The sequence below is a fragment of the Streptomyces sp. NBC_00988 genome (assembly GCF_045162645.1).
Taxonomy (GTDB): domain Bacteria; phylum Actinomycetota; class Actinomycetes; order Streptomycetales; family Streptomycetaceae; genus Streptomyces.
Genome location: NZ_CP108730.1, coordinates 402,780 through 459,532 on the forward strand (window position 1 = coordinate 402,780; position 56,753 = coordinate 459,532).

At 69.0% G+C, this 56,753-nt stretch carries 50 protein-coding genes and 7 pseudogenes (1 of these 57 only partly in view); 25 read left to right on the forward strand and 32 right to left on the reverse strand.

What is annotated here, in order from left to right; all coding sequences use genetic code 11:
- The first annotated feature begins 76 nt into the window (after positions 1 to 76).
- Positions 77 to 283, forward strand: a complete 207-nt coding sequence (locus OG496_RS01835) for a GMC oxidoreductase (RefSeq protein ID WP_405969251.1) — start codon at positions 77 to 79, stop codon at positions 281 to 283.
- A gap of 46 nt (positions 284 to 329) precedes the next feature.
- A complete protein-coding gene (locus OG496_RS01840) occupies positions 330 to 1,376 on the forward strand; it encodes a hypothetical protein (protein WP_405969252.1) in 1,047 nt (348 codons plus the stop codon).
- 14 nt (positions 1,377 to 1,390) lie between these two features.
- Here the strand turns inward: OG496_RS01840 and OG496_RS01845 are convergent, their stop codons facing one another.
- Positions 1,391 to 3,082: an ISAzo13 family transposase gene (locus OG496_RS01845; RefSeq protein WP_405970580.1), complete on the reverse strand. Its 1,692-nt coding sequence runs from the start codon at positions 3,080 to 3,082 to the stop codon at positions 1,391 to 1,393.
- Between the two features lie 111 nt (positions 3,083 to 3,193).
- Here OG496_RS01845 and OG496_RS01850 point away from each other — a divergent pair.
- Positions 3,194 to 3,514: pseudogene (locus tag OG496_RS01850) on the forward strand (ISAzo13 family transposase); the annotation flags it as partial.
- Positions 3,515 to 3,573: 59 nt separating this feature from the next.
- A complete protein-coding gene (locus tag OG496_RS01855) occupies positions 3,574 to 4,707 on the forward strand; it encodes an enoyl-CoA hydratase/isomerase family protein (RefSeq protein WP_405969253.1) in 1,134 nt (377 codons plus the stop codon).
- Between the two features lie 104 nt (positions 4,708 to 4,811).
- On the opposite strand, the pseudogene OG496_RS01860 reads toward OG496_RS01855, so the two are convergent.
- Positions 4,812 to 5,768, reverse strand: a pseudogene (locus OG496_RS01860) (helix-turn-helix domain-containing protein).
- Positions 5,769 to 5,857: 89 nt separating this feature from the next.
- On the opposite strand from OG496_RS01860, the gene OG496_RS01865 reads away from it, so the two are divergent.
- The 4 genes and pseudogenes from OG496_RS01865 to OG496_RS01880 form a co-directional block, all read left to right on the forward strand.
- The gene (locus tag OG496_RS01865; RefSeq protein ID WP_405969254.1) at positions 5,858 to 6,253 is read left to right on the forward strand and encodes an MmcQ/YjbR family DNA-binding protein; all 396 of its coding nucleotides are present in this window, start codon (positions 5,858 to 5,860) and stop codon (positions 6,251 to 6,253) included.
- A complete protein-coding gene (locus tag OG496_RS01870; protein WP_405969255.1) occupies positions 6,250 to 6,618 on the forward strand; it encodes an MmcQ/YjbR family DNA-binding protein in 369 nt (122 codons plus the stop codon). The genes OG496_RS01865 and OG496_RS01870 overlap by 4 nt, the downstream gene beginning before the upstream one ends.
- Before the next feature lie 103 nt (positions 6,619 to 6,721).
- Positions 6,722 to 8,035: a replication-associated recombination protein A gene (locus OG496_RS01875; protein WP_405969256.1), complete on the forward strand. Its 1,314-nt coding sequence runs from the start codon at positions 6,722 to 6,724 to the stop codon at positions 8,033 to 8,035.
- A 223-nt stretch (positions 8,036 to 8,258) separates the two neighbouring features.
- A pseudogene (locus OG496_RS01880) lies at positions 8,259 to 8,489 on the forward strand (transposase); the annotation flags it as partial.
- Between the two features lie 376 nt (positions 8,490 to 8,865).
- Here OG496_RS01880 and OG496_RS01885 read toward each other — a convergent pair.
- The 7 genes and pseudogenes from OG496_RS01885 to OG496_RS01915 all read right to left on the reverse strand — a co-directional run bounded on the left by OG496_RS01885 (position 8,866) and on the right by OG496_RS01915 (position 13,585).
- Positions 8,866 to 9,840, reverse strand: coding sequence for an NmrA family NAD(P)-binding protein (locus OG496_RS01885; protein WP_405969257.1), 975 nt, complete (start codon positions 9,838 to 9,840; stop codon positions 8,866 to 8,868).
- Between the two features lie 247 nt (positions 9,841 to 10,087).
- Positions 10,088 to 10,369, reverse strand: a complete 282-nt coding sequence (locus OG496_RS01890) for a hypothetical protein (protein ID WP_405969258.1) — start codon at positions 10,367 to 10,369, stop codon at positions 10,088 to 10,090.
- 270 nt (positions 10,370 to 10,639) lie between these two features.
- Positions 10,640 to 10,714: pseudogene (locus OG496_RS01895) on the reverse strand (hypothetical protein); the annotation flags it as partial.
- 166 nt (positions 10,715 to 10,880) lie between these two features.
- Positions 10,881 to 11,582: an SDR family oxidoreductase gene (locus OG496_RS01900; protein ID WP_405969259.1), complete on the reverse strand. Its 702-nt coding sequence runs from the start codon at positions 11,580 to 11,582 to the stop codon at positions 10,881 to 10,883.
- A gap of 603 nt (positions 11,583 to 12,185) precedes the next feature.
- Positions 12,186 to 12,455: a CocE/NonD family hydrolase C-terminal non-catalytic domain-containing protein gene (locus OG496_RS01905; protein ID WP_405969260.1), complete on the reverse strand. Its 270-nt coding sequence runs from the start codon at positions 12,453 to 12,455 to the stop codon at positions 12,186 to 12,188.
- A gap of 105 nt (positions 12,456 to 12,560) precedes the next feature.
- A complete protein-coding gene (locus tag OG496_RS01910) occupies positions 12,561 to 12,719 on the reverse strand; it encodes a hypothetical protein (protein ID WP_405969261.1) in 159 nt (52 codons plus the stop codon).
- 53 nt (positions 12,720 to 12,772) lie between these two features.
- On the reverse strand, positions 12,773 to 13,585 hold the full coding sequence (locus OG496_RS01915) for an oxidoreductase (RefSeq protein WP_405976542.1): 813 nt from the start codon (positions 13,583 to 13,585) through the stop codon (positions 12,773 to 12,775).
- A 319-nt stretch (positions 13,586 to 13,904) separates the two neighbouring features.
- Between OG496_RS01915 and OG496_RS01920 the strand changes: the two genes are divergently transcribed.
- Entirely contained in the window at positions 13,905 to 14,438 is a 534-nt protein-coding gene (locus OG496_RS01920; RefSeq protein ID WP_405969262.1) for a TetR/AcrR family transcriptional regulator, read from the forward strand.
- A gap of 87 nt (positions 14,439 to 14,525) precedes the next feature.
- Here OG496_RS01920 and OG496_RS01925 read toward each other — a convergent pair whose 3' ends face one another.
- The 6 genes from OG496_RS01925 to OG496_RS01950 all read right to left on the reverse strand — a co-directional run bounded on the left by OG496_RS01925 (position 14,526) and on the right by OG496_RS01950 (position 20,474).
- Positions 14,526 to 15,095, reverse strand: coding sequence for a TetR/AcrR family transcriptional regulator (locus OG496_RS01925; RefSeq protein ID WP_405969263.1), 570 nt, complete (start codon positions 15,093 to 15,095; stop codon positions 14,526 to 14,528).
- Between the two features lie 233 nt (positions 15,096 to 15,328).
- Positions 15,329 to 16,627, reverse strand: a complete 1,299-nt coding sequence (locus OG496_RS01930; RefSeq protein ID WP_405969264.1) for an SNG1 family protein — start codon at positions 16,625 to 16,627, stop codon at positions 15,329 to 15,331.
- Between the two features lie 580 nt (positions 16,628 to 17,207).
- A complete protein-coding gene (gene lipB, locus OG496_RS01935) occupies positions 17,208 to 17,876 on the reverse strand; it encodes a lipoyl(octanoyl) transferase LipB (RefSeq protein ID WP_405969265.1) in 669 nt (222 codons plus the stop codon).
- 163 nt (positions 17,877 to 18,039) lie between these two features.
- Complete coding sequence (locus OG496_RS01940) at positions 18,040 to 18,483, reverse strand: hypothetical protein (protein WP_095851092.1); 444 nt, start codon at positions 18,481 to 18,483, stop codon at positions 18,040 to 18,042.
- Between the two features lie 766 nt (positions 18,484 to 19,249).
- Complete coding sequence (locus OG496_RS01945; RefSeq protein ID WP_405969266.1) at positions 19,250 to 19,741, reverse strand: DUF6114 domain-containing protein; 492 nt, start codon at positions 19,739 to 19,741, stop codon at positions 19,250 to 19,252.
- Between the two features lie 118 nt (positions 19,742 to 19,859).
- The gene (locus OG496_RS01950) at positions 19,860 to 20,474 is read right to left on the reverse strand and encodes a DUF6230 family protein (protein WP_405969267.1); all 615 of its coding nucleotides are present in this window, start codon (positions 20,472 to 20,474) and stop codon (positions 19,860 to 19,862) included.
- 272 nt (positions 20,475 to 20,746) lie between these two features.
- Here OG496_RS01950 and OG496_RS01955 point away from each other — a divergent pair, with 272 nt between their 5' ends.
- Entirely contained in the window at positions 20,747 to 21,457 is a 711-nt protein-coding gene (locus tag OG496_RS01955) for a MerR family transcriptional regulator (protein WP_405969268.1), read from the forward strand.
- Positions 21,458 to 21,548: 91 nt separating this feature from the next.
- Here OG496_RS01955 and OG496_RS01960 read toward each other — a convergent pair whose 3' ends face one another.
- On the reverse strand, positions 21,549 to 23,726 hold the full coding sequence (locus tag OG496_RS01960) for an MMPL family transporter (RefSeq protein ID WP_405969269.1): 2,178 nt from the start codon (positions 23,724 to 23,726) through the stop codon (positions 21,549 to 21,551).
- A gap of 265 nt (positions 23,727 to 23,991) precedes the next feature.
- Here OG496_RS01960 and OG496_RS01965 point away from each other — a divergent pair, with 265 nt between their 5' ends.
- Positions 23,992 to 24,627 carry a TetR/AcrR family transcriptional regulator gene (locus OG496_RS01965; RefSeq protein ID WP_405969270.1) on the forward strand — a complete coding sequence of 212 codons (636 nt, stop codon included), beginning with the start codon at positions 23,992 to 23,994 and terminating at the stop codon, positions 24,625 to 24,627.
- A gap of 243 nt (positions 24,628 to 24,870) precedes the next feature.
- Here OG496_RS01965 and OG496_RS01970 read toward each other — a convergent pair whose 3' ends face one another.
- The 4 genes from OG496_RS01970 to OG496_RS01985 form a co-directional block, all read right to left on the reverse strand.
- A complete protein-coding gene (locus OG496_RS01970; protein ID WP_405969271.1) occupies positions 24,871 to 26,028 on the reverse strand; it encodes an L-dopachrome tautomerase-related protein in 1,158 nt (385 codons plus the stop codon).
- A gap of 300 nt (positions 26,029 to 26,328) precedes the next feature.
- Positions 26,329 to 26,841, reverse strand: coding sequence for a nuclear transport factor 2 family protein (locus tag OG496_RS01975; RefSeq protein WP_405969272.1), 513 nt, complete (start codon positions 26,839 to 26,841; stop codon positions 26,329 to 26,331).
- 67 nt (positions 26,842 to 26,908) lie between these two features.
- Positions 26,909 to 27,721, reverse strand: a complete 813-nt coding sequence (locus OG496_RS01980; RefSeq protein ID WP_405976543.1) for an oxidoreductase — start codon at positions 27,719 to 27,721, stop codon at positions 26,909 to 26,911.
- A gap of 1,110 nt (positions 27,722 to 28,831) precedes the next feature.
- Complete coding sequence (locus OG496_RS01985) at positions 28,832 to 29,470, reverse strand: TetR/AcrR family transcriptional regulator (RefSeq protein ID WP_405969273.1); 639 nt, start codon at positions 29,468 to 29,470, stop codon at positions 28,832 to 28,834.
- A gap of 152 nt (positions 29,471 to 29,622) precedes the next feature.
- Between OG496_RS01985 and OG496_RS01990 the strand changes: the two genes are divergently transcribed.
- From OG496_RS01990 to OG496_RS02010, 5 genes are all read left to right on the forward strand, one after another.
- Positions 29,623 to 30,534, forward strand: coding sequence for an SDR family oxidoreductase (locus tag OG496_RS01990; protein ID WP_405969274.1), 912 nt, complete (start codon positions 29,623 to 29,625; stop codon positions 30,532 to 30,534).
- 4 nt (positions 30,535 to 30,538) lie between these two features.
- Positions 30,539 to 31,675, forward strand: a complete 1,137-nt coding sequence (locus tag OG496_RS01995; RefSeq protein WP_405969275.1) for a hypothetical protein — start codon at positions 30,539 to 30,541, stop codon at positions 31,673 to 31,675.
- Entirely contained in the window at positions 31,672 to 32,595 is a 924-nt protein-coding gene (locus tag OG496_RS02000; RefSeq protein ID WP_405969276.1) for an alpha/beta fold hydrolase, read from the forward strand. Before OG496_RS01995 ends, OG496_RS02000 begins: the two co-directional genes overlap by 4 nt.
- Before the next feature lie 70 nt (positions 32,596 to 32,665).
- Positions 32,666 to 33,577 carry a metal-dependent hydrolase gene (locus OG496_RS02005; RefSeq protein WP_405969277.1) on the forward strand — a complete coding sequence of 304 codons (912 nt, stop codon included), beginning with the start codon at positions 32,666 to 32,668 and terminating at the stop codon, positions 33,575 to 33,577.
- A gap of 23 nt (positions 33,578 to 33,600) precedes the next feature.
- Positions 33,601 to 34,710 (forward strand): PDR/VanB family oxidoreductase, encoded by a 1,110-nt coding sequence (locus tag OG496_RS02010; RefSeq protein ID WP_405969278.1) that lies wholly within the window; start codon positions 33,601 to 33,603, stop codon positions 34,708 to 34,710.
- Positions 34,711 to 35,205: 495 nt separating this feature from the next.
- Here the strand turns inward: OG496_RS02010 and OG496_RS02015 are convergent, their stop codons facing one another.
- Together OG496_RS02015 and OG496_RS02020 are read right to left on the reverse strand one after the other, a co-directional pair.
- On the reverse strand, positions 35,206 to 35,403 hold the full coding sequence (locus tag OG496_RS02015; protein ID WP_405969279.1) for a hypothetical protein: 198 nt from the start codon (positions 35,401 to 35,403) through the stop codon (positions 35,206 to 35,208).
- Between the two features lie 162 nt (positions 35,404 to 35,565).
- The gene (locus OG496_RS02020) at positions 35,566 to 35,934 is read right to left on the reverse strand and encodes a DUF1330 domain-containing protein (protein WP_405969280.1); all 369 of its coding nucleotides are present in this window, start codon (positions 35,932 to 35,934) and stop codon (positions 35,566 to 35,568) included.
- 973 nt (positions 35,935 to 36,907) lie between these two features.
- Between OG496_RS02020 and OG496_RS02025 the strand changes: the two genes are divergently transcribed.
- The gene (locus tag OG496_RS02025; protein ID WP_405969281.1) at positions 36,908 to 38,152 is read left to right on the forward strand and encodes an IS110 family transposase; all 1,245 of its coding nucleotides are present in this window, start codon (positions 36,908 to 36,910) and stop codon (positions 38,150 to 38,152) included.
- Between the two features lie 565 nt (positions 38,153 to 38,717).
- Here OG496_RS02025 and OG496_RS02030 read toward each other — a convergent pair.
- Together OG496_RS02030 and OG496_RS02035 are read right to left on the reverse strand one after the other, a co-directional pair.
- Positions 38,718 to 39,707, reverse strand: coding sequence for an aldo/keto reductase (locus OG496_RS02030; protein ID WP_405969282.1), 990 nt, complete (start codon positions 39,705 to 39,707; stop codon positions 38,718 to 38,720).
- A gap of 55 nt (positions 39,708 to 39,762) precedes the next feature.
- A complete protein-coding gene (locus OG496_RS02035) occupies positions 39,763 to 40,986 on the reverse strand; it encodes a GNAT family N-acetyltransferase (RefSeq protein ID WP_405969283.1) in 1,224 nt (407 codons plus the stop codon).
- A gap of 67 nt (positions 40,987 to 41,053) precedes the next feature.
- Here OG496_RS02035 and OG496_RS02040 point away from each other — a divergent pair, with 67 nt between their 5' ends.
- Entirely contained in the window at positions 41,054 to 43,798 is a 2,745-nt protein-coding gene (locus OG496_RS02040) for an ATP-binding protein (RefSeq protein WP_405969284.1), read from the forward strand.
- 147 nt (positions 43,799 to 43,945) lie between these two features.
- On the opposite strand, the gene OG496_RS02045 is transcribed toward OG496_RS02040, so the two are convergent.
- Positions 43,946 to 44,170 carry a hypothetical protein gene (locus OG496_RS02045; RefSeq protein ID WP_405969285.1) on the reverse strand — a complete coding sequence of 75 codons (225 nt, stop codon included), beginning with the start codon at positions 44,168 to 44,170 and terminating at the stop codon, positions 43,946 to 43,948.
- A 97-nt stretch (positions 44,171 to 44,267) separates the two neighbouring features.
- On the opposite strand from OG496_RS02045, the gene OG496_RS02050 reads away from it, so the two are divergent.
- Positions 44,268 to 44,603: a hypothetical protein gene (locus tag OG496_RS02050; RefSeq protein WP_405969286.1), complete on the forward strand. Its 336-nt coding sequence runs from the start codon at positions 44,268 to 44,270 to the stop codon at positions 44,601 to 44,603.
- 15 nt (positions 44,604 to 44,618) lie between these two features.
- On the opposite strand, the pseudogene OG496_RS02055 reads toward OG496_RS02050, so the two are convergent.
- Positions 44,619 to 44,970, reverse strand: a pseudogene (locus OG496_RS02055) (arsenate reductase ArsC).
- Positions 44,971 to 45,288: 318 nt separating this feature from the next.
- On the opposite strand from OG496_RS02055, the gene OG496_RS02060 reads away from it, so the two are divergent.
- Positions 45,289 to 46,026, forward strand: coding sequence for a dienelactone hydrolase family protein (locus OG496_RS02060; RefSeq protein WP_405969287.1), 738 nt, complete (start codon positions 45,289 to 45,291; stop codon positions 46,024 to 46,026).
- A 112-nt stretch (positions 46,027 to 46,138) separates the two neighbouring features.
- On the opposite strand, the pseudogene OG496_RS02065 reads toward OG496_RS02060, so the two are convergent.
- The 4 genes and pseudogenes from OG496_RS02065 to OG496_RS02080 all read right to left on the reverse strand — a co-directional run.
- A pseudogene (locus OG496_RS02065) lies at positions 46,139 to 46,673 on the reverse strand (transposase); the annotation flags it as partial.
- A gap of 130 nt (positions 46,674 to 46,803) precedes the next feature.
- Positions 46,804 to 47,097 carry a DUF1330 domain-containing protein gene (locus OG496_RS02070; protein WP_405969288.1) on the reverse strand — a complete coding sequence of 98 codons (294 nt, stop codon included), beginning with the start codon at positions 47,095 to 47,097 and terminating at the stop codon, positions 46,804 to 46,806.
- 33 nt (positions 47,098 to 47,130) lie between these two features.
- Complete coding sequence (locus tag OG496_RS02075) at positions 47,131 to 48,531, reverse strand: MFS transporter (protein ID WP_405969289.1); 1,401 nt, start codon at positions 48,529 to 48,531, stop codon at positions 47,131 to 47,133.
- A gap of 11 nt (positions 48,532 to 48,542) precedes the next feature.
- The gene (locus tag OG496_RS02080; RefSeq protein WP_405969290.1) at positions 48,543 to 49,031 is read right to left on the reverse strand and encodes a MarR family winged helix-turn-helix transcriptional regulator; all 489 of its coding nucleotides are present in this window, start codon (positions 49,029 to 49,031) and stop codon (positions 48,543 to 48,545) included.
- A gap of 55 nt (positions 49,032 to 49,086) precedes the next feature.
- Here OG496_RS02080 and OG496_RS02085 point away from each other — a divergent pair.
- Positions 49,087 to 49,811: pseudogene (locus OG496_RS02085) on the forward strand (methyltransferase domain-containing protein); the annotation flags it as partial.
- A 283-nt stretch (positions 49,812 to 50,094) separates the two neighbouring features.
- Here OG496_RS02085 and OG496_RS02090 read toward each other — a convergent pair.
- Positions 50,095 to 50,766 carry an enoyl-CoA hydratase-related protein gene (locus OG496_RS02090; protein ID WP_405976544.1) on the reverse strand — a complete coding sequence of 224 codons (672 nt, stop codon included), beginning with the start codon at positions 50,764 to 50,766 and terminating at the stop codon, positions 50,095 to 50,097.
- 44 nt (positions 50,767 to 50,810) lie between these two features.
- Positions 50,811 to 51,425 (reverse strand): TetR/AcrR family transcriptional regulator, encoded by a 615-nt coding sequence (locus tag OG496_RS02095; RefSeq protein ID WP_405969291.1) that lies wholly within the window; start codon positions 51,423 to 51,425, stop codon positions 50,811 to 50,813.
- 132 nt (positions 51,426 to 51,557) lie between these two features.
- On the opposite strand from OG496_RS02095, the gene OG496_RS02100 reads away from it, so the two are divergent.
- From OG496_RS02100 to OG496_RS02115, 4 genes are all read left to right on the forward strand, one after another.
- Positions 51,558 to 52,061 (forward strand): hypothetical protein, encoded by a 504-nt coding sequence (locus tag OG496_RS02100; protein ID WP_405969292.1) that lies wholly within the window; start codon positions 51,558 to 51,560, stop codon positions 52,059 to 52,061.
- Between the two features lie 696 nt (positions 52,062 to 52,757).
- Positions 52,758 to 53,207 (forward strand): spore-associated protein, encoded by a 450-nt coding sequence (locus tag OG496_RS02105; protein WP_405969293.1) that lies wholly within the window; start codon positions 52,758 to 52,760, stop codon positions 53,205 to 53,207.
- Positions 53,208 to 53,369: 162 nt separating this feature from the next.
- The gene (locus tag OG496_RS02110) at positions 53,370 to 53,642 is read left to right on the forward strand and encodes a thioredoxin family protein (protein WP_405969294.1); all 273 of its coding nucleotides are present in this window, start codon (positions 53,370 to 53,372) and stop codon (positions 53,640 to 53,642) included.
- A gap of 795 nt (positions 53,643 to 54,437) precedes the next feature.
- On the forward strand, positions 54,438 to 56,753 hold the 5' portion of the coding sequence (locus tag OG496_RS02115; RefSeq protein WP_405969295.1) for an alpha-L-fucosidase. The gene runs 27 nt beyond the window's last position; only the first 2,316 of its 2,343 coding nucleotides appear in the window; the start codon lies at positions 54,438 to 54,440; its stop codon lies off the right edge, out of view.

The following is a 56,753-nucleotide window of genomic DNA, read 5'->3' on the forward strand; positions in this document are numbered from 1 at the left end:
GGCAGTTCCGCGTCCGCGTCCGGGGCGCCGTCGCCCCAGAACCGCCCGCTCGGACCGTCGGCCGGCAGTGTAGCCAGTGCGACGCTCACCAAGTGGGACCGCGCGCATGGGCACAGACCCGGCGGACTCCGTGACCGACCCCTTCGGGCGGGTGCACGAGCATCCCGGCCTCTGGGTCACCGACGCGTCCCTGCACGTTACCAACGGCGGCGTGAACCCGGTACTGACCATCCTCGCGCTGGCCTACCGCTGCGCCGAGGAACTGGCGCTGGCCTGCTCGTAGGAAGTGTGTCGGAACGGCGCAGCCGGAAACGAAGGAGGACACGACCTTGCACGAGCAGACCCAGTTCGACTCCGACGAGACCGAGCCGATGATGCGGCATGCCCGCACACTCCGTCCAGGCCAGCGTGCGGAGCTGCATGTCCTGGATGTCGAAAGCGGTCACTCCCAGCTGGCACTGTGCTCCGAGGATCAGCTGTTCGAGGCCCCTAACTGGCACCCGGACGGACGCTGGATCGTCGTCAACGCCGACGGCGCCCTGTACCGGGTGGACAGCCGCGACCCCTTGACCCTCGAACCGATCCACGCCGCCGGGCTGCCCGAGGCGAACAACGATCACCTCGTGTCGCCGGACGGCCGTTGGCACTACGCATCGGCCAACGACGGCCACCTGTACCGGGTGCCGTGGGAGGGAGGACGCGCCGAGCGCATCACCGTGATCAAAGCCCCGGAGCGGAGATTCCGTCACTTTCTGCACGGCGTAACCCCAGATGGCAGCACCCTGCTCTATGTCGGCACGGAGGTCCTCGACGGAGACGACTGGGGTAGACGCGCACTGTGGTCTCTCAACCTCGTCAGCGGAGAGGAGCACCTCATCAGTGACGGGTACTCACCTGCCGACGGACCGGAATTCTCCCCCGACGGCGCGAGCGTCTTCTTCAACTCGGAGGTCGCCTCAAGCGAACCAGGCCACGCCCAGCTGTTTCGGCACGACCTCGCAGAGGGCGCCGCGCACCAACTCACCTTCGACGAGCGCGGGAACTGGTTCCCGCACCCCTCGCCCGACGGCCGCCGACTGGTCTACCTCAGCTACCCGCCGGGGACCGTCGGTCACCCCGCCGACCTGCCCGTCGTCCTGCGCCTGATCGACCTTCCGGAAGGTCCACCACGTGACCTGACCGCACCATCGCGGTGCGCTACTTCGACAACGCCGAGGTCACGTCCGCTGGAGTGGCTGATCTGCCTGCCTCCCGCGGCCAGTGACAGACGATCAACCTCGATGATCACGCCCCGCGAGCAGTCCACTCACCGCAGGCCGGCACCAGGGAACCCACTCCCACCTGCAGGTTCAGGATGGAAACTCCTCACTGGCTAAGGGCCCGTAAAGAATCAACACGTTGCTGCGGTCTCTCTCGTGAGGGTCACGCCGTGTGCGGTGGCGTGGACGAGGAGTCCTGCCACGGTGTTGAGGTGTGCTGCTGGGGGCCGGGGTGTGTGTGCGTGCTGGTCCATCAACCGCCGGATCTCGCTGGTGGTGTGGCGGATGGTGTCCTTGCTGACGGCGAAGAGGTGGGCCAGCACGGTAGGCGGCAGGGCGAGGTTTTGTTGCAACACGGTGACCAGGACCCGGTCGGCCAGGTCGAGTTTGGCTTTGCGGCCGCCGCCCGGAGCCCGGCGTCGCTCGCCGCCGTCGCGTCGGGCGGCGGGGTCCTGTTTCTGCAGCGTCCGCCAGTCGATGGTCAGGGTCTCGGTCAGCTCGGTCAGTGCGGTGCAGGTCATACCGGTCAGCGCGGGATGTGACAGAGCTCCGCGGTCGAAGACCGCCGTCGGCCCGGGCGTTGGTCCGGTGGGGCCTGCCGGGCTGGCGGGGTGGGGGTGCACGGTGTAGTTCCAGCTGCCCTGAAAGGCATGTCCGGTGACCGGCACTGCGTTCAGCTCCGCATCGCTGACCTTCATACCGGTGGGATAGGCGCCGGTGTCGAGTTCGGCGTGGACGGTGAGACCGGTGCGGGTGGTGGTCGCGGCGATGGACTGCACGACGACCTCGTGGCTGTTCAGCGGTCTGCCGCGCCAGTTCATGGTGATCGCGGAGAACAGCCGGTGTTCCACCTTGTTCCACTTTGATGTGCCCGGCGGCATGTGGCAGACCGTGATGGTCAGGCCGGTCCGGGCGGCGAACGCAGCCAACTCGGTCTTGAAGGCCCGGGTGCGGTAGCCGTTGGAGCCGCCGGCATCGGCAGTGATCAGCAGCCGGCCGGCCTGCGGGTAGTCGAGGCGTCCTTGCCCGTTCCACCAACGGTTGATCGATTCGACGGCGAAGGCTGCGGTGTCGTGATCCGTACCGACGTTCACCCAGCCGGTGTTCGCCGCCAGGTCGTAGATGCCGTAGGGCAGGGCCTTGCCCAATGCATCACCGGGGAAGTCATGGACGTCAACCCGCACGGGTTCACCGGCCGGCCTCCATTGGCGTCCTGTATTCTTGAACTCCCCGACGACTTCCTTCTTTTTCGTGTCCACACTGACCACCGGCTCGCCGTCTGCCTGATGGTCTTTGGCCTGGTCGTTGATGTACCGGAACTGCGCGTCCCGGTCGGGGTGTTGAGCGCCCTCAAGGGTCTTGGCATTGGCCTGCAGACTGAAACCGTTCTCCCGCAGCAGCCTGCCCACGGTCGGCGCCGAGGCGGCATGGCCCTGCCCTGTCAGCTCCCCGGCCAGAGACCGCAGCGACCTGGTCGTCCACCGCAGCGGCGACATCGGATCGCCCCGCTCATCCGGCTCGACCAGCGCCAGCAGAGCTGGAACGAGTAGCGGGTCAAGCTCCTCGGCGCTCTTGCGACCGCCGCCGGCCCGGCGCACCCGGCCATCGGGCAATGGGTCCTCACCGCCCTCCAGCTCGAAGACCCCCTTGCGCACCGTCGTCTCGCTCACCCCTGCGGCGTGGGCGACGGCCCGGACCCCGCCGTGGCCCAGCAGCCGGGCCTCGGCGGCCAGCGCCAACCGCTGCTGCCGTTCATTCAGATGAGGTAACAACACCCCAAGTTTCAGGGCAAGTTGGTCACGAACCTCGTTCGGTATGGGCATACCACACCAACGACAGGCAGACCGGGAAGCAACGTGTTGATTCTTTACGGGCCCTAAGGGCGTGCAGATCTTTAACTCGTGGCTTTCTGCTCGGTGATTCGTTGGTCCGGCATGAGCGGGTTGGAAGAGCAACGGGCCGTGCTGGCAGCCAAGTTCGAGGCGATTCTGCCGCACCTCGACGAGCGTCAGCGTCGCCTGCTGATAGGTGCGGAGGCCCAGTCTCTCGGCCGCGGCGGGATCAGAGCGGTCGCCCGCACCGCCGGTGTCCGTGAGGCCAGGGTGTCCGCCGGAATCCGTGAACTCGCCTCCGGAGAAGCCCCGCTGGGACGCATCCGACGGCCCGGCGCCGGCCGCAAACGCGTCGCCGACCTGAACCCGGCCGTCCGCACAGCGCTACTCACGCTGGTCGAGCCCGACGTCCGCGGGGATCCCATGCGTGAGGAGGGCTTCAGCCCGTAGAGCAACGCAAAGACCCTGCCGGTCAGCGGAAGGTGACCTTCGAGAACGGCCCGATCAACCTCATCGATCTGGACACCGTCGAGCAGCTCGGCGATCTGGTGACCCGTATGGAGCAGGACCCCGATCTGACCGTCGTGGTGTTCCAGAGTGCCAACCCCGACTTCTTCATGGCGCACTTCGACCTCCGGTCCGACATGCAGCGCTTTTACACCACGGCGCCTGGTCCTACCGGACTCCTCCCCTACCCGGACAGCCTTCTGCGCCTCAGTAAGGTCCCGGCTGTCACGATCTCGGCCATCAAGGGCCGTGCCCGAGGAGCGGGAAGTGAGTTCGTCCTGAACACGGACATCCGCTTCGCCGGCAGCAATGCCATTCTGGGGCAGCCCGAGGTGGGCTTCGGCGCCGTACCCGGCGGCAACCCGATGGGGCGACTGGCCGAGCTGGTGGGCCGGGGCCGGGCGATGGAGATCGTGGTGGGAGGAGACGACTTCCCGGCCCAGCTCGCCGCCGAATACGGCTACGTCAACCGCGTTCTTCCCGAGGATGAGCTGGACGGCTTCGTCGACACCTTTGCCCGCCGCATCGCCGGCTTCGACAAGGCTGCGGTCTCCGGCACGAAGGAGTTCGTCGACGCGGCCACCGCAATCCCGGCGGGGGACTTCGCAGCCGCTCTGGCCGCCATCAGGCGCACGGGGGGCGTCCGGAGAACGCGGATCACGTGCGCAGCCTCTTCGAACGCGGCTTGCAGCAGCCTCAGGGAATCGAACTCGATCTCGGCAAGCACGTCGCCGAAAGGCTGTGAGCCGCTCGGGCGTTTGTGCCGTCCCCTGCTCCATGTGGGCATGCGTGGACGGACGCCCGCGAAGCACAAGGCAGCGCGGACTCCGGTGCCGCGTCCGAACGGCCGCCGCTGCCTGGCCATGCTCATCCGCAAGTCATCGATAGCGGTGCACTGGGTGTCGAGATCACCTCTCCGACACCCAGCGCTGCCTTTGACGTGTCGGGCGATCCACGCCTGCTTGTGCTTCAAATTTAAAGCATCATGCCACTCGGGTATCACGCCCACCGCAGGGCGCACGCCGCGGCATGCACCTCGGCCCAGACGACAAGGCCCTCTCCCATGTTCTCGATCCATCCCCGACACTCCCCGGTCCGCTTCGGCGTGATCGGAGTGTCGGCAGCGTCGCTCGTCGCCGCCATCACCGGGGGTGCATCCGCTGCCACCGGCGGTGGCCCGGGCTTCACCCGCCACACGATCACCCAGAACGTCTCACTCACCGGCAGCGGACCGGCCGACCAGACACTGAGCGCCGTGCAGTACGAACCAGGCCGGGGTGAGGCCGGTGCGGTCGCGGAAGAAGCGGCCGAAGTTCGCGGGGTCGGTGAAGCCGAGATGGACGGCCACCGTACGGGCATCCCACCGGGCAGCTCCCAGCAGGCGCCGGGCTTCCAGGATGCGCCGCTCGTCGATGAGTTCACGCACCCCCTTGCCAGTGGCGTCCCGGGCGGCGCGGCTGAGTGTGCGGACCGAGCAGCCGAGCAGCTCGGCGTAGTCCGCGGCGTGGTGCAGCTCGCGAAAGTGCAGCTCCAGGGCGTCCAGGAAGCGCCCGTACCTGTCGGCACGGCCCCTGCCGGCCGCGGCCGTGCCATCGAGGGCGATGTCCGGGGAGTTGGCCAGACGCAACAGCAGCGATTCGAGCAGGCTGCGCCGCAGAGCGTGGTGGACGTCGAGGGGGCGGCGCCCCAGTGCGTGGTGTTCGTCCAGAAGCTGGAGTGCCGTCTGCTGGAGCCAGGCGGTGTCGTCGGGGTGCGGGCTGAGCACGGCGGGGGCCTCGTGCGCGGTGAGCGGGGCCAGGAGATGGGCGAGGTCGGGCCGCAGGACGTCCGGTTCGAACAGGATGAACGGGCCGCGGGCCGCGCCGGGCGGATGCCAGCACTGCGCGTGCCCGGGACGCACCCACAGCCACTGGCTGGGGGCGACGGTCCGCGTGACGTAGTCGACGTCGTGCCGCAACTCACCCTCGGTGACCAGGATCAGGTAGTGGAAGGTGGCACGGCCCGGACGGGGAGGATTTCACGGCCAGTCGTCGTGCTGGGCGAAGAAATCCTCGACGGTACTCACCTCAAGGCCGTAGGGAGTACCGACCGGGGGCTGGAAACCGTACAGCGGAACCGCAGTCGGTCCGGCCTGCCTGCTTGGCCCGGAGTGTCGCTTGTCGACCATCACGTGTCCGCAGCCTACCGCCCTCCTTGTCGGGTTCGAGGGAAGGATGGGACGTGCCGCCGCGACCACCCTCTTGAGGAAGGCACCGCCCCATGAACGGAACGGACCTGCACAAGACCGCCGTCGACTGCGCCGAAGGACTTCCCGGAGCAGCGCTGGAGCATCCCTTCGGCCCCGACTGGGAGGTCTTCAAGGTGCGCGGCAAGGTGTTCATGCTGATGACCGAGGTCCCGGGGCGTCCCGTCGTGATCCTCAAGGCGGACCCCGGTGAGGCCCACGCCCTGCGGGAGCAGTACAGCCACATCACCCCCGGTTACCACATGAACAAGAAGCACTGGATCACCCTGGAGGGCGGGGAGGGTGTCGACGAGGAGCTCGTCAGGGAGCTAGTCACCGACTCTTACCGGCTCGTGGTCGCCCTTCTGCCCAGGGCCGAGCGGCCCGTCGACCCGCACACCTACGGCAGCGGAAGGCGGGCGGCCAGGTGAGCGCGGTCGGTGACCGGGTCCAGGACACCGCCCGCCGGGCGGCCCTGGCCCTTCCCGACGTCAGCCACGGCTACCCCTTCACTCCCAGGCTCGACGTGTACAAGGTCGCGGGCAAGGTGTTCCTGATCGTCACCGACGACCCGGACGATCAGATCATCACGGTCAAGTGCGAACCCGAACACGCCCGCGCGCAAGAACGCGGCTACGCCTCGATCGCCCCGGGCCACTACCTCGACAAACGGCACTGGATCTCCCTCGGTCCTGGTCCCGGCATCACCGAGCGACTGGTCACCGACGCGGTCGAGAACTCCTACGACCTGGTCACCAAGCGGCTGCCGCGACGCGACCGCCCCGGTGCCCGATGAGCGCCGCGAGCTTCCCCGCGAGCGGCTGAGCCCCCGCCTGTCAGTGTCCCGTGCAAGGCTCGTCACATCCGCAGACGCCCGCCTCCCACCACCCGAGAGACCGATGGAACCGACCGAAGCGACCCTGCCGCTCTTCGGCGAGGAGCCCTCCCGGCCCCTCGCCGACCGCCTGCGCCCCACCCGGCTGGAAGATGTCGTCGGGCAGAACCACCTCCTTGCCCGGGACGCCCCGCTGGGCCGCATGGTCGCCCAGCAGCGCCTCGGCTCCGCCATCCTGTGGGGTCCGCCCGGCGTCGGGAAGACCACCATCGCCCGGCTCCTCGCGGACGCCGGCAACCTGGCCTTCGAGCCGGTGTCGGCCACCTTCTCCGGCGTGGCCGATCTGCGCAAGGTCTTCGCCACCGCACGAAGCCGACGCGGCATCGGCCAGGGCACCCTGCTGTTCGTCGACGAGATCCACCGCTTCAACCGCGCCCAGCAGGACAGCTTCCTGCCCTACGTCGAGGACGGCACGGTCACCCTGATCGGCGCCACCACGGAGAACCCGAGCTTCGAACTCAACGGCGCCCTCCTCTCCCGCACCCAGGTCCTCGTCCTCAAACGCCTCGACGAAGCCGCACTGTCCACGCTCCTCGCCCGCGCCGAGCAGCTCACCGGTCACCATCTGCCCCTGGACGACGACGCCCGCCGCGCACTGATCGCCATGGCCGACGGCGACGGCCGCTACCTCCTCAACATGGCCGAACAGCTCCAAGCCCTCCCGGACACCGAAACCACCCTGGACACCGCCGGACTCGCCCATCACATCCAGCAGCGCGCCCCGCTGTACGACAAGGCGCAGGAGGGCCACTACAACCTGATCTCCGCACTGCACAAGTCGATGCGCGGCTCCGACCCGGACGCGGCCCTGTACTGGCTCGCCCGCATGCTCGACGGCGGCGAAGACCCCCTGTTCGTAGCCCGCCGCCTGGCCCGCTTCGCGAACGAGGACATCGGCATGGCCGACCCGCACGCCATCCAGCAGGCCCTCGCCGCCTGGGACGTGTACGAGCGACTCGGCTCCCCCGAGGGCGAGTTGGCGATCGCCCAGGCCGTCGTCTACCTCGCCACCGCCCCCAAGTCGATCGCCGTCTACCGCGGCTTCAACGCCGCACACCGATCAGCCCGGCACACCGGCTCACTCATGCCACCCGCCCACATCCTCAACGCCCCGACCCGGCTGATGAAAGACCTCGGCTACGGCAAGGAGTACCAGTACGACCCGGACACAGCCGACGGCTTCTCCGGTGACGACTACTTCCCCGACGACATGGACCGCGAGACGTACTACCAGCCCACCCGCAACGGCTACGAAGCCCAGATCACCGAGCGCCTGCGCCACTGGGCCGCTCTGCGTGCCCGCCGGCAATGCGGCTGACCGGCCGACGCCCGCGACATCCTTTCCTAAGGAGAGAACAGATGGCGGGCCGGACAGCAGCAGACTTTTCTGTGCCTTGACCACCCGGCCCCCCGTTGGACCCGGAGCTCGCGCCCGTCGAGGAGGCGCTGGGTGCTGTTTTCCGACCCTCTCGGAAGAGACCCCTGCCAGACCGGCGACAGCTGGCCGACGGGTTCTCCGGGCGGGAACCGGACCCCAGGGCTGGCTGGAGATCGTCCAGCTCGCCCTGGACCTGCTCGCCTGTATGCCGATGCTCGCCCTGACCGGTAAGCCCTCCCTGTGGGAACCCCACCGGCTCCGCCTGCGGCTGTTCGCCACCGCCGCCCAGCTGATCACCACCGACCGTCGCCGCATCCTCCGCCTAGCCCACCACTGGCCATGGAGCACTGTGACCACCGAGGCCCTGGCCCGGCTCGAGGCTCTACCTAACCCGGCTGACCAGCACGTTCCCTTCCCTGCGAACAGCACCCCCCGCCGGAGCCATGGAACCCGGCGCCCACCCGACGCGGCAGCCGGACCCTCACGCTGCCCACCATCAACCCAACACGCAGAAACGGCCCGTCAGTTGCACTGACGAGCCGTCATGAAATGCCCAGGCCAGCAGTCACCTCTCGCTTATGATCACAGTTCTTTGCAGTCGGTGCCACGGTGTTCCAGCCGTGGCACCAACACCTGATCAGTCAGCCACAGCCACTTGCGAGCACCTTGCCCACGGTGTTGCTCTGCACCGCGCAGTGCGCACTCGCCGTCTTATCCAGCGGGAACCGGTGGAGTGGAAAACCAGCTTCCTCTCTGGACCTCTCGGCGGCTCAGGCGGCCGCCAGCTTCTGGATGCGCGGGTGGTTCTTCAGCGCCCACCGCACGGTCTTCGGCGGGCGTCCGAGCAGGCTTTGCAGCTGGTCGGTACCTCCGCGGTATCCGCCGCCGCCCATCAGCCGAGTCAGGGTCTTCAGGTGCTCCGCGGTGTGCGGGAGCGCCGCCAGGGCGGTGTCGACGTAGGTCTCGTTCCAGGTTTCGACGTCCTCGGCGACGTAGACGACCTCGCGCCCCAGCACGGCCGCGTAGTCCTCTGCGAACCCGTGCATGTCCTTCAGCTCCGGACCGTTGAGGTCGTAGGACTTCGAGATATGCGGCGCCGGGTCGGTCAGGATCCGCACGCAGAGTTCCGCCACGTCGTACCCCGCGATGGGCGCGAGCCGATGGTCACCGAAGGGCAGGCGCAGTTCACCCCTGCTCAGCGGCTCCAGCGCCAGCCAGGTCATCAGGGGGTTCTCGACGAACATGGCCCCCCGCACGTTGACGGTCGGGACGCCGGACCACTCCAGCACCTGCTCGGCGACCCAGTGGGCCCGCTGCTGCGGCGACCAGTCGGCGACGAGTCCGCCGAGCCACGCACGCCGTTCTTCCTCCGGCGCGGTCATCCTCTCGAACGTCATGAACGACTGCTCGTACTCGGAGATGTTGACGAACACCTCGATGTCGCCCTGGGCCCGCGCCGCCGCGGCCATCAGGCTGACGGCGTCGGTGTAGTACGGCGACAGGCTCATGCTGAAGTAGATGCGCCGGACGCCCTTCAGCGCGGCGGTCACATCGGCGATGGTGAGCAGGTCACCGGCGAAGATCTCGGCCCCGGCCTGGCGGAGCGCGTGTGCGCGTTCGTCGTCCTGGCGTACGAACGCGCGCACCGGGTGCCCTTGTTCGAGCAGCATCTCGACCATCGTTCGGCTCACACCACCGACTTCGCCGGCGGCGCCGGTGATCAGGATGGGGTTGCGCTCTGGCATCAATGTGTCCTCTGTCTGGTGGGTGGAATCAGCTGTTCAGAAGGCCACGAGGCGGATGCCGCGTGGCGTCATCGGGACGCGGAGCCGTCGATGTGGTTGAGGAAGTCGAGGAGTGCGGCGTTGACCTCGGCGGGACGCTCCTACTGTGTCCAGTGGCCGCGAACCGGCAGCGTCACCGGGCCGTGCAGCTGAGACGCGACAGCGCTCAGCGAGTTGTCCGACCCGCCCCGGCCACGGCAAATCTCGCTCAGCGAGCTGCCCCCGTCCGGGGATGCAACCAGGTGATCGTGTCGCGGTCTCCCGCCACACTCAGTGCAGGAACGTCGATCCCGAGACCCCGGAAGGGTGCGAGCAGTTCGTTGTTGCGTTCGATGTTCCGGTACCAGCCGAAGGCCCCGGTGACCGCCCGCGCACCGTGCAGGACGAAGTCCTCTGCGTACGCCAGGATGTCCTCCCCCGTCAGCCAGGCCGGGAGGGTGGGCGACTCCGGCATGGCGTCCAGGAGGCCCAGACCGTCGGGTACGACCAACGGGCAGGGCTACCTGCCGAGTGATTGTCGCCCGAGGCGCCGACCAGGAGGCCGCGCAACGAGTCCTGGATGTCGTTGACGAACTCCACGTCGGCGACTCCCCGCTGCTAGAAGCAGACCTGGTAGATGCCCTCGCCGTACTCGGTGCGGGTGATCGAGGGCGGCACCATGCCGCCGGGCAGAATGGGCGGAATATTGAGCCCGGCCACCGCACGGAACCTTGTCCGGGCGCAGCATGGCCGTTGTCCAGGCAACGGGTGCACCCCAGTCGTGGCCCACGACGACCGCCCGCTCCTCCCCGAGTTCTTCGATCAGGGTGATCACGTAGCCGACGAGGTGGAGCAGGGTGTACGACGTGACGTCCGGTGACCGCTCGCTGCGGGCGTACCGCGCCGGTCGGGAGCGGCGACCCGGTACCCGGCGCCGCCAGCGCCCCGAACTGGTGACGCCACGAGCACCAGCTCTGCGGCCGTCCGTGCAGCAGCAGGACCAGCGACCCTGCCCCTGTTCGTCACTTCTTCAGCTGGGCGTACATGGCTTCCAGGTCGGAGGACAGCTGGGACTTGACCCAGCGGGTGGTGTCGTCGGCCAGCACCTCGTGCGCTCCCGCCTCGATGCCGTCGAGCGCGGCCACGGCGATGTCGCGGGGGTCGGCCTTGGGCGCGTCGACACCCGACGTCATGTCGGTGTCCACATAGGCCATGTGGAGCCCGGTCACCGCGATGCCGCGCGGCTGCAGCTCCAGGCGCAGGGAGTTGGTCTGCGACCACAGAGCGGCCTTGGAGGCGCCGTAGGGCGTACCGTCGGCCAGCCAGGACAGGACGGAGTGGGCGTTGAGGATGTGGCCCCCGCCGTTGCGCTCGATGATCGGCGCGAAGGCCCGGGTGACCAGCAGCGGCCCGTAGAAGTTGGTCTCCAGATCCCGACGTACGTCCTCCATCGGGGAGTTGAGGTACGAAGCGCGAACGGATGCACCAGCGTTGTTGATCAGGATGGTGACGTCCTGAGCCTGCTCGGCCGCGGCTGCCACGGATGCCGGGTCAGTGGCCTCAAGCGCCAGCGGAACGGCATCGGGGTGGGTCACCGTGCGCGGGTCACGGGCCGTGGCATAGACCTTGCCGGCTCCGCGGGCATAGAGCTCCTCGACCAGCATCCTGCCGATGCCACGGCTGCCTCCGGTGACGAAGACGTTGGCGCCCTTGATTGCTGTCATGACTGCCTCCACGAAGATGAAAACCGATCGGTTTCCACCACCGTAAACCGATCGGTTTCGACATGCAAGTCGGGTTGAGCACCGGATGACGCCAGCAAGCCGGACGGCTCGGTGTCGCCGACGCCCCCGGCCGGCCCGGGGCCGGCGACCAAGGGCGGGCGACTGCCGGCGGCGCAAGGACCGCTCAAATACGGCAGGTGAGCCGGCGAGGCGCGTGACAAGAAGGAAGGCGGGCTCGACGGCGCCGACGACCTTTGTGGCGACGCGGCCTTGCGGACGCGAGGCCCAGTCCGCAGGGGACCGACGCACGGCCCCGTACAGACGGGTCACGCACCCTGCATGAGCTGGAGTCCACGTAGCAGAGTCACGGGATGATCCGGCTCCTTGTGTCGCCTCCGTCGCCGACGCGACACCGCGCGGGGCGCCGGGCGCCTCGACGCCCAACGCAAAGGAGACCCGGTCGCCGGTGCCTTGGGAGGGAACGGGTGAGGCCGGCGGGTGACGATCAATCCCACGACTGTGGCGGCTCGACGGACGTAGCGCCGAGGATCACCCCTGCGAGATGGAGTCACCCATGTCCGCCGTGTGGATCTCCGGTGCTTCTCATGGGACCGGAACCACCGGCAGGACCATGCGGGCCGGCCGGGCGGGGTCGTGGAAGATCTGCTGCCGGGCCACTCGGGCCGTGGTCACGCTCTCCTCGGGTTCGCCCGTGTTGAGGTTGCGGTCCCGGCGGGGGAAGTTGCTGGAGGTGACCTGGACCCGTATCCGGTGCCCCGCCCGGAAGACGGTGCTGGTCGACCACAGGTCCACGACGTGCTCGGCCGCCTCGCCCGGTGTCGGCGCGCGCACCCGGACGATGCCGTCGGCCACTTTGCGGGAGACGCCGTTCTCGTCGACGTCGGTCGCACAAGCGCGCCACCCAGTCGGTCGAGAGTCCGTCCGTGGCGGCGAAGAGCACCGCCCGGACCCGGCCGGTCACTTCGACGTCCTCAGTGAGCGGGTCGGTGGTGATGACCGCCGGCTCAGCAGCACCGGCCACGGCCCCGTACCGCCGGGCCGCTGGACATCCGCCCGCAGCACCGTGCCGTCACGCATCTCCGCCGGAACGTCGAACTCGATCTGGATCTCCGTCATGAGCCGCCCCATTGCGTCGCTTGTCCCGCGGGGTGTGTGAGTGCGGGCAGGCGTCAGCCGGCCAGCTGGTTCATCTTGCGGATCTGCCGGTCGAAGGCCCAGGCGGGAACGAAGCGGAGCAGGCGTGCCCGTCCGGCCGTGGGGCCGGCGGCGTAGCGCAGTTTCGGCTTCGCGTCGGTGGCTGCCGCGACGACCGCCCGGGCGACCACGGCGGGGTCGTCGCCGTCCCTGATCGCCTCTGCCATCACGCGGTCGACGGTCCGCCGCTGCTTCTCGTAGGCATGCAGGGGCGTGTCGGGCCGCGCGCTGTTGGTCTCGAATCCGGTGTTGGTGTAGGCGGGTTCCACGAGAAGCGCCCGGATGCCGTGGTCACGGACCTCGTGGTCCAGGGACTCGGTGTAGCCCTCGACCGCGTGCTTGGAGGCGGCGTAGACGGCCATGTAGGGCTGGGGCACGAATCCGACCACGGAGGAGAGGTTGATGATGCGCCCGCGCCCCTGGCCGCGCATGTACGGCAGGACCTCGTTCACCATGCGCATGACCCCGAAGACATTGGTGTCGAAGACGCCCTGGGCCTGTTCGAGGGAGGTTTCCTCGGCCGCACCCAGTGAGCCGATTCCGGCGTTGTTGACCAGGACATCGATCCGCCCGAACCGCTCGCGCACCTCCTGGACCGCTGTGGCGACCGAGGCGTCACTGGCGACGTCGAGGTCGAGGAACGTCACACCGTCGAGCGGGGCGACGCGCGAGGTGTCGCGGCCGGTGCCGACCACGTTGAATCCGGCTGCGACCAGGGCGAGCGCGGTTTCCTTCCCGATGCCGGATGACGCACCCGTCACGAGTGCCACCGGCCGGTTCGTCGTCATCATGGATTCCTGACTCGCTAGAAACTGATCGGTTTCCGCCCACGGTAAACCGATCGGTTTCCGTGCGCAAGTCCAAACGCCACCCCGATCCTGGCCGTGCCACCGTCTGCACGCCGAGATCGATCGGGCTGCGCGGCGGCTGCGGAGTCTCGTCCAAGGCGGAGCGGTGTGCCGCTTGTGACGCTCGGCAGACGGGAGCCCGTCTCATGGCCGTCGCCTCTCATGGCGGTCGGCCGCCACAAGGGGCCTGCGGACCCTGCGCCCGGTCAGGCGCCTTGCCGGCTGACGCAAACCGACCGGCGCCTGCCACAATGGCGGCATGGCCAGGGTCAGCGCGCAAGAGAGACGCGAAAGCGTCGTCCGCGCAGCGATCGCCGAGTTCGCACTCAAGGGCTACTACGGGACCTCCACCGAGGCGATCGCCAAACGCGTCGGCGTCACGCAGCCGTACCTCTTCCGGCTCTTCCCGGGCAAGAAGGCGATCTTCGTCGCCGCGTTGGTGCGGAGTATGGAAGACACCCGCCTGGCTTTCGAGCAGGCGGGCGACGGGGCGGAGGGCGGAGAGCAGACCCGGCGTGCCATGACGGACGCGTACGCGCGGCTGATCTCGGCGCGCCCCGAGACGCTCCTGATGCAGATGCAGGGATACGCCGTCGTCGCGGCCGCCGCGGCAGAGGGCGACGACCAGACGGGCGAGCTCATCCGGGCCGGCTGGATGCGACTGTGGGAAACCGTGCACCTGTCGCTGGGTGCCGACGTCCACGAGACCACAAGCTTCCTTGCCTGCGGCATGCTCGGCAACACGCTTACGGCCATCGGGCTTTCCTCCGATCACCGGGAGGCAGGGGCCTGAGGCCGTGGGCGTTGCTCCGGCTGCCGGAGACCGGCATCAACCCGAAAGGGAGCCTCGGTCGCCGAGTCTTCTCGAACCCGAGGCGCGTCAGCGCATCTCTGCCGCGTCGAGCAGGGTGACCACGGTGGGTGCGACGAGCCCCGTCAGGTTGTCGGCCTGGATTCCGGCGCGGGCGCTGGCGCCGTCGAAGACCAGGATGAGCTGCCGGGCCAGCAGGTCGGGGTTGCTCGCCCCGCCCTGTTCGGCCTCGGAACGGAAAAAGGCTGTCAGGTTCGCTTTGATCTGGTGGGCCACCCGGCTCGCGGGGTGGGTCTGGTCCTTGAGCTCGATCTGCACAGCCAGGTACCGGCAGCCTTGGAAGTCGGGCGCACCCGCCTGCGACTCCACCCGCTCGAAGACGTACAGGATCCGCTCGCGGGGGGAACGGCTATCATCCGCCGGGGGCAGGAGGCTCGCCCCGAAGGCAGCGGCACGCTCCTCCAAGCTCGCCGCCAGCAGTTCATCCTTGCTCTCGAACAGCTGGTACATGGAGCGCTTCGACACCCCCGCCGCCTTGCACAGCGCCTCGACGCCGATGCCGACGCCGTCGCGGTAGGTGAGCGTGGCCGCTGCCTCCAGCAGCCGCTCCCGGGGGCTTTGCTTCACTTTGGTGGTCATACCGCGAGGTTAACTCGAATCGGACGAAAAAGAAACCGATCGGTTTCCGTGGGGTGTCGGGAAGACCCCCGCCGCCGCGCATCCGCCTGAAGGCCGCTCAGAGGCTCGGCGACGATCTCGGGGGAAAGACCGTCGCCGAGCCCTGATGGTGCACGCGCCTCTCGTTCCCACGGGGGCGCCGCGCACCGGGGCCACTCCGAGTAATGGCCCCGTCTTGGGTGAGCCGCCTTCCGCTACACCGGGGCAGCGGTCTGCTCAGGCTCCGTTCCGGCGGGGATGCGGTGCAGCCCCTTGCGGTCGTACCAGCCCGTCACGCCGAAGCCGAAGAGGGCGGCTGCCGCGAGGCCGACGGCCATCATGACCCAGCCCCGGGTCAGGCCGGCGTCGGCCTGGGCGTCGTAATAGAGGATCGAGCGGATGCCGCCGGTGATCTGGCGCAGCGGTTCGAACTCCGCCAGGAACCGGTAGAAGCCGGGCAGCGCCTGAAGCGGTGTGGTGGCGTTGGCCGTCGGCACCGCCATCCCGATGAAGACCAGCGTGACCACCAGCATGCCGGGCGTACCGAAGACGGCCAGCAGGGTCAGCGCACCGATCCCGGAGACAGCGATGGCGCACACCGAGTACAGCCACAGCAGCGGCAGATGGGCGGCGTGCATTCCCATGAGGCCGACCGCGCCCGCCATTACCAGGCTCCCCATCAGCAGGGACAGCCCGGCCATGAGGGTGGCGGCAATGGCAAGGGTCTGCACCCGGGTCGCCCGGACGAGCGGGCGGTGCAGGCGCAGCGGGCCCATGTCGTTGTGGGTGTAGCCGAGGGCGTGATCCACCTGGCCGCTGATGACGTTGGCGGAGAGCATGCCGCAGACCACCAGGACGAGGGCGTAGTAGAACGCCGTCAGGCCCAGGCCGCTGTGCGAGTCGAGGGGATGGCCGTCCTCGACGGTGACGGCCGCCGGGTCGGCGAGCAGGACGCGGGCCGCGGCGGGCAGCTTCGCCTCCCCCGTTTCGCCCTGGGACGTGAGCTCCTTGCCCACCTGGAGCGAGGCGCCTTCGGCCGCCTGCGTCGTCGCCGTCCGGGCCAGACTGGAGCCCACGCTGCCGGCGGACTGGTTGGTCAGCACCGTCAGCGTCGGGCGGGCCGGGGTCCCGGTGGTCGCCGTGCCGGTCAGCGCGGTGGTGGCGGAGGTGAAGTCGGCGGGGACGACGAGCGCGCCGTACAGCTTGCCCTTGCCGAGTTCCTTCTTCATCTCCTTCTCGTCCATCACCTTCCAGTCGATCTTGTCCCCGCTCGCAGTGGACCTCTTGATCGACTCGGTTATCCCGGCCCCGAGGTTGACCTGCTTGCCGCCGACAGCAGCCCCCTTGTCGGCGTTGACCAGGCCGACGGGCAGATTCTTCATGTGATCGACGGGATCGATGTTGGCCCCGACGTAGAACACGGTGAACAGCAGCGCGAGAACGCCCGTGATGACGCCATTGGCGATCCACAGGGGTTTGGCACGCAGGACGCGGAACGGGTGAATCCCACTCATGACTTACTCCGGTCTCGGACAACACACTCATATCCGGAGAGGGGCGGACAGCTTCATTGCGGTCCGGCAACCCTCGGAACGTTCAATCTCGGCACGCTCGGCCGTCGACGCGGAACCGGAGATGCAGCACCCCGCCGGGACTCCGACTGATGAAACCGGTCGGTTTCAGGCTCATCGTAAACCGATCGGTTTACAAATTCCAAGTCGAGGCGCTGGCCCCTGCCCCAGCAGCGCGAGGAAGCCGCGTGCAGGCGCCATCCCTGTCACCGGGTCGCTGCGAGCCGCGAGCGGAATGGCTCGCTTCAGGTCACGCAAGTCCTCCAGGCGCGTCTCGCCGAACACGGGCATCGGGGCCGCCCCGTCCAGCAGTCGCCGTTACCGGCTCCCGGTGACCTGCCGCTCCAGATGGTGGCCTCGATCTGCCTGGGTCCGGATGAAGCCGATACGGTGCACTACCCGCTCAATCGACGCCGACAAGCAGGAGCAGTTGATCGAGCCGTTCCTGCCGATGGCCGACGCTCTACCGGGAGGCGGGGACTGGAAACTGAGCGGCGGCCACCGCGCAAGCGCCTGCCCCGGCTCAGGAGGGTGTGCGCGTTCGCGCCAGCTCGGCTGTTACGGCGTCGGCTACGGCATCCCTCACCTGCGCCTCCGTGGGCGTGGGCCGGCCGAGTTCGGCGGCGAGTTGAGCCAACGAGGTCATCCGGACACCGGGCAGGGCGCAGGCCGTGAACGTGGTGTAGACGTCGAGGTCCGGGTCTATGTTGAGCGCGAATCCGTGGCTGGTGACGCCGCCGCTGATGCGCATGCCGATGGAGGCGATTTTGCGGTGGCCGGGGGTCCACACGCCGACCAGGCTCTCGGCGCCCCGGGGGGTGTCCCGGCGTATCGCCTCGAACCCGAGTGATCCCAGCGCACGGATCAGGGCGTGTTCGATCCGGCGTATCAAGCCGCGCGGTCCCAGCTCGCGCACGTTCAGCACGAGATACCCGATCAGCTGCCCTGGCCCGTGATAGGCGGCGTGACCTCCCCGGTCGACTTCGACCAGGCTGATCGGCGAAGCCGGTTCTGGCAGTTGGTCGGCCGGTGTCCGCGCCGTGTAGGTGATCACGGGAGGGTGGGTGAGCAGAAACAGCCGATCCCCAGTACGCCCCTGCTTCCGCTCGGCCACCCAACCGGCCATGTCGGCCTGCGCCACCTCATACGGCACCTCACCCAGATCGACGCGCTCCATCTCCCCTGGCTCCATTGCCACTCCCTTGTCTTCGAGGCGACGTCGCCTCGAACTGCACCTTCGAACTCCTGGTCTGGTGTCGCCGATGAACAAACTGTGCATCGCAGGGGCTCGGCATGCCGTCACTCAGGTGTCGTCACCCATGACCACGACCAACCGCAGCCGCCTGATGCTGGCTTCAGCGTGGCGTTCCGTACCCGTGGATCCCCGGGATCGCGAGTTTTCCGCCTGTCTGTCCGGCCTGGTCAATGTCGGCGTCGTCCAGGCCGAGTTGGAGCTTGAGGTCGAGCTTCCCGACCGTGTCGTAGAGCCACTCCGGAATGGTGTCCGGGGTGAGGTGCAGGCGGAGGACGGGCGGCACGGGAACGCCTTCGACGCCGGAGAGGGTGCCTGTCAGGCTTTCGACGTACATGGTGATGCCGTCGCCTCGCAGCGTGGACGTCGAGCCGGGCGCCCCGTCGATGTGCTGGATCTGCGGGCCGACGGGCACCGCCATCTTCAGGTCACGGATCGTGACGCTCCCCGCGGAGAACTTGAGCACCCGCTTGGGCCCGGCGGCCGTGTCCACGGTCACCACACCGCCGAAGACGAGGTCGTGCAGTTCGAGGCGGCTCCCCTTCATGTTCCATGCCTCGGCGGAGAATCGGCCGGCCTCATGCTCCTCGGGGGCCTTGAGATCACTGATGTCGCAGGTTCGGGAGGTTCCCCCGGTGGCCTCCGGTCGGGGCGGCGGCTCGACGGTCCGGCGGCTGGGAGCAGGTGGCGCCGGCGTAGTGGACAGCCGTGGCCCGGGCGGTGCTCCGGGCGCTGGCCTCGAAGTTGCCGAGCTTGGTGAAGGGCTCGCGTGGAATGAGGGGCTCGCGTCGGGTGACGGGCTTTGCTGCTCGGCGTCGTCACGGAAGAGGGGATCGAGGATGTCCGCGAGGCTCGTTGCGGCGGAGGTCGCGCTGGGCGAGGGGGTGGGAGTGGCGGTCGGTGCCGGGGCCGGGCCCGCTCCGTCGTCGCCCACGTGCGACGGCGGCTTGACGGGCTTCCCGCTCGGGTGAGCGCCGGCCGTGCGGGGATCAGCGGACGGGGTGGGGTGTGCGGGAGCGTTCGTCGCAGAGGGTGAGGTGGCGTCGGGACGGGCGCAGTCGACACCGCTGGTTCCAGGCGCGCCTGACCCCTCTTCGGAAACGGAGAGTGCCGCGGTGGCGCTCGTGTCCGCTGACTCGGGCAGGCGTTGACTCCCCAGGATGAGGGCGGTCGGCAGCGCGGTGAGCGCGAGAGCCCTCCCGACCGGCAGACGCAGGCGTGTCAGCGCGGACGTACGCGGGATGGCGTGCCGGCCTCTCGGCGGCCGGGCGAAGCGGGGTTCTGCGGTCTCGCCCTGATTGTCGGGCGACTGGTCACTCACTCCCCTGTCCTCCCGCCCGGACGACTGCGGCTGACGGCTCTTCAGTGCCGTCGGGTATGTCCTCCGGATGCCCGTCCCCGTCCACCGGGCCCCATGCCAGAGCCAGGAGTCCGCCCGCCGCCGCGAGCAGCGTGCCGACGAAGAAGCCGCCGAAGTTGGAGATGGGAAGCGACAGCACGCCGAGGAACACCGCGACGCAGCCGGCGAAGAACCTGATGATCGGCTGGAACCAGAGGAGTCCGCCAAGGACGATCAGAGTCAGGCCGATGACCAGGGATCCGGCCCCCGCGGTGGTGGACATCGCCACGGACAGGGCGCCCAGGGAGAGGTTGAAATACGGGAAGTAGATGATGGGCGCAGCGGCAAGGAGCACCAGCAGGCCCGCCCAGAAGGGGCGTGTGCGCCGCCAGGTCCGGAAGTCCCGGCGAGCGCGGGTGAAGCCGCTGTCACTGTGGGGGTGCGCGGGTGCACCGGCACTCGTCATGTGGCAACTCCCAAGTCGTGAGTGGGTGAGGGTGTCCGCGAGGACGGTGGAACGCTGCCGCCCCCTGGACAGTCGCCGGTCGCTTTCGCGCGCGGGAGGCGAGGGGGCGGGAGCGAGGTCAGAAGCAGTCGTGGCGGCCGGCCGCGATGTTCATGTGCAGGCCCGCCAGTTCGAACGTTCCCGCAGTCGTGGCCCAGACCGTCTGGTGGGCATCGATGATCTCGACCGCGTCCGCCTCCTGGGCGTAGCCGTCGGGATCGACGTGGTCCTTCGGGTTGACCTGACCCTTGGTCATGGAACCGGTGGCGACGCCGATGTCGACGTTGGTGAAGGTGCCCTTCTTGGCCTGGAGGTCGGTCATGTCGATGTACAGGTCCTTGGCCTTGACCGGCGTACCCGACCCGCCGGCCTTGAGCGACATCGTGTAGGTCCCGAGGACGGGGATGTCCACCGGGACGGACTGGCACATGTCGGTGACCGTCGCGTTCTTGATGGACGAGACGGAGACGGGCACGTGCTTGCCGTTCTTGGCGACGTCCACCGTGGCGTAGTTGGCGAATCCGGTGCCGCTCAACTTGCCGGCCGAGACCTGGAAGGCGGAACCGGAGATGCTGAACGAAGCGGCCAGGGCGCCCTGGGCCATGGAAATGGCGACGGCAGCCGTGGCGGCCACGGTCGGCACCGCACCGATGGCGAAACGCTTCCAGTGGGTCTTGCCGATTCGCTGGGACATGGTGTGGTCTCCGTTGTCGATGCGTACGAGACGACCGGACCCGGAGCTGACGGCCCCGGGCCCGGGGTGGGGAGAGAACTGCGGCTGGGTGTGGCCGTGGCGGTGCAGGCGGCTTCCGCGGGCGCGTGTCGTCCACGCGCACGGAGAAGTGGGCACACCGAAGAAGCACTCGATAGTGTTACTACCGAGTACCCGATAGTGGCACTATCGATCCCGTCGGGGCAACCCCCGGTAACGCGATACTGGTGGGACAGTTGAGCGTGAGGGAGCGCATGAGGATTTCAGAGCTCAGCCGACGGTCCGGGGTGCCGATGGCGACCATCAAGTACTACCGACGGGAAGGGCTGCTTCCCGAGGGACGCGCGCTGAACGCGACGGCGGTCGAGTACGGCGAGGAGCACATCCAGCGGCTCCGTCTGATCCGTTCGCTCATCCAGCTCGGCGGGCTGTCCGTCGCCCGTACCCGTGAGGTGCTCGATGCGGTGGACCGTCCACTGGACGGGTTCGAGACCCTGGGCGTCGTCCACCACGCACTGCCCGTGCCCTCCGCAGAGACGAACGGGAAGAGCGGCGCGGACAACGAGAGCGGCCCCGGAGCGGAGAGCACCGCCGACAGGGCTGTACCGGGCGGAGCCGCCACGAGGGTCGAGGCTCTCATCGAGAACATGGGCTGGCGGATCTCCGACGCGTCACCGCACCGTCCGGCACTCGCCGAAAGTCTCGCCGCGCTGAGCCGCCTCGGCACCGACTACACGGTCGACGACCTCGTCCCCTACGCACAACTCGCCACCTCCACCGCCGATTTGGACTTCGCGCAGTTCGAGGGGATCGAGGACCGCATCGCCCTCGCCGAGCGGGCGGTGGTCCTCACCGTGCTGTTCGAGCCGGTCGTCCGGCTGCTACGGCGCCTGGCCCAGGAGGACGCGAACCACCGGCGCCATGATCGCCGTGCATGCGAGCGGAGCGAGCAGCCGGAGGAGTGAGTCCCCAGCAGTGCACCGCCGGCACCCCCGTTCACGACGGCAGCGAGGACCGAAGTGCCCCGGTGAAGACACTTCGGCCTCTCGGGAGGATTCAGCCCGTGGGGACGGGGACCCGCTCGTCGGTGTCCTCCGGCACGTCCGTCTCCTTGATGCCGAACCGGTCGTAGAAGCGGGCGAGCGGGCCCGGAGCCCACCAGGCCGCCCTGCCCAGCAGTCTCATGACGGCCGTTCCCAGCAGGATGCGCACCACCAGCACGTCCACCAGGACCGCGAACACCATGCCGACGCCGAACAGCTTGATGGTCAGCACATCGCTCATCCCGATCGCCGCGAGCGGCACGCACATCAGCACCGCCGCGCTCACGACCAGGCGGCCGATGGACCGCAGCCCCATCGCCACGGCTTCCGTGCTGTCGCCCTGCTTGTCGTACTGCTCCCGCATCCGGGACACCAGGAACACCTCGTAGTCCATGGAGAGCCCGAAGATCAGCGCGAACAGCATGATCGGCATGTTGGGCTCGATGTTGCCCGTCGGATCGAAGCCGAGCAGGTTGTGCAGATGGCCGTCCTGGAAGATCCAGACCAGGACGCCGAAGGTCGCGGACAGCGACAGCATGTTCATCGCGATCGCCTTCAACGGCAGCAGCACCGAGCCGAACGCGAGGAACAGCAGGATGTACGTCATCACCGCGATGTAGAGCAGCATCCACGGCAGGGTCTCGCCGAGCGCGTCCAGGGTGTCGTCGTAGATCGCCGACTCGCCGCCGATGTAGGCCCGGGCGCCGGGCGGTGCCGGTACCTCCTTGATCCGGTTCACAAGGTCCCGCGCGTGGGTCGAGATGGGGTTGCCGTCATAGGTGACCGACACCCGGGCCGTGGTGCCCTCCACGCCGCTGATCCGGGCGCTCGTGGCGCCCTCCGTGGCACCGAGCCGCTCGGCGTACGCCTTCAGCGCCGCGCCCTGCTCCTTCGAGGTCCCGTCGGACTTCAGCACGAGCAGCGAGTCGATGGACTTCACCGCGTCGCCGTCGAAGTCGTGCTCCATGGCGTTGAAGACCTGGCGGCCCTCGGAGGTGCTCGGCAGTTGCTGCGCGTTGATGGAACCGAACTCGATCTTGGAGAACGGCAGGGCGAGCGTCAGCAGCAGGCCCACCGCGCCCACCACCACGACCCACCGCCGCCGCATCAGGCCGTGCCCGAACCGGTACCAGGCACCCTCGCCCGCCGCCGTCGGCCGCCCTGCCTTCTTGCGGCGCAGCGGGAAGGCATTGACCTTCGGTCCCATCACGGCGAGCAGCGCGGGCAGCGCGACCAGCGAGAAGAGCACCGCCAGCAGGACCGCTGCCACGCCGCCGTACGACATCGACTTCAGGAACGTCGACGGGAAGAGGGTCAGGCCGGCCAGCGCCGCCGCGACCGTGGTGCCGGAGACCATCACGGTACGCCCGGCCGTGGCAATGGTGCGCCCGATCGCCGCTTCGCCGGTGTAGCCGGCCGCCAGTTCCTCGCGGTAGCGGCTCACGATCAGCAGGCCGTAGTCGATGGCGACCGCGAGACCCAGGATCGTGACCAGGCTCATGGAGAACACCGACACGTCGGTGATGTTCGCGATGGTCCGCAGGACCGCCATCGAACCGAGGATGGAGAGCACGCCGACGAGCAGCGGGAGGAAGGCCGCGGTCAGACCGCCGAACACGACCAGCAGGAGCAGGAAGAGCACGGGGGCCGAGATGATTTCCGCGGTTCTCAGGTCATGTTCGATCTTCTCACTCGCCTGGTGGCCGGTGGGTACCGTGCCGCCCTGCAACGTCTGAAGGCCGGGTGCCGGGATCTTGTCCTTGACGGCCTTGTACGCGTCCTCCTTGGCCTTCTCGCTGCTGCCGTGCAGGTTCAGGGCGACGTAGGTGGCGTGCCGGTCGTGGCTGACCTGCGCCGGCATCCTGGTCGTCCAGAAGTCCAGGTAGCCGGTCACCTCCGACTTCGGCAGGGACTCCAGCCGCTTGACGACCGCCTGCTGGAAGGACGGGTCGTCGACGGTGCGGTCCTTGTCGCGGTAGACGATCACCGCGTCGGGTGTCCGCTGCGGGAACGCCTTCTCGGCGATGTGGGCCGCGCGCACGCTGTCCGAGCCGGGGTCCTGGAAGCCGAGCGGTGTCAGGGAGCCGAAGACTCCGGCACCGTAGGTCCCGGACAGGACGGCGAACAGCATGGTCAGTATCAGCACCGGCTTTCGCCTGCGGTACAGCAGCCGCCCGAACCCCTCAAACATGACTTCTCCTAGATCGTTGGCCAGCGCCGGACAGGACCGTCCCAAGGTCGGCACCGAACGAACCGTAACAGTGTTTTTATTGCTCGATGCAACGCTGTTGCGTAGCTCTCATTCGGAGAGTGGGCGCGTCTCTCTGCCCTGACCTGCCGGTATGCGAGAGGAGCTCGTTCGGAGGCGGCGGATCCTGGTGCGGGGCGGGGCGGACGACAACAAGTCAAAGCGGTGCCGATAGGCATTCATAACGGCGTTGCAATACGATGACGCCATGGCCAGGCTCAAGACACATGACGAAGCACTCCGGCTCCGGCTCCTGCACCGCGCGGCCGCCACGGTCTTCGACCGCGGCACCGCCGCGCTGAGCCTGCGACAGCTCGCCGCGGACGTGAAGACCTCGACCACGGCGGTCTACTCGCTGTTCGGCAACAAGGCGGGTCTGCTCAGGAGCCTGTACGAGGAGGCCGCGCGGCTCTTCGTCGCACGCCTGGCAGCCATCCGTCCGACGGACGACCCGGCCGGCGACGTGATCCGGCTTGGGCTCGTCTATCGCGAGTACGCCATCGCCAACCCGCATCTCTACGCGATCCTCTTCGCCGACCGCAGCGTCCAGTGCCCGTCCGAGCCGGAGTCGGAGAGGCCGCGTGAGGCCATCGAGACCTACCGGCCCCTCGTCGACGCCGTGCGGCGCGGACAGCAGGCAGGGCAGTTCAGTTCGGAGTCCGACCCGGAGGTCATCGCGCTGTCGGTCTGGGGAACGGCCCATGGCCTGGTGTCCCTGGTGCTGTCGGGGAACGAGCCGCCCGGGCTCGCGGTCGCCGACTGCTACGAGCGGGCCTTGGGGGTATTGGTAGCGGGCTGGCGAGTGAGCGAGGGGAAGGTTCAGGCGTTCGCGGACGTGCCGTGAGCCCGGAGCCGGTACCGCTCCGGGCCTGAACGTACGGTTCAGCGCTTTGAGGGCGCGGAGTTGTACGGAGACTGTCGAGTTGTACGGAGACCATGGCCTGCCCGAAATCGACCGCAGCGCCGCGCACTGCACCGGCAAGACCTGCCCCGCCCGGGTCCGCGCCCAGGTCGAGGGCGCCCGCTGTACGACCGGGGTGCACACTGCTCCCCCGCCCAGGCGGCCGCCCGACGCGGGCCGGCGAAGTCACACGAGCCTGACCGGTCCCGCGTCGATCGGCAGGCGGACCAGGAGGTAGGGCTTGCGGCGCAGGTCGTGGCCCTCGTGGAAGGGCGCCAGCCGGTCGAGCTGGTTGGCGGTGGCGTACAGGTGCCGGTCCGAGGCGATGGACAGGGTGTCGATCCAGTTCAGGTCGCTCCCCTGGGCGAGGGTCCGGTAGGTGCCGTTCGGGCTCCTGCGCCAGATCGCGTTGTGTTCCAGGTCGCCGCCGTAGAGCCGCCCCTTGTCGTCGCTCTCCAGGCCGTCGGCCATCGGCTTGAACCCGAGGTTCTCGACCGTCGCCGCCACCTCGGCGTCCGTGGCGTCCGGGTCGGCGAGGGCGTCGGTGGACACGCTGTGCAGTCGACGGCTGGAGAGCGGGCAGTAGTAGAGGCGCGTGCCGTCGGCGCTGAGAGCGATGCCGTCGGAGCCGGTCTCGTAAGAGGTGGGCTCGCCGCCCGCGGGGCGGACCATGAAGGGCTGGCCATCGATGATCGGAACGAAGTCCGGGTCCGGGAGTGCCGAGGGGTGCCCGGTCAGTCGCCGCCAGGAGCGGCCCGTGGCGAGGTCGACCACGATGATGCCGTTGGAGCCGCCCGAGTCGGTGATGAAGGCCATGCCCTCGGCGCCGCGCCGCAGGTCGAAGCGCACGTCGTTGGGGTAGCTGTTCGCCGGCACCACCTCGGGCGGGAAGAGGATCTTCCGTACGATCCGGTCGGTGCGCAGGTCGACCGCCACGAGCTTGGGGCCGCCGTAGGAGGACCCGGCGAACAGCGGGCTTCCGGTGTCGAGGATCCACAGCCGGTCGGCCCCGTCGACGACGACGCTCTGCACCGACTGCAAGTGCCCGGCCAGGTCTGCGGCGTCCTGACGGTTCACCTCGGCGTCGGGGTAGGCAACCGGCTTCCCGCTGCGCAGTTCGGCGACGGTGAACGGGACGTCGTCGCCCCAGCGGGGAAAGTTGACGAAGATGCGGCCGCGGCGCGAGACGGTGACACCCGTCGGCATCGCGCCCCAGAAGCGGGCAACGACCTCGTAGTGACTGGCTGTTGAACCGGAGGGGGAGGCGGAGGCGTAGACGGGTCCGGCGAGTTGGGTGGCGGCCAGCGACACGGTGGTTGCCGTAAGGAACGTACGTCGCTTCATGGGAGCGTCTCCTACTGGGTCAAGTTGCTGGAAGGCGCGGCGAGTTGCCGCATCACCTCGGTGCACGGGGGGGGATTGGCCGGACGTTGCCGTGGCCGGTGAGGGACGGTGCCTCCAGCAACCGCCCTCGGGAGTCGGCTTCGCCCGTGCGGTCAGGGCGCGCCGGAGCCCACCTGGACGGCAGATACCTCGTGCGTTCCTGCGAACTGAAGCTGTCCGCCGGGGACATCGCCTGCGGCTGTCGCCAACTCCTGGAAGGGGAACGGGGCCAAACGGCCAGTGGGCCTGGTGCTCTCAGGTCTACCGGGCTGTCGGCCGGGTCTTCGCGACCATGCCGCTGTCCCCCGAAGAGACCATCGCGTGAATGGGTACAGTGCTGACGCTCATGAGCGTCGCAAGGCCCCGGCGGCCCTGCTGGCGGGCGAGCGCCGGACCCATGAGGTGCATCAGGGCGGTGAGGGCAGGCATCGGACGCCCGAAGAGCGTGATCTCCGTAATGCGTGCTTGGTCGTCGAGCCGCAGCAACTGCACCTCCTCGAACGACTGGGAACCCACCCGCGCCCGGTAGACCAGCGCGTACGTGTCGCCCTCGCCGGTCTGGGTGTGGTAGCGGACGTCCTTGACCACCGCGAACGCCACGGTCAGGAAGTCACGCAGCTGGTCGGATCCCTCAAAGCGGAACTGGTCGGAGAGCGGCGAGCTGAGCACGACGTCCGGGCTCAGACACGCGACCGCGGCGTCGACGTCACCGTGTTCCTCGGCGGAGCGCCAGCGCGCCACGGTGGCGGCGGAAGAGGGCAGGGGCTCGGACACAGGTCTCTCCCGGTATCAACGGCGCGAACGGGTTTGTGGGTGGACGGGGTTTGCGGGTGGTGGGGTGTCAGCCGGCCAGCTTGTTCATCGTGCGGATCTGCTTGTCCAGGACCCAGGCGGGAACGAAGCGGAGCAGGCGTGCGCGTCCGGCCGTGGGGCCGGCGGCGTAGCGCAGTTTCGGCTTCTTGTCAGTGGCGGCCGTGACGATCGCCTTGGCGACCACGGCGGGGTCGTCACCGCTCTTGATCGCCTCCGCCATCAGGCGGTCGAAGACGTGCCGCTGGTCGGCGTAGGTCTGCAGGGGGCTGTCGGGCTTGGCGCTGTTGGCCTCGAACCCGGTGTTGGTGTAAGCGGGTTCGACCAGGAGCGAGCGGACACCGTACTGCCGGACCTCGTGGTCCAGGGACTGGGAGTAGCCCTCGATGGCGTGCTTGGACGCGCCGTAGACCGCCATGTAGGGAGCGGGGATGAAGCCCTGCACGGACGAGAGGTTGATGATGCGTCCGCGCCCCCGGGCGCGCATGTGCGGCAGGACCTCCTTCACCATGCGTATGACCCCGAAGACGTTGATGTCGAAGACGCCCTGGGCCTGCGCGAGGGAGGTCTCCTCGGCCGCGCCGATCGAGCCGATGCCGGCGTTGTTGACCAGGACGTCGATCCGCCCGAACCGGTCGATCACCTGCTGGACCACCGCGGTGACCGACTTGTCACTGACCACGTCGAGGTCGAAGAACGTCACGCCCTGGAGCGGGGTGACGCGTGAGGTGTCGCGGCCCGTGCCGGCCACCTCGAAACCCGCCGCGACCAGCGCGAGCGCGGTCTGTTTGCCGATGCCGGAGGAGGCACCCGTCACGAGGGCCACCGGTCGATTTGTCGTCATCATGCACTCCCGAACTCCTGGAGGAAACCGATCGGTTTCGCCTTGCCTCACTGTAAACCGCTCGGTTTCCAGTGCGCAAGCTCTCAAGCAGGGAACCGATCCCGGGCCACGTCACAGGCCGGCTTCAGGTCGAGCTGACCGGCGCCCGCCGGCATGGCGGCACGCACCGGATGAGCAGGCAGGAGAGATGTGGGAGCGCCATCCCCGCGCCGCGATCGCGAGTTCGCGCTCAAGGCTTCCGTGCTCCGCGTCAAGGTGATCGTCACCGCCGCCTTGACGCGGAGCACGGAAGGGGCCCGCCCGGCGTTCGAGAGCGTGGCCAAGAGGATGAGGGGCAGCTCTGCCGAGGCGATTGCCAGGCGTGTCTCGGCCCACCCCGAAACGCCTCAGATGCAGATGCAGGGATACGCCGTCGCGGCAGCCACCGACGCGCGGGCAATGACCAGATCGGCTAGCGTCCGGGCCGACCGGATGAGGCTCCGGGAAACGGTGACCATGCCCTGCCGCCGGGCGCCGATGCCGCCAAGACCACAGCCTCCCCCGTGCCCGGCTGCCCATCAATTCCCTTATGATCATCTGGCTTTAGGATCATCGGGCTTTGCCCCGAATGCCGGGGAGCAAGGGCATCAAGTCACGCGGGCCGTGAGCGCGATGAGCCCGGCCTCGGCGGGAAAAAGGCCGTCAGCCCTCCCTATCCGGTGTGTCACCTGGCTCGCAGGGCAGGGCGCTCAGCGGGCCTGGGCATGTGCAGGCGTCCAGCGACAACGGCAGGGCCAGGTCCGTCGCGGGCCAGGACCCGGGGGGCGCGCCGGCAGGCTCAGGCGGCAGCTGATCAGCGATCGTTCAGCAGCTCCCGCGACGCGACGGGCCCGCCTTGGTTCGCGGCCGCTCAGCCCGATCGAGCTGCGTCGCTTCCGGATGGATGACGGGTACGAGACCCGTCCGACAGTGGAAAACCAGCCGGTGCGCCGCACCTGCGTTCATCGTGCAACGGCTCTCGCCGGCCATGCCTGATCGAAACAGGGGCGCCGAGCGTGCCGAGCCGTTGACCAGGAGCCATGGGCTGCCGTCCGATACAGAGAGCCCCTGAAGGAATCCGGGCCTGCGTGATCAGGACTGATCGCTGATGGCTCGGTAGGCCGCGATGAACAGGGTGTAGGACAGGTCGATCAGTTCTTCGACGGCTGCCTTCTGGTGACCGAGCGTCCAGTCCACGAGGAGTTCGTTGACTCCGCCGACCAGGCTCATCGCGGTCATGGTGAGCCGGCTGGAGGGGGCTTCCGGGGCGGGGAGCGGTCCGACGACGGCGGCGACCATCGCGGCGAATTCGTGCAGGACCTCACGGCGACGCACTTCGAGGCGGGGGCTGGCGCCCACGACCTCGATGAGCACCAGGCGGGCCATGCGGGCGTCGCCGGCCAGTGTGCGGATGAACACCTCAAGGCCGGCGCGCAGTTGGGCGTCGACATCGGGTGCGGCGGCGGCGGCCTGCGCGGTTTCGGCTTGGATCGTAGCGATCAGGTCGTTGTAGACCCCGGCGAGAAGGTCTTCGCGGTCGCTGAACGACTCGTAGAAGTAGCGCTGGGTCAGTCCGGCATGCGAGCACACCTGCTTGACGGAGACCGAGGCGTATCCGGACGTGCCGAACAGGTCGAGGCCCGCCTGGATGAGGCGGGTGCGGCGCTCCTGCTGTCGTTGCGCCGCTTCACGTCCGCCGTAGCGCCGCCCGGCGGTCTGTGTGCCGGTCATTTCTCCCCTTCGCAGAGGTGTTGACACCGGTGTGCTCCGAACTGACACTCTAGCTTGTCAGTTCATCTGACACGCCAACGTGTCAGAAGCGTGTGGGGGCCGCTTGCCGCTCAGCGGTCCGTTCGCGCTCAGGGCAAGGAAGGGGCTCGACCGTGGCAGCACCGCCCAAATTCCCGTACACACTCAGCCGGAGAAACCGCGAGGGGCTCCCCCGCACACAACCGCTGACCGGCCGAGTGATCGCGGTCACCGGGGCGGGCCGCGGTATCGGGCGTGCCGTCGCAGCCCGGCTCGCCGCGGCCGGAGCCGCCGTGGCGATCGGCGATCTCGACGCGGAGCTTGCCAGGCAGACGGCCGGCGCCATCGGCGCGCGTCCCGGTGGCCGACTGCTCGGGCTGTCTCTCGACGTCACCGACACACCTTCCTTCGATGACTTCCTGCGCACCGTCGAGACCGAGCTGGGGCCGATCGACGTACTGATCAACAACGCCGGAATCATGTGGGTGGGCCCCTTCGAGGAGGAACCGGAGGAAGCCGCCCTGCGCCAGTTCGACGTCAACGTCCACGGCGTACTGCGGGGGATGAAACTCGTGATCCCGGTGATGCGGAAACGCGGGCGCGGCCACGTGGTGAACATCGCCTCCGCCGCCAGCAAGGTCGCCCCGGCAGGCGAGGCGACCTACGCGGCGACGAAGCACGCCCTCCACGGCTACAGCACAGCCGTCCGCGCCGAACTGCGCGGCACCGGAGTGCACGTGTCCCTGGTGATGCCCGGCGTCGTGGACACCGAGCTGGCCGTGGGCACCGCGACCGGCCCCACCCGGCGCCTGACGACGGATCAGGTTGCCGACGCTGTGCTCGACGTCGTGCTGCGCCCGCGGTTCGAGGTCTTCGTTCCACGCCAGATTGCCGCTCTGACCCGGTTGGCCGCGCTGCTGCCGGACCGCGCCCGCGACGTTCTGCATCACCTCCTTGTCCCCGACCAGCTCGCCGCCCTGTCCGACCGGTCGGTCCGCGCGGCCTACGAGCAGCGCACCCGGACCGCCCGCCTGCCCGAAGGATGAGCCCGTGACCACCACGCCCAAGCCGGCGCCCAGCACGAAGAAGGCCCAGGACCCCGCCGCTCCGCGTCCCATCCCCGAATTCGAGGGCGTCCACGACGTATGGCCCCGCGGTGACCGGCTGCGCGCCGTGCGCAGCGCCGCGGCCACCTACCGTGAGCGGTTCGTCCAGCAGGGCCGCATCCACGCCGTCCGCAGTTTCGACATCGCCGCCGCCCCGTACCCGACCCGGTTCGGCTTCCACGGCGCCGCGCTCGCCGTCAACCCGTTCGTGAGCATCGTCAACCGGATGCTCGTCGTGCAGTTCGACGGCTTCGACGGTGAGCCGAAAACACTGGTGTGGGAGCCGACCGTCGCCGCCGGAACGGCTCAAGCGCCGTTCTACGCCCAGCTCAAGCGGCTGGCGGGGGACTTTCTCACCGAGCATGTCTTCGCCCGCTTCTACCAGGATCCGAACACCGTCCTGCCCTCCTGCGGTCTGCGACCCGAGGATGTGGACTTCGTCAGCTTCGACCACCTGCACGTCCAGGACGTGCGCATGATCATGGGAAGTACCAGCACGATTCCCGGTGAACGGGCGCCCCGCGAAGCGCTGTTCCCGCGCGCCAGGCTGCTGGTGCACCGCAGGGAGCTGGGCACCTTCGAATCGGTGCATCCGATGCAGTGGGCCTGGTACGTCGACGGAGGCATGGACGGGGTACCGGCCGAGCGCGTCACCGCATTCGACGGCGATGTCGAACTCGGCGTCGGCGTCAGCCTGTTGTGGACCCCCGGCCATACGGACGGCAACCACTCCCTGGTACTGAACACCCCCGACGGGGTGTGGGTCTCCTCCGAGAACGGCATCTCGGCCGACAACTGGCAGCCCGAGCTCTCCCGCATCCCCGGGGTGCGCCGCCACGCCGCGTTCTACGGCCATGCGGTGGTGCCCAACGCCAACACCCTGGAGGACTCTCTCGACCAGTACGACTCCATGGTCAAGGAGAAGACCCTCGCCGACCCCAGCCGGCGCGATCCGCGCTGGCTGCAGATCCTGCCCTCCTCGGAGCTGGCCCCCTTCAAGCGGCACTGGCCGGTGCTGCCCAGCTTCTTCCACGGCGGTCTGAACTACGGCGAACTGACCCCTGCCGGTGGTGGCCGATGACCGGCCCGGCCGCCCGCCGGATCGCCGCGGACGGCGTGGAGTTGGCCGCCTACCAATGGGGAGCGTCCACGGCTCCTGCGGTGGTGCTGGTCCACGGCTATCCGGACACCAGCGCCGTGTGGCGCCCGGTCGCCGAGCGCCTGGCCGACCGCTTCCACGTCACCGCCTTCGACGTGCGGGGAGCCGGTGCCTCCCACCGGCCCAGGGGTCTGCGCGCCTACCGGATGTCCCGCCTGGAAGCCGACCTGGAGGCGGTTCTCGACGCCGTGAGCCCCGACCGCACAGTGCACCTGGTCGGGCACGACTGGGGATCGATCCATTCCTGGGAGTCGGTCACCGGCACCCGCCTGGCCGGGCGGATCGCCTCGTTCACCTCCATCTCCGGACCCTGTCTGGACCACGTCGGCCACCTGATCCGTGCCCGCCTTCGGCCGCGGCATCCGGATCTGCCGAAGATGCTGCGGCAGGCCGCACGGTCCTGGTACATCGCCTACTTCCATTTCCCGCTCCTGCCCGCCCTGACCTGGAGAGCACTGGGACACCGCTGGCGCGCCTTCCTCACCGGCTCCCAAGGCGTGCCCGGGGACACTCCCTACCCCGCGCCGACGCTGGCCCGCGACGCCGTATCCGGCACCGCGCTGTACCGCGCCAACATGCTGCCCCGCCTGCTGCGTCCCCGGGACCGGCCGACCACCGTCCCGGTTCAGCTCATCATCCCCACCCGCGACTTCTGCGTCACCCCGGTGCTGTCGTACGGAGTGGAGCACTGGACGGGCCGGATACAACGGCGCCCGATCGACGCCGGGCACTGGGTACAGCTCAGCCACCCCGAGGAGATCGCGTCCCGGATCGCGGAATTCGCCCACCGCATCGAAGACGGCACACGCCGCAATACGGACCACACCGCGCACCCGATCTGACGAACCAGCAGTACTGGACGACTGCCTGACCACCCCTCCCCCACACCCATCGCCGATGGAGGAACCTGTCATGTTCCGAGCCGCACATGCCCACCCGCACCGTCCGTCCGAGCCCATCGACCACCACGACCTGGTGCTGCAACCCCGGGACGTCACCTTCGACTGGGGCACCACCCCGCTGCACTGGCTGCCGGGCGAGCCCTTCGCAACCCACACCTTCGACGTGCTCCACCTCATGCTCCCCGAACTCGAACGCTGGTTCGTGCGCACCTTCGAGCAGGCACTGCCACTGATCACCGACGACCGGCTGCGCGAGGACGTACGCGGCTTCATCGGCCAGGAAGCGATGCACGCCGAGGCGCACCAGGAGGTCCTGGAGCACCTGCTCGCCAAGGGGCTGGACCCGGCTCCGTACACCCTGCAGTCCGAATGGATCTTCCGCAGGGTGCTCGGAGACCGGCCGGAGCTGACGCCGGCCACCGCACACGCGCACCTCTTCCAACGGCTCGCCCTCATAGCGGCCTTCGAGCACTTCACCGCGTACATGGGTCACTGGATTCTCAGCAACGGGCACCTGGACCAGGCCGGCGCGGACGCCGCGATGCTCGATCTGTTCCGCTGGCACGGCGCGGAGGAGGTCGAACACCGCTCGGTCGCGTTCGACCTGCTGGTGCACCTCGATCCCCACTACCGGCACCGCGTTGTCGGCATGCTCGTCACCGCTCCGGTGCTGACCCGGCTGTGGATCCGCGGAGTCCGCTTCCTGATGAGCGCCGACCCCGAACTCGACGACGGGGTCAAGGTCCGCTTCCGCGACTACCTGGCCGCGGCCCGCAAGGACCTGTTGCCCCCGCCGGTCTCGTTCGCCCGCTCGGTGCTGCGCTACTTCCGCCCCGGTTACCACCCGACGCAAGAGGGCTCGACCCAGCTGGCGATCGGCTACCTGGCGGCGTCCCCCGCCGCCCGAGCGGCTGCCCAGTGACCCGGCAACCAGCAAGGCATCCCATGAACACCAGCACATCCGTCACCCGGCCACCGGACCTGTACGGCAGGCCGCGCAGCGACTCGTTCATGCAGAAGCTGGCGGCTTTCAGCGACCACGCGGTCACGCGCCTCGCGCGGCGCAGCACTCCTCGCACTCCTCCCAGGCGCCCGCCGGCCACCGAGATGCCCGTGATCCGGGAACTGGTGGTCGCCGCCAAACACCAAGAGGCCGAGGACGTCGTCTCCCTGCGGCTGGCAGCACCCGACGGAGCAATACTCCCGCCCTGGCAGCCCGGCGCCCACATCGAACTGCACCTGCCCTCCGGCCGCAAGCGGCAGTACTCCCTGTGCGACGACCCCGCCGACCGGTACCGGTACCGCATCGCGGTGCGCCGCATCGCCAACGGGGCAGGCGGTTCGGCCGAGGTACACGACACCCTCGGAGAGGGCATGAGGGTCGCCATCTCCGGGCCCCGCAACGCCTTCCCCTTCGCCGCCGAGGCATCCATCCTGCTCATCGCGGGCGGCATTGGCATCACCCCCATCCTGCCGATGGCCCGGGAAGCCGCCCGCCGCGGGCTGGACTGGCGGCTCGTGCACACCGGCCGCAGCCGCGGCTCGATGCCCTTCGCGGCAGAACTGGCCGAACTCGCGGCAGCAGCCCCTGGCCGGGTCTCCATCCGTCCTGACGACGAGTCCGGCGCGCCCGAAACAGCCGATCTGTTGAACTTGAGCCCGGCGGCGGGTGCGGTGTACTGCTGCGGGCCCGCGCCCATGATCGACGGCGTTCGGCGCGCGTTCGGTGACAGCCGCGCGTCCGCCCTGCACTTCGAGCGTTTCGCCCCGGCCCCGATCAAGGACGGCCGTCCCTTCGAACTCCAACTGGGCGACACCGGACGGGTTCTGCCAGTGCCGTACGACCGCTCCGCCCTGGATGTTCTCCAGGAGGCCCTGCCGGACCTGCCCTTCTCCTGCCGCCAGGGGTTCTGCGGCACCTGCCGGGTACGGGTGGCCCAGGGCCATGTCGATCACCGTGACCGGCAGCTCACCGCCACCGAACGCGCGGCCGGCGCCATGCTGCCCTGCGTCTCACGTGCACCGGAAGGAGAGCGGTTGGTGCTGGAGGTGTGAGCGATGGCCGAGCGCCCGTCGAGGAAGTCTTGCATGACGCCCTCCGGCCCTCTTGCCAAGGCTGTCAGAGGGGTCTGCACGGTGAGCGGTGTAACTCTTGAGCTGGAAGCGGCAGTTGATGACTGACGTGACGAGTGACACCGAGGCCGGGAAGGCTGCTGTGAGGAGGGGCGAGCGCCGTGGATGACGGTTGGTCGCCGAGCTGGTTGCGCGGGCTCAGGCCGGTGGCGTGAAGCTCACCGGGGAGGGTGGCCTCCCGCAACAGCTGGCCAAGCGGGTGCTGGAGTCCGCGCTGGAGGGCGAGCTCACTGATCATCTGGGGCACGAGCCCGGTGAGCGGGCCGAGGGTGGCCGGGGAACTACCGCAACAGGCACCGGACCCAGCCGGTGTCGTCAAGGTATGAGTACCCCGTCGTCGCCGAGCTTCTCGGCGACGTATGTCTGCGGGTCGTCGCGGATGTCGTCGGCACTCCAGGTGGCTCCGTCGAGCAGCCGCTACAGGCCATCGAGGGTGCGATGGCCGGCGTATTCGGCCAGTTGCCAGCCGTTCTTGGGGCCGACCGGGCCGAGCAGGGCACGGACGTAGTCCCGCATTCGGCGTCGCAGGTCCTCGCGGCCGAAACGGTGGCCGATGCGGAGGAAGAGGTCTTCGAGTTCACGGTCCCAGGTCGTGTCCGCAAGGTCGTCGATCACGTTGGGAGACTGCCCGGATCGCACCGCGGCCAGTTCTGGTATCGACTCCTTGGAGGGGCGGTCCGCCAGGACCGCCCCTGACACGCCATAAGCCAACTACGCTCCGGGCGATACCTCTCGGCCAGGCCAGAAAGCGAAACACACTCCGTAGCAATGCGGGTTTTAAGGCTTGAGCACCGCCAGTACATCGTCGAGCGAAACGTTGGCGGGGTCACTCATATCGAGACCATCGAACGTCTGCCAGACATAGGACGCCGTCCCGTTCTCCCGCAGCGGATGGAAGTCGGCCAAGTCCGGAGCGTCCCGGAACCTGTTGAACGCCTCTTCGGACTCCCATTCGACGACAAACAGAACCTGCCGTGGCGCGAGGTCACCGGCTACGTTGTCCCGGAAACGACCAAACGCCACCATTCGGCCACCATATTGCGGAGCCACTTCAGGCAAACGGCGGAAGTACGCGAGGTACTTCTCCAAGTCGGCCACGTCAAACATATTCAGGGCGTAGAACTTCTTCTGCGAATTCGCACTCATTACAAATACCCTCTCCGGTACCAGGAAACTGGCGTTCGCCGCTCTAGGCGGGCGCGGGGCACCGGCAGCAGAACGCATGCACTGTTGATGATGATGTTGACGCCGGTCGCGACTTGCGCCGTCTCGGAGACCCCCGCCGCCACTATCAACGGAGTACTAGGACGGTTGCCCTTTGCGTCGCACGGGGAAGCCATCCGTACTCCTAAGTAATGGGGTTCGGAACTCACCCGCCTCCACAACGAGAAACCGATCGGTTCCCTCATCGTAAACCGATCGGTTTCCGCGCGCAAGTCCGAGCATGGGGCGCTGTTCGGTGTGCCCCGATGTCCGCGCGAACTGGCTGCTCGTGGCTGGTTCACGGTTGGACGGTCCGGCGGCGCCCGGCCGCGGCGCCATCTCCCTGTCCTGGTTACCTGCGGCAAACCTCGGGGAACCGCAGCTCTGGGCGTCCCCGGTCGCTCACGCCGTCGTCGCGTCTTGGCGCTGCACGAGCCCCCGCAGCGTCAACGGCGCCAAGGGCACGCTGGGGCGATCCCTCGCCCGCATTGCGAAGCAACCCCACTCCGGCCCGCCGACAGACGCCGCCCGAACTACCGCTGCGTCGCCCACCAAGATCCGGACCATACGCGGGCCGGAGCCTGCCACCTCCCCTACCGACGGCGCATTTATACAGGTCAGCGACTCAGCGCACCTTCGGTGCGCGCCGGGGGCGTGGTAAATCCCGTGGCGCGCGCCGGAGATGCTTCTGTCTGCCCTGACGTGGGCCGATGTCGGTCCGGGACGCTGGAGGGGTTCGTTCCGGCCGAAACCGGTGCTTCTGTGATGCCGGTGAGCTCGCAGGTCAGCGTGGTACTGGGGGCCGTCCACGGGAACCGTGGAGTGTTGCTGTGAGCACGTGCGTCAGAATTCCTGATTCACCTTGGCCCTCCCGGAACGGCATACGGGTCCGTCCGGCGAGGGAGGGAGCAAGACCGTGGACGTGCTGCACGAACGCTGCGCCGGCCTCGACATCAGCAAGAAGGACGCCAAGGTCTGCATCCGCACCCCGAGTCCGAAGCGGCGGGGGTCCTTCACGACCGAGACCACGACGTGGGGATCGACGACGAACGCGGTCCTGGATCTGCGGGACCATCTGCTCGCCGCACGGGTGACGCTGGTGGTGATCGAGGCGACCTCGGACTACTGGAAGCCGTTCCACTACGTGCTGTCCGAGGGCCTGAACGTGATCCTGGTCAACGCCCGGCAGGTCAAGAACCTGCCAGGCCGCAAGACGGACGTCTCGGACGCGGCCTGGCTGGCCCAGCTCGGCGCCCACGGACTGGTCAGGCCCTCCTTCGTCCCGCCTCAGCCGGTGCGCGAGTTGCGGGACCTGACCCGGGCCCGGACCACCGCCACCCGTGAACGAAGCCGTGTGGTCCAGCGGCTGGAGAAACTGCTGGAGGACACCGGCATCAAACTGTCCGCGGTCGCCTCCGACATCATGGGCGTCTCCGGCCGGGCCATGCTCGAAGCCCTCATCCGCGGCGAAGGCGACCCCCAGACCCTCGCGGACCTGGCCAAACGCAGGCTCCGCAACAAGATCCCTGAACTCACCGAGGCCCTGACCGGACGCTTCCGCGAACACCACGCGTTCCTGACCCGCCTCCACCTGGACCAGTACGACCAGCTCACCACGATGATCGACCAGCTCAGCGAACGCATCGAAGAGGCGATGGCCCCCTTTCGCGGCGCCCTCGACCTGCTCGACACCATCCCCGGCATCAACCAGGCCGTCGCCGAAGTGATCATCGCGGAGACCGGCGGCGACATGAGCCGGTTCGCCTCCGCCAAACACCTCGCTTCCTGGGCCGGGGTCTGCCCCGGCCACCACGAGTCGGCCGGCCGCACCAAGAACACGAAGGTCCGCCCCGGAAATCCATATCTCAAAGGCGCTCTCGGCCTCGCCGCGTTCGGCGCGGTGAGAACCAAGGAAACCTACCTCGCCGCCCGTTACAAGCGGCTGACCGCACGCCGCGGCCCGCTCAGGGCACTGGTCGCCGTCGAGCACTCGATCATCACCGCGATCTGGCACATGCTGAGCGATCACGTCGGCTACCAGGAACTCGGCGGCACCTACTTCACCCAACGTGATCCCGAACGGGCCACCCGCCGCGCGATCACCGCACTCAACCAGCTCGGATACACCGTCACCCTCAACCCGCGGGAGACCGCAGTCTGACCGGCAGTCCCGGACACCCAGCGACCTTTTACGGCCACCGGGCACCCAGCCCTGCCCACACCCACCCTGACCTGCTGCTATTTACGCGTCAGACGCATGCAACGGCTGTACCACCAGCAGACCAAGAACCTCCTGGTGTCGTACTCGCCGAAGATGCTGGGCTTCTTCCAAGCACAGGAAATGGGCGCCTGACCGGGGAAGATGCCCGGCAGGCGCCCCACACAACAACAGCCTCACTCGCTCGCCCGCAGGTGGTGCCGCACGCGCCGGGGCATCGCCCGGACGATCCTCAGCAGGTCCCGCAGATCCCGGTGGGCGAACTCCTCCTTGCACGTCTCCCGTCACCGGGGCGGCTCGTGCGACCAACTCATGGGACCCGAACCCTGGCTGACCGCGGAGGCAGGGGCGGCGCCGGAACCGCTTCTCGGGCCGGACCAGGTGCACATGGCGCGTGAACTCGCCTGGGACAGGCCGACTTTCCCGCGAGAGGTCACCGGTCGCGCGGCGCTCGATACGGCGGAGACCGCAGCAGGTCGAGCAGTTCGGTGCGGTCGGCGAGGGTGAGTCACCCTGCCGTGGGCAGCAGAGCGCGTTCGTCCAGGAGGCCGTAGCCGAGCAGGTCGATCCAGAGCTCCGGTGGAACGGGGGCGGCGAACGCGGCGATGTTGCGCCGTACCTCCTGTTCGTTACGCATGCCGACCGCGATGCAGGCGACCGCGGGGTGGAGCAGAGGGAAGGCCATGGCAGCCTGTGGGACCGTCACTCCATGCGCCTCGCAGATGTCGGCGATCCGGTGGACCCGCTCCAGCAGTTCGGGGCCGGCGGGGCCGTAGTCGTACCGGGCCCCCGCCACCGGGCGGTCGGTGGCCAGGAGGCCGGAGTTGAAGACGGAGGCGGCCACCACCGACACCCCGTGCTCGACGCAGGCCGGCAGCAGTTCGTCCAGGGCGCTGTGGTCCAGCAGGGTGTGGCGGCCGGAGAGCATCACCACGTCGGGGTCGGCCTCATGCACCAGGCGGGTGAGCTTGCCGGGGTGGTACATGCCCGCGCCGATCGCTCCGACCACGCCCTCGGCGCGCAGTTCGGCGAGGGCGGGGTAGCCGTGCCGCAGCGCCTCTTCGAAGTGCTGTTCGGCGTCGTGCAGATAGAGGATGTCGATCCGGTCGAGACCGAGGCGGTCGAGGGAGTCCTCGACGCTGCGGCGGATGCCGTCGCGGGTGAAGTCCCATACGCGGCGGTGGGTGGCCGGGACGGCGAAGGACTCGTCCGTCCGTCCCCGCGGGTCCTGCGGTACGAGCAGTCGGCCGACCTTGGTGGACAGGGTGAACTCGGCCCGGGGCTTGCCGCGCAGCAGGTCTCCGATGCGGCGTTCGGAGTGGCCGATGCCGTAGTGCGGTGAGGTGTCGAAGTAGCGGATGCCCGATTCCCAGGCGGCGTCGAGGGCCCGGGCTGCGGTGGCGTCGTCCAGTGGTTCGAACAGGCCGCCCAACGGGCCGCCGCCGAAGCCCAGTTGAGTGACCTCGACCTCGGTGCGGCCGAGCCGGTGCGTGTCCATGTGTGTCTCCTTCATGTGCGGGCCACGTGGCGTGGTGGCCTCGGCCGGACAGCGGTCAGAAGGCGGGAAAGGCCCAGCCCGAGGGGTGGAACGGTGCGCGTTCGCCGCGGAAGGCGAGTGAGGCTGCGGTGACCGCACCCCGCCGCAGTTCCTCGACGCGGCCCGCCGCTGCCAGCGACGACAGGGTGGTGCCGCCCAGATAGGCCGCGCCCAGTTCCGTGGAGGTCACTCTCAAGTCGGCCCGGGCCCTCGTGGGTTCACACGTGACGGAGTCGCCGGCGGCCGACAGGTGGTGGCGTCCGGCGTTCCACGGGCAGAACGTGTCCTGGACCTCCAGGACCAGATCCAGCGGAGTCGAGTAGCGGCGTGCGGTCAGCGCCCGGTCGATGTCCACCAGGCGGACCCAGAGGTTGTCGGTCACGGTGGTGCGGGCCGCGCGCGGGTCGGTCAGCAGCTGCAGCAATGGTTCGTCGACGGCGCCGTCGTAGGTGAGGCCGGCGTGGGCGTCGAGGTCGATGAGGAAGCGCCACAGGGCGGCGTACGACGGTCGGGAGCCGGCCGCGACCTCGATGACCTGTACCGAACCCGGCTTGGAGCGATAGACGGCGTAGCCGGTGGCCGCTCCGCCTGGCTCCAGATGGACGGCGAAGCGCAGCGCCGTACCGCCGTCGCGTGCGCGCTCGTGGTCGGCCAGCCGCGCCTCCCAGAACTTCTCCGTCCGGTCGACCCATCCGACGGCGGTGCCGCGCACGGTCTCGTAGACCTTCTCCAGGAGTGGCCGGGCCTCCTCGCGGCCGAGCAGGCGGACCGTCCCGTCGCCGAGGTCGGTACCGGGGCGCAGGGCCATGAACCGCTTGTCTCCCCGGAGTTCGGCCACGTGGCTGGCGATGCCGTACCCGAAGCGGCCGTAGATCGTGGCTTCGGCGGCGTTGAGCGCGGCGACCGGTTCGCCGCCCGTGTCGTGCAGGTCGGTGAGCTGCTTGCGCATCATCGCGGTGAGGATGCCGCGACGCCGGTGGGTGGGCAGGACCGCGACCAGCGTGATGCCGGCGACGGGCGTGGCCCCGCCGGGGACCGTCATGACACGGCCGTAGATCGATGCGCCGGCGACGATCTCCTGGCCGTCGTAGGCGGCGATCGTGCGGTCGGGTTCGAGTGAGGAGGCGGCGTTCCGGAGGCCGCCCTCCTGCCAGTCCTGGCCATAGGTCGTGGTGACCATCCGAGCCCATGAGTCGAGCTCGTTGGCGGCGATGGTCCGTATCGGGTGGGTCGTCGTCATGCTTCGAGCGTGGCCGGGTAAACAGCCACGGCACATCGAGCGATCTCCCTATTTATATGCTGGCGTCGTGGTGGCGCAGCGCGTGGTCAGTCCGGTGTTCGTCGGCCGGAGCGAGGAGTTGGCACAGCTTGCGGCGGCTTTGGACACGGCTGTCGAGGAGGGGCCGGCCGTGGCGCTGGTGGCCGGGGAGGCCGGGATCGGCAAGTCTCGGCTGCTCGCCGAGTTCGCACGGTCGCTGGACCCGGGGGTACGGGTGGTCGGGGGCGTCTGCGCGGAACTGGGCCGTGACTCCCTGCCGTACGCGCCGTTCGTGACCGTCCTGCGCTCACTGATCCGGGTCGAGGGCGTCACGCCGGGTCCCTACCGCTGGCTGGCCCGCTGGTTCCCCGAACTGGGCGAGACGGACGACGACACCGAGGGCGGCAAGCACCGGCTGTACGAGGAGGCGCTGACGCTGATCGAACGGGTGGCCGCCGGCCGGCCGCTCGTCGTCTCGATCGAGGACCTGCACTGGGCGGACTCCGCCACCTGCGAACTGCTCGGCTTCCTGGCCAGGAACCTGACCCAGCCCGGGGTGCTCCTCGTGCTCACCTACCGGCCGCCCGAGGCCGGGCCCCTGCTGTCGGAGCTCGCACGCCGTCCGGGCACCGCCCGGCTGCACCTCGACCACCTCGACGAACGCGACGTGGGCCGCCAGTTGGCCGCCATCCTCGGCGCCGAACCGGACCGGGCCACCGTGGGCCGCGTCCATGAACGCAGCGACGGCAACCCGCTGTTCGTCGAGGCCCTTGCCCGCGTCGGCGAGCGGACCCCGGACGGCGCGCGCGAACTGCTGTTGGACGGCCCTCGGTCGCTGCGCAGCCCGGCTCGCGAACTGCTACGCATCGCCTCCGTCGCGGGCGGGCGGGTCGACCACCGCCTGCTGGCCGAGGTGGCCGGGCAGGACGGGGCCGAGCTGGATGCCCTGCTGCGTGAGCTCGTCGACCGCAGCCTGCTCGTCACGGCCGGCGACGGCTACGCGTTTCGCCACGCCCTGATCCGGGACGCGGTGTACGAGGATCTGCTGCCCGGCGAGCGGGCGCGCCTGCACTCCCGCTACGCCGAGGCGCTGCGCGACCGCGGTGCCCCGGCGGAGCTGGCCGCGCACGCCCACGCCGCCGGGGACCACGGCCTCGCGCTGTCGGCCGCCCACCTGGCCGCCGGTCAGGCACGCAGGTCCTACGCCTACGCCGAGCAGGTCCGTCTGCTCGGCATGGTCCTCGACCTGTGGGATCCGGACGTCCGGCTGGGCACCGACCTGGTCGGTGTGCTGACCGACGCCGCCGAGGCATGCATGCTCAGCGGCGACTACGCCCGCGGCATCGAGCACGCCACCGCCGGGCTGGCGGCGGTGGACGAGCGGCGCGAGCCCGAGCGGGCCGCCTTGCTCCTTGAACACCGGGGCAGGTTGCGGCACCGGCTGGACACCACCGGTGTCTCCGACTGGGAACACGCCCTGGACCTGCTTCCTGCCGGCAGTTCCCAGCGGGGTCGGCTGCTCGGCGTGCTGGCGATGGGCCTTCTGCCCGAGGTGGACCGGGCCCACGCGCCGTTCCAGGAGGCGCTTGCCATCGGCCGGGCCACCGGTGACGCCACGGTCACCATTCGCGGGCTACTGGGCGTCGGATCGATGACCGGCGACTTCGGAATGCTGACCGAGGCCCGCGCGCTCGCCGAACGGCTCGACAGCAGCGACCTGTTGATGACCGTGCCCATGTACGAGGCCGTGCTGCACACCAGAGCGGGCGACCACCAGCGCACCGTCGAGGTCGCCGGCGACGGGGTCCGCCTCGCCCGCCGGTACGGTCTCGGCCGCAGCCGTGGGGCCGAACTCGCCCGCTACGCGGGAAGCGGCCTGATCCTGGCCGGGCGGTGGGACGAGGCGACCGCCGTGCTGGAAGAGGGCCTCCGAGCGGGCGCGCCACCGCAGTCGCGGCGGGGTCTGCGTACCCTCGTCGGCCATCTGTCGCTGCTGCGCGGTGACTTGGCGGCGGCGGCCGAGGCCGCGGCCGCTGAGAACTCCGACAGCGGAAACCTCTTCGCCCGCCATCAGTTGCTGTGCCTGCTCGCCGTCGCACAGGGCGACCCGGAGCGGGCCGATCTGCTCCTGGACCGGGCGCTGACCGACCCGGCGCTCACCCGGATCTACAGCAGCGACGCCCGGCCGGTCCTGGTCGCCGGCGCCCTGGTGCAGCAGGCCCGGCTGTCCGCACGCGCCGACCGGGAACTGCGGGAAAGGGTCGCTGCCCGGCAGGCCCAACTCGCCGCGGCCGACGCCGCGCTGGGCGTCGACGGGGTACTCGACCGGGCCTGGCGGACCATGCTCCGGGCACTGATCGAGAACGACGGCTGGGACCACGCGGTGGACTCCTGGCGCCGGCTGCGGCAGCCGTACGAGCTGGCGCTGTGCTTGTTCCACAGCGCGCACACCCTGCTGGCCGCAGGCGACCGGCCCGGCGCGACGGCCCGCCTCAGAGAGGCCGCCCGGTTGGCCGAAGAGCTGCGCGCCGCACCGCTGGCCCGGCAGATAACGCAGCTCCTACGGCCGCGGCCCGCCCAGCACGGGCTGACGGAACGTGAGCTTGAGGTGCTCCGGTTGATCGCCGAAGGGCTGAGCAACCGACAGATCGCCGCCCGGCTGCACATCTCGCCGAGCACAGCGGGCGTACATGTCTCCCACATCCTGACGAAGCTGGGCGCGGCGACGCGCACCGAGGCCGCGGCCGTCGCCTTCCGTACGGGGCTGGCCGGGTCCCGCCCCAACGAGAGCTGACGAAGGGGCAGGTCTCCCATCACGGCTCCGTGGCCGCGGGCCAGTCCCGCGGCCAGCGTTGCCGCACCGTAATCGCGGGCCGAGCCTGTCCCCCCAGGTCGGAGGGCAGCCTCGGCGTGGCGGACATGAAGGACACGACTCGGCGGGTCAGTCGCTGTCGTCGTTGGCGAAGTCGAGCAGGTCGGTGAAGAGCAGCGCCTCGGCACCGTTGTCGAGAAGCTGCTGCATCTCATGGGAGCGGGGCAGCATCGTCTTCTCGTAGGCGTGGACGGCGTCGTCGATGCTGTGGTGGTTCGCGATGGCGAGGGCGAGTTCGCAGGCGTCGAGCATGGCGAGGTTGATCTGCCGCAGTTTCTGGAGCTGCTGGAGCAATCCCTGAAACGGTTCGTGGCCAACGGCGAGCCGGGATACCTGTAGGTGCGGTTCCCGGCTCGACTATGTGTTAGCCGTTGTAAGACTTCTGGGGCGCATGTCCGTCCGGTGTGGGAGGGCCCACCAGCATCTTGCCGAGGACTTCGTACGCCGCCTGAAGGCACTGCACGAGGCGGGCACCCTCCCGGACCCCCGGGATGCCCAGATCGCCCGTCCGAAAGCCGAGATCGACGCTCTGCGGGAACGTGCGGCTCGTCAGAGCGAGGCGATCGAGAAACTGAGCGAGTTCAAGATCCTCGCGCTGTTCCGCATCGCCGCCCAGCACGAAGAGATCATCCGCCAGCGGAGTCCTCAGGCCGCTACCGGCACGCCAACTGGGGCCCGCCTCGCTGCTGTTCCCCGTGGCGGCCAGACCATCGGCTCCTGCAGCTGACGTACCGGCGAGGCGTCACTGCACGGGAAGGAGATCGGCGAGCAGAGTGCGGACGCGCGCCTCGATCTCGTCCCGGATCGAGCAGACCGCCTCGACGCCCTGACCAGCCGGATCCGTCGAGCTTCCAGTCCCGATACCGCTTGCCCGGGAAGACCGGGCAGGCATCCCCCCACCCCATCGTGATCACCAAGTCGGACGCCTGGACCGCTTCGATGGTCAGCACCTCGGGCACCTCGGCGGACAGATCGATCCCGGCCTCGGCCGTCGCCTCGCTGACCGCCGGGTTCACGGTCTCGGCCGGGGCGGACCCGGCCGAACGGACCTCCACCCGGCCAGCGGACTGGTGCGTGAGGAAGGCGGCGGCCATCTGGGAGCGTCCGGCGTTGTGCACGCACACGAACAGCACGGACGGCTTGCCGGAGACGGTTTCACACACGAGCGGTGCCTTCTTCGAGGGCAGCCGACTGACCGGTCACCGGAGCGGGTTGAGAACCCATCTTCAAACCGGTGAGAGGTCTGACCGAGATACGGGTCAAAGGGCCAACGGGATGGATAGCCGCCGTGGGGACGAGGTTTGTGATGGTTCTTTTGAGCCCTCGTCGTATTTCAGGGGGATACCCGCGCTGCTCTGCCAGCGGCAGAACGGCGGCCGGACCGGGCTCGACGATCACTACAGTCCCGTCTCATGACGACGATTACGACGCGTACGGTCGAGTACCCGGCCGACGGTCTGACGATGATCGGGCACCTCGCGCTCCCGGCCGGTGTCGACCGCCGACCCGCAGTGCTGCTCGGGCCAGAGGGCATGGGGCTCAGCGACGTCGAGCGCCGCCGGGCCGATGCTCTGGCCGAGCTGGGATACATAGCGCTGGCCTTCGACCTCCACGGCGGGCGCTATTTGAGCGACCCCGAGGAGATGCTGGCCCGTTGCCTGCCACTGCTCGCCGATCCCGGCCGGATGCGGAGCATCGGCCATGCGGCGCTCGACGTGTTGTGCACCGAACCGCGGACCGATTCCGACCGGATCGCCGTCGTCGGCTACGGCACCGGGGGCGCCGTCGGGCTGGAACTCGGGCGCGACGGCGTCAACCTGCGCGCGATCGGGACAGTCAACGCACTGATCACGGGCCGACCGGGCGAGGCAGCGCGTATTCGCTGCCCGGTGTGGGCCGGGGTCGGTTCGGAAGACCCGATCATGCCGCCCGCGCAACGCAACGCGTTCACCGCTGAGATGCAGGCCGCGGGCGTCGACTGGCGCCTCGCGGTCTACGGCGGCGCCTTGCACGCCTTCCACCATCCGCCGGTCGACCACCCCACGGTCCCCGGCGTCGGCTACCACCCGCGGCACGCGCAGCGAGCCTGGCGCGACGTCGTCGACCTGCTCGCCGAGTGCCTGCCCGTGACGGAGGATCTGGGGACATGACTCAGGCGAACATGCCGGCACCAGGCTTGGTCGGCGTCATGCCTGGGACGCCTCAAGCAGCGTGGACGGGTTCGGCACATCGGGGCATGGATGCGTTGGGCGGGACGGCGGGCCGGGTAAGCCCGCGGGTCATGAGCGTGATCGAGGCGAGGGTCAGCACCGCCTCGGAGTGCTCAGGCCGGGTCTCGTAGTCGCGCACGTTCCGACGCGCATGCGACAACCAGGCCAGTGACCTCTCTGCCGCCCAACGCCTGGGCAGGATCACGAAGCCCTTGGCGCCCTTGTGCCTGCTCACGGTCTTGATCGTCAGGTGGAGGAAGGACTTGGCCCAGGCCACGAGGGTGCCCGCGTAGGTCAAGTCGGCCCAGACGATGGTGATTTCGAGGTGCATCAGCCGGAGCCGGAAGAAGGCCTCACGGGCGGCGACGCCGTCGTGCATGTCGGCCGGAGTGACCATCACGAACAGCGGGAGCCCTTCGAGGTCCACGATTATGTGCCTCTTCCGGCCCGGCGTCTTGTCCGGCGTCGTATCCGGACGTGGAGCGCGGGACGGTGGCCGCGACCTTGACGGACGGGGAGTCGATCACTGCCGCCACCGGGTTCGGTGACGTGCCCTGCTCGTCCTCACGAACCTCGCACTCGACCGCCGACAGACGATCAAGACCGAAGACAGCCGCCCGCGCTCAGCGCGAGCACCCACGAGCCCCGCCACACCAGCAGCCGCACCGGCGAAAACCAAGATGGTGGATCTTCAGCGAAGATCCGGCTGGACCTCGGTCAGTCGATGCCTTCGACGATGCGGAAGTCGCGCTCGACGCCGTCAGCAAGTGCGGCCAGCGCCTCCTGGTAGGCCGCACTCTCGTGTGCCGCGACGGCCTGCTCGAAGCTGTCGAACTCGATCAGGACGGTGCGCTCGGCGATTCCGGCGTCATGCGCCACGGCCCGACCGCCACGGACGAGGACCCGGCCGCCCCCGGCCTTGACGGCCGCAGCGGCCAGCTTGTTGTAGGCAGCCAGCTTCTCAGGGTCTGAAATGGTGCGGTAGGCGCTGACCCAGTAGCCCTTGGGCATGGAACCTCCAGTGTTGGGATGAGTGCATCTGACTTACGGGTTGGTCTCGGATAAGCGTCGGCGGGCGAGAGCGAGGCTTGTCAGCGTCGTGATCGCCATGGCGCCGATGCCGACCAGCGCCGCAGTGGTGTAGGCGCTGTCGTCGGGGAAGAGGTGGCCGGGGCCGGTGCCCGCGGCGAGGATCAGGCCACCGATGGCGCTGCCCAGGGAGTACCCGACGCTGCGGACGACGTAGTTGAAACTCATGGCGCTCGACGTCTCGCTCTTGGGGGTGACGGCCAGGATGACGCCGGGCATCGCGGCCGAGAAGCCGCCGACGCCGAGCACGCCCATCGCCGCGAACAGTTCGGCCAGGTCCGACCGGGCCGCCGCGAACAGGGCGAACCCGCCACCGACCACGACGGCGCTGCTGGCCAGGAGCAAGGGGTCGGCGATCCGCGTCCGGACCCGCGGCGTGAGCTTGCCGGCGACGAACCCCAGCACCGAGAACGGGATGAGGACCAGCCCGGCGACGAAGGTCGTCAGCCCGAAGTCGTAGCCGGCGCCGTGCGGCGTCTGCGCGTACCGGGTGATGAGCGTGAGCAGGAGGTACATGCCGATCCCGCCGACGAACATGGCGAGGTTCGCCCCGGCGACCGCCGGGTGCCGCACCGCCCGCACATCGACCAGGGGCGTCGTGCTGCGCAGCTCGATGACGGCCCAGACGCGGAGCAGCACCACCGCGACGACGGCGAGGCCCGCCGCCACGGCAAGGTGCCGGCTCCACAGATTCCGTTCGCCGGCGAGGAACAGCACCAGGAGCAGCGCAGCGGCCAGGACGACCGCGCCTGCCACGTCCACGTGGGCGGAGCGGCCTTCGGGGGCTTCGGGCATGGAGCGCCACGCGGTCAGGAGGGCGGCGGCGGTGACGACCAGGCCGAGGCCGTAGGCGGCCCGTACCCCGCCGAGTTCGGCGAGCAGTGCGGCCAGCGGGTAGCCGACGCCGGCCCCGATGATAGAGACCACCGAGATCTGGGCGATCACGGCCGCGCTGCGCTCCTCGGGGAGGTGGTCCCGGGCCACGCCCATCATCAGCGCCGTCAGCCCGAGCCCGACGCCCTGGGCCGCCCTGCCGGCCAGCAGCCACGCGAACGGCAGCGGCAGCGGCAGCGGCAGCGGCAGCACGGTGAGCGCGCTGCCGGCGACAACGACCGTCAGCGTGGCGAGGATCGTGGCCCGCCGGTGCGGGCCGGCTCCGAGCCGGCCCAGGACCGGCGTGGCGACGGCGCCGCTGAGCAGCGCGACGGTCAGCGTCCACTGCGCGCTGCCGAGGGAGACGTGGAACGAGGTCGCCACGCTGGTGATGAGCGGCGTCCCGAGGCTGGCGACCGCTGCCACGACCAGAGCGATGAACGTCAGGGCGGGGACCAGCAGCCGCGCCTCGGAACGCGCCACCGGCAACGCCTTCACCGCGACCCCGCCGACCGGCTGCCCGGTCGCTGCCTGGGCCCTTCGCGGTCCTGGCTTTCGAGCTCTGCCAGATGCTTCAGCGCCGGAAGGGCCGCCACCAGCGCCTCGACCTCGTCGCCGGCGAGCTCGCCGATCAACCGCTCGAACGCGTGGACACCCGCCTGGCGCCACGTCCGGACATAGGAGGCCCCGGCCTCGGTCAGGCACACCAGCGTGACCCGCTTGTCGGACACCTCGCCCCGCCGCTCGACCAGGCCGGACTCCTCCAACACCCGGACCAGGGCGGTCATCGCGGGCTGGGTAACGCCCTCGACCCCGGCCAGATCGGTGATACGCCGCGGACCGGTCCGGTCCAGGGTGGCCAGGGTGGCGGCGGACGTCAGGCTCATGTCCCGGGGCAGGCGTCTCGCGGCCCTGGTGGCCAGGCCGTAGAGGGCTGCCCCGATGGCGGCGGACGCTCCAGGAGCGGTGTCTTGACGACTCACGCTCGAAGCATAGCCTTTTTATATTCATGGTTTATGGAAATGGTCGACTGGCGCGGGCAGCACCGCCTCTTGCAGCCCCGAAGCCATCGAGATCGACGACAACTTCGGCTCCACCCCGTACACCGAAGACGAGCGCGACACCCTGCCCGCTGAGGCCCTCGCCGCCTCCCTCGGCTGCGGCAACCCGACCGCGGCGGCCGACCTCCACGAGGGCGAACGCGTCCTGGACCCCGGCTCCGGCGGCGGCATCGACGTACTGCTTTCCGCTCGCCGCGTCGGCCCCACCGGCAAGGCGTACGGGCTCGACATGACCGAGGAGATGCTCGCCCTCGCGCTCAAGAATCAGCAAAAGGCCGGCGCTACCCACGTCGAGTTCCTCAAGGGCACCGTCGAGGCCATCCCGCCGCCCGCGAACACCATCGACGTCGTCATCTCCAACTGCGTCATCAACCTGTCCACCGACAAGCCCGCCGTCTTCGCCGAGATGATCCCGGTCCTCAAGCCCGGCGGCCGGATCGGAATCTCGGGTGTCGTCGCCGACGACACCCTCACCCCCGATCAGCGGCCGAGCGCGGCGACTACGTCGGCTGTAACGCCGGAGCCCCCTCCTTCGCCGAGTACCGCCAGAGCTTCGAAGCCGCCGGGTTCACCAACATCGAACTCAGCCCCACCCACGCGGTCGCCGACGGCATGCACTCCGCCATCGTCCGCGCCACGAAGCCCACCAGCAACAAGGCTGAGGCGAGCACAAACAGCGACACCGGCTGCAACTGCGGCTGACAGCACGCCGGTTCGACACCTCACCTCAGGGTGGCCTCCCGCAGCCGCTGAGAGCGACACGAACGCCCTCCTCAACGGGACATCGGATCCCGTGCCGATCCAACTCGAAGAGACGCGACCGGCGCGGGACACACCCACCGCGCGAACAAGCAGGGAGTCGAGGGTGTCGTCGTCAATTCCCGGTTGAATCAGCGTGCTGAAGCTGATGCAACGGGGATGGTTCTGTGCCGGGTTGGCGTACGTACTGGGGGCTCGGGTGGGCGGGGTTCGGTGGGGCGTGGGGTCAGCCGAGCGGGTTGACGGTGTCGCGCAGGGTGGTCAGGGCGGGGGCGTACATGCGGGACTTGATGGTGCCGAGCGTGTCGCCGGCCTTGGCCACCTGCGCCTGGGCGATCTCGATGGCGGTGGAGCGCACGGCGTCCTCGGCGACCGACTGGTCGACGATGCCGGCCGCTACGGCGTCGGAGCCGCCGTAGCGGCGGGCGGTGAGCATGGCCTCGTGGGCGGTCTGCGGCGCCAGCCTGGACTGGATGAGGGCGGCCATGCCGGGGGTGAAGGGGATGTTGATGTCCGCTTCGGGCAGGCACCAGTAGCCGCGGTCGGCGCGCATCACGCGGAAGTCGTGGGCGAGGGAGAACATCGCGCCGGCGGCGAAGGTGTGCCCCTGCAGCGCGGCCACCGTGATGACCGGCAGCGACAGCATCCGCGCGAGCAGCTCATGGACCGAGACGACATAGTCGTGGTGCTGGTCGCCGTGGGCGAACAGCCAGTCCAGGTCGAGCCCGTTGGAGTAGAACTTGCCGGTCGCGGCAGTGACCAGGGCACGGGGGCCTTCCGCCTTCTCCACCTCGTCGAGCGCGGCACCGACGGCAGTGAGCCAGTCGGGGTGGAAACGGTTCTCTCCATCTCCGAGGTCGAGGACGAAGACATTGTCGTGGCGGTCGAGTGAGGGCATGGCGTTCCCTTCGAGCTGAGTTGACTGGGTGATGTGGCTGCGGGCTATGGCCGGGGCCATGATTCGGCGGTCCTGGGGCGGTCGCGCAGGGTGTGGAGGAGCAGGTCGTGGATCTCGGCGGCGGCTGCCTCGATAGGGGCGGTGCTCTGCTCGGCCCGGCACATGATCACCGCGCCTTCGACCGCGGCGATGACGAAGGCGCCCAGCCGGCGGCTGCGTTCCTCGGTCAGGCCGTGCCGGACGAACAGGACCGCGAGGGCCTCCTGCCAGCGGGCGAAGACAGCGGCTGCCGAGAGAGCGAGCTGGGGTGCATCGTCGTTGGTCTCGACGGCCACCGCCACGATCGGGCAGCCGGCCCGGAACCCGCTCTCCACGAGCCGGTCGCGCCACAGCGCGAAGAACGCGTCGACGGCCTCCACCGGATCCTCCGCCTGCATGGCAGCGTCGATCAGGCCCGCGATGAAGTCCCCCGCCAGTGCCACCGCCTCGTCGATGAGCTGAGTCCGCCCGCCGGGGAAATGGTGATACACCGAGCCCCGAGGAGCTCCGCTGTGTGCGAGCACCCGGTCGATGCTGGTCGCGCTAGCCCCGTACTCACGCAGCAGAGCGGCAGCACTGAGGATCATCCGGTCACGGCTGTCACTCTTGCGCGGACTCACCCGCCCACCACCTCTCGACGACAGGGCGGCCCATCGAGCAGGCTACCTGTCGGTAACTTATGGGGTATGCCATAGAACATGCAAGGGGGCTGTAGCGGTCATCCATCCAGTACCGATACACACCGCTCTGGCATGGCCGCGCGCCGCCATCAGGACACCCCTGGGCAAGCTCAGCTCAACACGCTGGACTTGGCAGAGAACTTCAAGAGGCTGGGCGACGCCCACCGGCCCTCGGTCAGGGGCTGGCAGAAGTACAAGGTCCGCGAGACGAGGGAGACGATCGTCAGCGCAGTCACCGGTTCCCCGGCAGTTCCCCGCACGCTGCTGCTCGGCGCCAACGGTCTGTGGACCCCATCCGGAAACCTGTACTACGGCTCCAGCCAGTTCCGTTCGCCCTCCGAGACAAGGGAACTGCCGCTCGTCCCGAGACGGGTGGTCAACCAGCTCGGCCACCACGGTGGCTGTGCCGAGATCGGTTGCATCACCCAAGCCCTCAACTCGGGTGAACTCATCCGTAGGAGCCGCAGTCTCGCTATGGTCCACAAACCGTTCGACAACCCTGCCAACAGGCGGCTGGCCCCAGGACGCCCCGCATGCCAGCAGCTCATGAATCGTTTGAACATCACGAACACCTGAAGCGCTCAGGGATCGGTGGAGGCTCTATGCGTTGGCTCCAGCTGCCGGTTGGGGCTGGTGACACCCGCGCGTTCCGGGACCCTGCCCGGCTACACCACTTCTCCGGACGCAGCCTCGCAGCCCCGTATTCGCGCACCGATCAGCCTTCTGACACTTCGCGGACTGCGAAGCCCCGCGCCTTGCCACGTGCCGGGCCTTCCACTGCTCCGCCAGATCCTCAGGGTCGACCGCTCGGCATCTGCCCACCTGACCAGCGTGGGCCGCGCCGCGTGATCTGGTCACGCCCAGCTCTGGGACAGACTTGAGTGAACTCCTTCGACACATAGTGCGCCGAGGGGTTGTGGCAAGAATGCGCCGACGTCCACGCGTTGTCGTGCTGTCGGGCGGATCCGCTATGGCGGGGCGTCGGGCGCGGGCGGCCACAGGTCACCCGGGCCCCTGCCTGGCGTTCTCGGCTTTCGATGTCCTCGGGCGAAGGCCGCGGTGGTGACGGCGCGGAGTGACCCGATGCGCGGACGGCGGGCCTGGGCGCCGCCGCAACATCCCTGCCCACCGAGGTCACGGCCACCCGGCCGTGTTCCCGGCTCGCCCGGTCAACTCGGCCGGATCAAGCCGGTGCAGGGTCACAACCCTGTCTGGCCGGCACGTGTCTGACCTGTCAGGAGCAAGCCACTCCTAAGACCATAAGGGGGAAATATGATATTCAATCATTCCATTCTCGCCGGTACCGCGATGGCGGCCCTGGCAGTCGGCGCGACGACCGTTCTGGCCGGCCCCGCCTCCGCAGCACCGAACACCACCGCACAGAAGGTCTGTGGAAGCAGCTACAAGACCGTCAACTCCGCGCCCGTCGGCACGCAGGGCACCGTCTACCTGACCTACAACGCTTCCAACGGCAAGAACTGCGTAGCGACCATCCGCACCAACCCTGGCACCGCGCGCGACATGGGGGCGTGGATCTACGTCTCCGACACCGACGAGTACGCCCAGGACGAGGGCGCGTACACGTCGTACGCCGGACCGGCCTATGTCCAAGGCAAGGCCCACTGCGTCGACTGGGGCGGCCACATCGACAACGTGTACGTCTACGTGACGGGCTCCAACTGCGCCGCGCTGAAGGAGCACCGGGTCACCACGGTCCGCTGACCCGCGGAGCGCTGCTGCGGTCCGGCCCACTCCCGTCATCCGGGGTGGGCCGGATCCCGTCGCCGGCCCGGATGCCCGTCGTCGCCGCGCCAGCGAGGGTAGCCCCGGCCGGAAGCGGCGGAACCGCGCCTGTGACGCGGGGCTCCCTGGCCAGTTCCGGTAATGCTGGACGTCTACGTCGACTGGTGCGGGCCCGGCAAGAACCTCAAGCCGATCGTGGGAGAAGTCTCCGCTGAACTCGGCGACAGGTTGCGCGCACTGGAACTCGACTACGACCAGGCCGAGCAGGCCCGTAGAAAGTACGCCCTCGACGCCGTCCCGACGCTTCTTGCGACCGTTGGCGGTGTGCCGGTTGCGAGGATCCTCGGCGCCATGGAGAAGGACGAACTGCTCCCGCAGCTCCACCCGCTGCTCAGTGTGCGCTCAGTCAGGTGAGGGCACACCGGCGAGTCCTCGGGGACCTGAGGTCGTCGACACGACGCCTCAAGGCTGGACCCCCGCCCCCACGCCTCCTCACCTTCCCCGACACGCTGTCGGGCCGCATCGGTGTGTTTCCGAGCCGGACCCCCGACGAGAAACCGGCGGGCCCCGCGCACGGCACCGTGGAGGTGCCCGCCGATCGGATCGTCTGGCCATTCGTCAACCAGACCGGGGCAGATCCCATGGACCTGCAGTTCCTGCGGCAGCTGTCGGCCGACGGCATAGACAGGCTGACGGTCCGGGCCTCGGCCGCCACCGGGTCCGGGCCGGCCGACCTCGCGCATCTGACCAGTCTGAGCAGACTCTCCATCCATGCGGAACGGCTGGCCCAACCCTCCTCCTACTCAGACCAGTTGGACGAGCTCAGGCTGGACGTGCCGGAAGCCGACGGCAGGATGGTCACCGACGTGGTGAGCATGCCCCGGCCGCGCGAGCTGTACCTCCGCTCGAAGGCCGTCACCGATGCCGGACACTCCCCTCCTGCTCTCTGCGGACACCGAACTCGGGCACCTCATCGAGGACCGAGAACAGGTGGACGGCGTGGGCACCGCGGACGGTTCGAGGGGCCGGCCCGGCTCAGGCCGCGCGATGGTGCGACTGAGATCCACCAGCGACCGGCCGAACAGGACATGCAGCCGAACGACCCAACTCGTCATCCTATGAATTTCCCCAACTCCTCCCTCTGTCCGCACCGTTGACAGCGTCTCAGCTCTCCTCAATCATCAGACATCCGATGAATTGGAGCCGCTCATGGGTACGTATCCGAGACGTCAGGTCCTGGGCACCGCAGCCGGAGTCGCCGTAGCAGCAGCCCTTCCCCTCACCTCAGCCACCGTCGCACACGCCGGCGAACCACTTACCGAGCACGCCGGGCCATGGGTTCCCGTCCCCGAGCCGGTCCCTGTCCCGCTCGACGGCCTCTACGACAATGACGGCATCGACACCGCCTCCGCGCGCGGCGGTGACTTCGACGGCTCGGGCTACACCTTCCCGGGCGAGGAACTCCCCACCGGCCGCGTGGAGGTCGACGGCATCCCCTTCCTCTTCCCCTCCTCGGCCGCGGGCGCCAAGAACAACGTCGTCGCGATGGGCCAGCGCGTCGAACTGCCGCAGGGCCGCTACCTGTCGGCCGTCTTCCTCACCTCGGCCAGCTACGGCAACGCCTCCGGCAACGCCACCGTCCACTACGCCGACGGCTCCACCAGCACTGCCGGCCTCGGCGGCGCCGACTGGTACGCGGCCGGCGGCTCGCTCTCCGCTCCGTACCGCTACCGGCCGGACGGCACCGAGGACCAGCACAGCGTCGGCATCGGCACCTCGGAGGTCTGGCTCGACCCGCAGCGCGAGGCGGTCGCTCTCACCCTCCCGGTCACCAACCCGGCCGAGGCGGGCCGGACTTCCCTGCACGTCTTCGCGCTCTCCCTCCAACCCGCCGCCCAGGGAAGGGCGTTGGCCCTGCGCGACGCCCACTCCACCAACTCGCTGCTGGAATCGTCCGGCGCGCAGAGTGTCGAGGCGACGGTCGTGAACGCCGGTACGGTCGCGATCCTCGCGGGCGACGCAGTGTCCGTACGCGTCGACGCCGAGGGTGCCCGTACGGTCGAGGCCGCCCGCGTCCAGCGCCTGGACCCCGGTGAGCAGGCCCGGGTCCGCGTCGGCATCCGCAGCGGTGTCACGCCCGGCACCGTACGGGACGGCACGGTCACCGTGACCGGACGCGGATCCCAAGTCGCCGTGGCCCGCAAGCAGTTGACCCTCGGCGTCTCCGACTACGGACCCACCGAGACCTCCCTGGCCGGCCACCAGGCACCGTACTGGTTCCAGGGCGCCAAGTTCGGCATCTTCATCCACTGGGGCGTCTACTCGGTGCCCGCCTGGGCGCCCGTCGGCAAGCAGTACGCCGAGTGGTACTGGGACCAGATACAGGACCCGAACAACCCGACGTACGCCTACCACCGGGACACCTACGGCGAGGACTTCGCGTACGACGACTTCATCCCGCGCTTCACCGCCGAGAAGTTCGATCCGCGCGCCTGGGTGGAACTGTTCCGGGACGCGGGCGCCCAGTACCACGTGCTCACCTCGAAGCACCACGAGGGCTTCGCGCTGTGGGACACCAAGGTCTCCGACCGCAACGCGGTCAAGATGGGCCCGAAGAGGGACCTGGTCAAAGAACTCTTCGACGCCTCACGCCGCCACACTCCCGAACTCCACCGGGGGCTCTACTTCTCGATGCCGGAATGGTTCAACCCCGACAACCCGTGGATGGGCCACGCCCCGCGCAATCCCTACACCCTTCAGCCGGTGCCGTACACCGGATACACCGCGGGCAAGGACTATGTGACGCAGTATCAGGCCCCGCAGATGCTGGAACTGATCCAGGGCTACGACCCCGAGCTCATCTGGTGCGACATCGGCGGCGCCAACGACAGTCTCCATGTGCTGGCGGAGTACTTCAACCACGCCAAGAACCGCCGCCGTCCGATCGACGTGACCGTCAACGACCGTTCGGGGATCGCCTTCCACGACTTCACCACGCCCGAGTACACGACGTACGAGAACACGGTCGTCGCCAAGTGGGAGTCCAGCCGCGGCCTCGACCCGTTCAGCTACGGCTACAACCGGGCGACCCCCGACGACGGCTACATGACGGCCGAGGAGGTCGTGCACAACCTCGTCGACATCGTGTCGAAGAACGGCAACTTCCTTCTCGACATCGGCCCCCGGGCCGACGGCACGATCCCCGAGATCATGCAGACCCGGCTGCGCGAGACGGGCCGCTGGCTGCGCGTCAACGGCGAGGCGATCTACGACACGACGTACTGGTCGCGGATGGCGCAGCTCGGCGACGACCTGAGGTTCACGGTCCGCCCGGACGAAGCCTTCTACATCCACTCCCTGGCCAAGCCGAGCGCCAAACTCACGGTCGAAGCGCCGATCCCGATCCGCAGTGGCGACAAGGTGACGATGCTCGGCCACGGCCGCCCCCTGACATGGACCCTCAGCAACGGGGCACTGGTGATCGACGTCCCCGAAGCCGCACGCAAGGCGGGGCAGTACGCGTGG

Coding starts and splice junctions, on each gene's coding strand:
- OG496_RS01960 (WP_405969269.1), bottom strand. CDS start 23,726: ATGTTTGAGGGGTTCGGGCGGCTGCTGTACCGCAGGCGAAAGCCGGTG.
- OG496_RS01845 (WP_405970580.1), bottom strand. CDS start 3,082: ATGCCCATACCGAACGAGGTTCGTGACCAACTTGCCCTGAAACTTGGG.
- OG496_RS01920 (WP_405969262.1), top strand. CDS start 13,905: ATGGCCAGGGTCAGCGCGCAAGAGAGACGCGAAAGCGTCGTCCGCGCA.
- OG496_RS01950 (WP_405969267.1), bottom strand. CDS start 20,474: ATGTCCCAGCGAATCGGCAAGACCCACTGGAAGCGTTTCGCCATCGGT.
- OG496_RS01885 (WP_405969257.1), bottom strand. CDS start 9,840: ATGCCAGAGCGCAACCCCATCCTGATCACCGGCGCCGCCGGCGAAGTC.
- OG496_RS02020 (WP_405969280.1), bottom strand. CDS start 35,934: ATGAGTGCGAATTCGCAGAAGAAGTTCTACGCCCTGAATATGTTTGAC.
- OG496_RS01865 (WP_405969254.1), top strand. CDS start 5,858: ATGAACGGAACGGACCTGCACAAGACCGCCGTCGACTGCGCCGAAGGA.
- OG496_RS01945 (WP_405969266.1), bottom strand. CDS start 19,741: ATGACGAGTGCCGGTGCACCCGCGCACCCCCACAGTGACAGCGGCTTC.
- OG496_RS01940 (WP_095851092.1), bottom strand. CDS start 18,483: ATGAAGGGGAGCCGCCTCGAACTGCACGACCTCGTCTTCGGCGGTGTG.
- OG496_RS02010 (WP_405969278.1), top strand. CDS start 33,601: ATGAACACCAGCACATCCGTCACCCGGCCACCGGACCTGTACGGCAGG.
- OG496_RS02005 (WP_405969277.1), top strand. CDS start 32,666: ATGTTCCGAGCCGCACATGCCCACCCGCACCGTCCGTCCGAGCCCATC.
- OG496_RS01910 (WP_405969261.1), bottom strand. CDS start 12,719: ATGACGGAGATCCAGATCGAGTTCGACGTTCCGGCGGAGATGCGTGAC.
- OG496_RS02110 (WP_405969294.1), top strand. CDS start 53,370: ATGCTGGACGTCTACGTCGACTGGTGCGGGCCCGGCAAGAACCTCAAG.
- OG496_RS01900 (WP_405969259.1), bottom strand. CDS start 11,582: ATGACAGCAATCAAGGGCGCCAACGTCTTCGTCACCGGAGGCAGCCGT.
- OG496_RS02090 (WP_405976544.1), bottom strand. CDS start 50,766: ATGCCCTCACTCGACCGCCACGACAATGTCTTCGTCCTCGACCTCGGA.
- OG496_RS02060 (WP_405969287.1), top strand. CDS start 45,289: ATGACGACGATTACGACGCGTACGGTCGAGTACCCGGCCGACGGTCTG.
- OG496_RS01985 (WP_405969273.1), bottom strand. CDS start 29,470: ATGACCGGCACACAGACCGCCGGGCGGCGCTACGGCGGACGTGAAGCG.
- OG496_RS01875 (WP_405969256.1), top strand. CDS start 6,722: ATGGAACCGACCGAAGCGACCCTGCCGCTCTTCGGCGAGGAGCCCTCC.
- OG496_RS01930 (WP_405969264.1), bottom strand. CDS start 16,627: ATGAGTGGGATTCACCCGTTCCGCGTCCTGCGTGCCAAACCCCTGTGG.
- OG496_RS02070 (WP_405969288.1), bottom strand. CDS start 47,097: ATGCCCAAGGGCTACTGGGTCAGCGCCTACCGCACCATTTCAGACCCT.
- lipB (WP_405969265.1), bottom strand. CDS start 17,876: ATGGAGCCAGGGGAGATGGAGCGCGTCGATCTGGGTGAGGTGCCGTAT.
- OG496_RS01965 (WP_405969270.1), top strand. CDS start 23,992: ATGGCCAGGCTCAAGACACATGACGAAGCACTCCGGCTCCGGCTCCTG.
- OG496_RS02030 (WP_405969282.1), bottom strand. CDS start 39,707: ATGGACACGCACCGGCTCGGCCGCACCGAGGTCGAGGTCACTCAACTG.
- OG496_RS01970 (WP_405969271.1), bottom strand. CDS start 26,028: ATGAAGCGACGTACGTTCCTTACGGCAACCACCGTGTCGCTGGCCGCC.
- OG496_RS01955 (WP_405969268.1), top strand. CDS start 20,747: ATGAGGATTTCAGAGCTCAGCCGACGGTCCGGGGTGCCGATGGCGACC.
- OG496_RS01915 (WP_405976542.1), bottom strand. CDS start 13,585: ATGACGACGAACCGGCCGGTGGCACTCGTGACGGGTGCGTCATCCGGC.
- OG496_RS01980 (WP_405976543.1), bottom strand. CDS start 27,721: ATGACGACAAATCGACCGGTGGCCCTCGTGACGGGTGCCTCCTCCGGC.
- OG496_RS02100 (WP_405969292.1), top strand. CDS start 51,558: ATGGCCGCGCGCCGCCATCAGGACACCCCTGGGCAAGCTCAGCTCAAC.
- OG496_RS02000 (WP_405969276.1), top strand. CDS start 31,672: ATGACCGGCCCGGCCGCCCGCCGGATCGCCGCGGACGGCGTGGAGTTG.
- OG496_RS02035 (WP_405969283.1), bottom strand. CDS start 40,986: ATGACGACGACCCACCCGATACGGACCATCGCCGCCAACGAGCTCGAC.
- OG496_RS02105 (WP_405969293.1), top strand. CDS start 52,758: ATGATATTCAATCATTCCATTCTCGCCGGTACCGCGATGGCGGCCCTG.
- OG496_RS01925 (WP_405969263.1), bottom strand. CDS start 15,095: ATGACCACCAAAGTGAAGCAAAGCCCCCGGGAGCGGCTGCTGGAGGCA.
- OG496_RS02050 (WP_405969286.1), top strand. CDS start 44,268: ATGTCCGTCCGGTGTGGGAGGGCCCACCAGCATCTTGCCGAGGACTTC.